The organism is Streptomyces sp. 5-10 (assembly GCF_014712245.1).
Classification (GTDB): domain Bacteria; phylum Actinomycetota; class Actinomycetes; order Streptomycetales; family Streptomycetaceae; genus Streptomyces; species Streptomyces violaceusniger.
On the sequence record NZ_JACVYG010000007.1, the window covers coordinates 53,496 to 100,342 of the forward strand.

The window sequence follows — 46,847 nt, forward strand, 5'->3', positions numbered from 1 at the left end:
GAAGGGCCGGGGCGGACGCTAGGGGACGGTCCACACGTCCGGAGTGACCGATCCTGCGACGGTTCGGAAGGGTGCGTGTTCATGTGACCCGCACCCTTCAGTGCTTTCACAGGAAAGGAGAAAGGCATGTCGGAAATGATTGTCGAGACGTCCCGGGACGGTCGGTACCGGGTCCGGCTGGAGGCTGACCAGGAGCCGGTCAATCCGCGCCGGGACTATGACCATCTGGCGCACGTCATCACGGTGCCGGGATCGCGGTACCTGGACGTGGATCCGGATGGCGGGCCACTTCAGGAGGGTTGGGACCGGATCAAGGACCGGTCGGACGCGCCCGAGGTGTTCGCCCGATGGGCGAAGATCTTCCACGGTGCCGTGATCGTGGAGCACACCCCGCACGAGGGCCCGAGGTCCCTGTGGTACCTGCTGCCGGAGGACATCCAGGAGATCGGGAACACTCCCGAGGAAGCCCTCAAGACGGAGATCGACGAGTACCAGAGCTGGGCAGAGGGCGACGTCTGGGGCTTCATTGTCGAGAAGTCCGTGGACTGGACGCGCACCGACGATGAGGACGAAACGCGCACCACCTGGGAAATGGTCGACTCCTGCTGGGGCTTCATCGGTTACCGATACGCCGAAGAGGCGGCCCGGGAGGGGTTCGCCGCTTACCTCAGCGCTTAATCGGCCGGATTGACTGACCTTGTGGCGGCTTGGGAGGGCATGGGGTTTCGAGCTCCACGCCTTTCGGTGATGCCGTGAGGGAAAGGGGAGAGACGCACATGACCGTGGAAAGCAGTCCGGAAACCTTGGTGAACGGGTGCGGCCACGTCGAGAAGATCGGGCGCGTGGTCGTCGTGGACATCGAAGGGCGGGTGACCACCGGAAAGAGGGGTGGCCTGCTCGCTGAGTCAGAGGGACGTGTGGTCATCGCGGGGATGCTGCACACCATCGAGGACGTATTCGGGAAGGCCGATGACCTTGAGCGCACCTACCTCACGGTCGGTGACACCTTCATCGCGCTGGACTGGGACGCTGATCCGGAGCTGATGCCCCGGATCAGCGTCGTGGAAACGGAGGGTCGATGATGGGTGGGCCGGAGGGGATTGCGCGAGACCCGAAGAAGTGGTGCTGCCTGCATGAAGACGCACGGGTTTTCGTCGGCCAGAGCACCGACAGGGGGCAAGTCATGGGCGTGTACGCGGACGAGTGGAACCCGAGCTGCATTCACCTGAGCCCTGCGGGGAGCGTTCGCGGACATAGCGACCAAGGGTGACCCTGTGGCGGTTCAGGAGGGCATGGGCCTGCGGGCTCGTGCCCTCCGGTGTTGCCATCAGGAAAGGAGACAAGGCAGTGAGTGATCACGACGATCTGACCCTTCGGACCGTGACGTTCAAGGGGAACGTGGATGACATGGGCGTGGTCGTCTACGACGGCGGAGATGAGCGCGTCAAGGTTGATTTCGGCGACGGAGGGGCAACGGGAGCCCGAGGCTGGAACCCCGGCACATGGGTGGACCGGTTCGATCTGACGGACGTCACCGATACCCATGACCTGGCCCGCGCGTGGGGCCTTGTCGAGGGCAAGGAGTGCGAGTGTGACGACGAGCGCTTCTGTGAGTGTGACGACGACTGCGAGTGCAACGAGGAGCACTGAGATGACGGTCGAGAACGCGGAGGAGAAGGGCCGCGCAATGGAGGTGGGCGCCTCCGATGGCTGGAGCGCCGCCGCCTATGCCGATGCGTACAGTCGTGCGGTGAGGGAGCCTGACGGCAGCCGGTTCGGGGAGTTCGCCGCCTACTACACGATCGGCTTCGAGAACGGCGTCGAGATGTACCAGGGCGGCCTGAACGTGGATGGGACGTCTCGCGACTGAGGCGGGACAGGAGAGGGAGAAGATGACGGAGATCACTGGCAGGGAGCCGAAGTGCTGGCACAACGAGAGCGGCAAGCACCGCATGAGTGATTCCGGTGTGATCACCATCCGCATCGAGGGGCACGGCGAATTCGAGGTGATCGCCGAGGGCCTGGATCTGATGATCGAGAAGTACCTTCCAGCGTCACCGGAGGGGCTTCGTGCGAAGATCCGGGAGCTGTATGGCGAAGGATGCGAGGGGCACGCCCCTGAGGACGCGGGAGATCCTTCCATGCTCGGTGAAGCTGTCTACTGTGACGGTCGTTGCCGCACCGAGTCCACCCCGAGGACCGTGATCGAGTGCCTGGTGATGCTCGCGGATCATCACGGTTACAGCGCCTGAACTGGTGGCGGTTGGGGAGTCTGTGGGCCGAGGGGTCCGCAGATTTCCTTGTCGTGATCAGCCTTTCACGATCGTCCTGATGGTCACATCGTCCACAAGCAATTGCTGATGGCAGCGAAACGAGGGGCCTGGAATGCCGCGTAAGACAGAGAAGACGTATGAGGTCGGCAAGGCGAATTACAAGCGCTTCTTCGCCGCCTGGATTGTCGGCTCTCCGTACATCGATATCTTCTCGCACCCCGAGGGCGGAATGAGCAAGGTTCTGCAATTCATGCAGCGGGGAAAGACACATCCTGGGCCCATTCACACCCTCGGCACGGACGGTGACTTGCTCGTTTCCGGCTCACCGAAAGGTGGAAAGACGCCGGATGAGTACGTTCGGGAACGCCTCATCGCATGGTTCGACGAGGATGGCGAGACGTACATGGAGGAGCTGGACGCGGGCCACCTGAGGTGACCCCGTTTCCGTGTTTCCGGGAACGGTGGAAACACGGAAACACGCAGGTCAGGACCTGCGGGAGAGGCCGGAGAGCGAGTTGCCACAGAAGTGTTTCCGTCCGTTTCGGTGAGTTACGGGAAACGCGCGGAAATGGAGAGGTGAGGGGAAATAGTGAGCCTTGAGATGGCGCGAGGGCAAGTGGAGCTGGGCGCCCGACTCCTGGATATCCTCCGGGAGGTTCCGAAGGACTGGTATCACCGAATCCCAGGGGATCGAGTGGAAAGCCCAGAGGATGTGATCACCTTTCTCGCGCCGCACCTATTCGGCGGGATGTATTCGGATGTATCACACATCCTGGATCTGCTCATGCTGACGGACATGGAGGACCGGGGGCAGCACGGATTCGCCAGAACCCTGGACGAGGATCCGGCGTACGCCGCCACGGACGAAGAGCTGGCTCATGCGTGGCGTGAGGAAATCGACCGGCTCCAGAAAAGCTCGCAGGAAAGGGGAGGGCGTTGAACGCAGCGCACAACGATGACACGTGGGGGACGATCCACGGGGAGCCCGATCACCGGCCGACATCTTTCACCGGCCCCGGGGCTCCGGAGGGTGATCCACTCGCCTGGCACTGGGACGGGAAGAAGTGGATCGAGAAGGAGTGGAGCGAAGACTTGGGCCGATGGGTCATTCCGGCTCAGTAAGGAGGTGGGCGCCACCGAGGGGGGCAAGTTCCATCCGCTCGACTGGTGAGGGAGTCACCCGAAGAAAGAAGGGGAGAAAGGCGAAATGACGGTCGCGGAAGCCATCAGGATGCTTACTGCTGTCCCTCCGGAGCTTCAGGACATGGAGCTGATCCTGTTCGGCCCGAGGGGCGAGAAGTCGCTCATCCGAACCGATATCTCTCAGCTCGATATCCAGGGAGGCAGGATTCAGGTGTATGTGGCTCCCCAGAGCAGCTGACCGCTGCAATACGCAGCAAAGAATGAACAAATAGCCGGTGGCAGCACAATGACCCGCATCCCACTCTCGGATGCGGGTCATTGTGCTGCCACCGGGCAGCGCGGAAAGGGAGAAGAGTCATGAAGAAGACGATCAAGCTGATGTTCGCCGGGGTCCTGGCGGGTCTCGCGGCGCTGTTCGCGCCGAACAGCGCGGGAGCCGCCGAGAAGGACGTGTGTCTGACGGCGGAAGGTCCGAACACCTACCGGCTGTGCGTGGCCCTGAAGGCCCAGCCCGCGTACGAGTGGACGAATCCGTCCGGCTCCAAGACGGGTGTGCCGAACGGCGTGACCCTGATCAAGGAGCTGCGCCGGGAGGGGCAGACGCCGAACCGGAACGCGGCAGGCTTCCGGGGGTCGGCGCAGGTGCTGACGGAGGAGTACTTCGACCACAAGGGCGGGGACCGCCCCCAGGACGACGGCGGATGCCTGAAGGCGGTCAACTCCGAGACGTACGTACTGTGCAGGGCGCTGTGGGAGCAGCCGTCGTACGACCGGGAGGACGGGCTGAGCAACCCGGAGGGCAGCGAGATCGTCGCAGAGCTGGCCGAGGAGGGGGTCACTCCGTCGCGCAACGCGGGTGAGTTCCGTCGTGAGTCTCGCACGGAAACCGGTGAGTTTTTCGTGCGGTTCCGGCGCTGAGAAACAAGTCGGGCGAGTAAGGTTACTTGCCTAGGCTAAGGGGAGGGAAATCTCATGGGGTACAACTATCCGAATCCGTGTCCACAGTGCGGTGCCCCGCAGGGGGGTGCCCACCGGGACGACTGTCCGAACGGGCAGTGATTCGGTTAACCCGGCAGTGTCTTGCCTAGGCTTGTCGGGTAGAGTGTGGCGCGTGCAGAGCTGCCCAGGGAACGAGGGGGTAGCGTTTCGGGTTCGACTCCTGCTGCGCGCACTTCCAGGAAAGGGGAAGGGCGATGTACAAGATCGAGTCGGATGATTTCGACTATCCGCACTGGGTGAACTCCCGGGAGGAAGTTCGCGGCCTGATCACCGGGGTCCTGATCGGCCGTGGGTACGGGCTGGAGACGTCAACCCGGTGGACCGAGGCGGCCATGACCGAACTCCGGGAAGGGGGGATCGCCACCGAGGCGGCTCCGGGGTCCATGCGGATCGAACAGGTGGAAGGAGAAGTCGCGTGAGTGACTTCAGTCAGATCGAGATCTACTCGGATGGCAGCACTCACACGCTGTATGAGTTCTGCGGATTCGACGACTGTCGACGGAAGATCCTGGAGGCGCTGGGTCTCACCGGAAAGCTGTTCAGCAGGGATGTGTTCTGGACGGCCACCCCGGACACCAATGTCCGCCTGACCGTGTCTTCACTGGACGACTCCGACAGGTGCGTCTGGTGCTACGGGTGCGGCGATTTCCTGCGGCACGCGAACGCATCCCCGGAGCCGGGAGGCGGCTTCTTCGGGTGCGAATGCGAGGATTCCGAAGAGGATCGGGAGCCGCTGGAGCCCATGGTCGAGGTGAACGGTCGACTGGAGTTGCGTCCTTTCCGGTGAAGCGCGGTGCGCTGAATCGCATGGGATCGATCGGATGGGAGGAAAGGTCATGGAAAAGCTGAATCCGGAGGCTCTGGCGGAAAGCGCGGCCGCCGAAGACAGCCCCCGGGACGGGGTTCAGGAGGTGGATGCCGCGATGATCCTGGCCTATGTGCTGGATCGGAACGAGCTTCCCCCGGAGTCCGCGCGGCCGTTCGCGGATTGGATCCACGAGGTTTGGACCGAATTCGTCAATCCGGAGGAAAGTGTGACGAACCGTGAGGTCATCGAGGGCGCGCTGGAGCATTGGTGCGGCGGCCGAGTCTTCCCCCCGTAAGGAGGAGAAAGTCATGCAGAAGACAGCTCATTGGGTTCTCGATGGTCCGATCATGGAGGACGCCGGAGATGTCGGCGGCGACATTCAGGTGGGACCCGCGTACTCGGCGCGATTCCGGAGCGATGACTGCCCGGAATCGCGGTTCGAAGTCACCGTGTACGCCACGGCGAAACCGTATATAGAACTGGGCGAGACGGATCCACAGTGTCCGCACGATCCGGTCATTCTGGAGCGATACGGCGACGGTGTCGCTCGGTACGCCCCCATGCCCGAGGAGCATCTGGCCTGTTCGTTCAAGCCGGGAACGGTGGACGTGCAAGAGCAGACGACCTACCGGATGAACGGTCATATGGTCGACGGCACCTACGAGTCCGACAACCATGATCCGATCTTCTATCAGTGGGTCGGGAGTGACGTCGGCTATCGGGCGGAGGGGCTGCCCGAAGAGATCCGGCTGGCTACTCAGGATGCCAAGCGCCACATCAAAGACTGGGTGGCCAACGTCAACACGTATCTGTACTGGGACGGCCGCTCGGAGCCGAAGGGCTGATGGTCGGTGGTCCGGCGAAGTTCGGTTGAGCCCCGCTCGGCGGGGCTTTTCCGTGCAGCACCGGAAGGAGAAGTGATGAGTGACCGGGTAATTTCGGAGAGCGGGTACGAACGGCGGGTGGACGGTCGACTGGTTTGCGTAACTCGGCTCATCTGGCGGAGTGGCGGACACAGTTATGACGTCTCGCTCCTTGATGGCACGCAGGAGGTTCTGCTGACGCCGGAAGGGTCGTTCGACAACGACCCCACCGATGACCAGATCCGGATTCTCCTGGAGTCAGAGAATCTACCGAAGGGGAGGGCGTGAAGTTCATAACGAAGACCGTTCGTGAGGTGGAGGCTCACGAGGTGGACTTTGCCGTCGCGGGGTATTTCGGCGTTCCGTACTCCGTGGTTGTGGCGCTCGGAGCCAGTAACAACACACAGCACGCGGTCACGGTGGAGGCCGAAGAACTGGACGACTGGGACCAGGGCAAGTTGGAGATGTGGCAGAACGGAGGGCGTGAGGGCCACAGCCCCCAGCCACGTGTCGTTCTGTCCGTCATGGCACGAGCCGGTGTTATTCCGGCTGGCGAGTACCTGATCGATATCTGCTGGTAGGAAAGGGGATGCAGGTGAACGAGGAAATCAAGTCGACGGCAGGGGAGAAGTCTCCGCCGGAGACGTTCTGCGGCAACCCTGTCGTCAAGTACACCCCGATCCCTCAGTCTCCAGGCGAAGCGCCCCACCTGGGAGTCATCATGAGCCGGACGGACGAGGGCCTGTACAACGTTCACAACATCAAGTCCGAAACACTCGATTCAGGGTGGCTCGGATTCTGGGGTCACTACGACCTGAGCCTGGAGACGGCCGAGAAGGTTTTCCAGGGCAAGCTCAGCTAGAAATTCCAACAGGAAGAGGAGATGGGCATGGACGTGGAGTACAAGTTGCCATCGGGAACGCTCCGGGTGATTGTCCCCGGCGGCGTGGTGGACATCAACACCTCGCTTCGCGACAGGGACGGGAATCCGGTGGTCCGGGTGGACGTGGTGCCGGATACTCCCCGGTTCGGGCCGGACAAGGAGGGGCGTTCATGGGAGCCGGTGAACGGGGAGGCCGGTGTGGTCCGTCTCGTGGGCAAGAAGCCGGACGGCGAGTGACCGGACCGGTCATCGGAAAACTGGACGCCTGCGGCAGGCGGCGGTCGATCACCAACCTGTACCGGGCGCGCGGCAGCGACGAACTGTACTTCTTCGATCCGAATGCGACGCCATGGGAGGTGCGGTGCGGTGACGCCCCGGTCCTTTCGCTGCCGCTGGATCGCGAAGAGGCAACCGCACTTCGGGATGCCCTGTCGGCGGAGCTGGATAACTGGAAGTAAAAGGAAAGGGGAAGCGCAACTATGCTCGGTTTCTGGTACGAGGACGGGACGAAGGTCACCGTCGATGTGCTGCGCCGGACGGAGTTCGTGACCGGCAAGGCCAAGATGCAGTACGCCTCCCGTGGCGTGGTCGAACTGGCCGACGGGACGGTGCGCATCTTTGGGGTCCGGCATAAGCCGGATAGGCACGGCCACTACCACACAGTGGGCGAAGCGGGTGAGTGGCAGGACTACGAGTCGACCGTGGCCGGACTCCGGAGGTTCGAGGAGCAGTGGATCACCGAGGAGCTTCCCGAGTACGTGCGGGACACAAGCGTCCTGCCCGTGCAGATCCGGGAAGAGCCGCGTAAGTCGGCGTGATGGCGCCCTAGGACAGCCGGACTTTCCGGCTGCCCGGGAGTGCTCTCAGGCTCTGAGGGACGGAAAAAGGGGAGACGGGATGAGGAAGTACATTCTGATCAAGCGGGATGGCCGTGACAACAGCACGATCGAAGCGGTCGGTGAAACGTACGCCAGCATTGTGGATGCGGCGGACGCGGCAGGGGATGACTTGATAGCGACTCACGGCCTTCCGTGGCAGCGGGCAAGCAAATACTCCACCGCCCTCCTCGCGGAAGGGGTCGGAGCCATTGCCTCCACCCCGGACAGCAGCCTGAACTACCGCATCCTGGAAGCGGATTTCACTTCCGACCGGAAGCCCATTCTCCCCGGACTCCGGGTTCTGAACAACGACTGGGATGAGGGAACGGTGGACCCGGCTCAATTCATGGACGGTGAGTCTGGTTACCCCGGCGGCGAGCACTTCGACAACTGGTACTACGTCCGACTGGACGGCGAAGACCGGCCGCGCAAGCGGTTCAACGGGGAACGCATGCGCTCGATTCGCTGACTGACGCGGTGAGGTTCGGGAGGGCATCCGGCTTCGGCTGGGTGCCCTCCGGTGTTGCACCGGGCAGGGAGGTGCAGCACCGGAAAGGAGAAGTCTGTGACGCAGCAGCAGCAACCCGAACCCGAGTATCCGGACGCGATCAGCGTGCCGGTTCCGGTGGACAACAAGCCGGAGGCCATCGGGGTCAAGCCGGATATCGCCCAGCAGTACGACGCCGACAAGAAGTAGGAGCGCTGAGGTTCAGATGGCAATGCGGGAGGGTGCGTCACACCCTCCCGCATTCTGTCGGATCACGGAGAGGCGAGAGAGGAAAGACTATGGACGATTACGCGGAAATGATCGCCCGCTGGGAGAAGCGTCTCCAGGGGATCGCCAACACGATGGACACACCGGAGTGGGATCAGGCGGTGTGGGACGCGGCCGTGGACGAGATGGGCGTGGAGAGTTCGAACCAGTTGTCTGTCTTGCGCACGGACAACTGGTTCGAGGAACCTCCAGTGAAGGTGACGGTCTTCCGGAACCACCACTGAATGAGGCAGGGAGGGGAAATGTCGAATCGTACGCGTACTGTCGAGCTGAACGAGGAGAAGATCGACCGGATCGCCGGGCAGGATTTCCTGTGGGATGCGCGCTCTTGCGACTTGGAGGGCGATGATTACGGGGTTCATACCTGGATGAAGATGGAGCTGCGCTACGAAGGGGAGCGCCTTGTCGCCGAGAGGGTTGTGGACTGCGACCGGAAGGGCGGGGCGTGAGCAATCCCATGGGCAGGAGCAATGGCGGGCGAGGGGCTGTCAGTCGGTGACGACGAAAGGTCCAGACTTACCCGCCCGCACTGCCGAGGAGTACCACACCTGGAAACCTTCGGCCCTCAAGGCGGCGCATGAACAGATCCGGGGATTCATCGACCACTGGGAGCCGGAAAATCCCCGGGTTTGCGAGAAAGCGTATGTCCACCTCTGGGAAATAGAGACCATCCTGAAAGGAAAGGAGGGGCGTGACAGAGGAAAGGGTGGACGCAGTACTGAGTCCCTACCCGCACTCTGACACCCTCTACAGAGAGAGGAGGTGGAAGTCAGAGAAGCGCCGCCTCGGCCGGTGACCCGGATGCACGCCGAGAAGGGGTGATGGCGCACGGGATGGTGTGGCTTGCGGGCCGCGCCTTTCCGTGCACTCTCAGCCAGAAAGTCACGGAAAGGGGAGAGAAAGGCATGGGAAGTTCGAAAACCGTCCGGGCGTGGGAGCTGAAGATGACGGAAGGATGGGACGGCTACGACGGGAACTGACAGCTTATTTCTGAACCCCTGAACCCCGAGTCGACATGAAAGCTGTTGATCACAATGGGAAATACTTCAAGGCCCGGCACCGTCCCCGTCCGTGAAATCGACCACGATGCATTCGTGGTGGACGGAGAACGGTACTGCATCCGGGAACTGCACTGGAGCGGCATCGACGGCCGCTCTTACGACCTGGTGCGCTGCAACGGCAATGAGGTGCTGACAGAAGACGAGTCGTTCGACAACAGGCCCACCGACGCACAGATCGCTGTGGTGCTCGAAGAGCACGGCATCGACGCCGAGTTGGAGACGTGCAAGATGTGCCGGAAGGAGATCCTTCTGGCCACCGCACACCGACACGACAACGGATGGGTGGGCACCTGCTGCTGGGATGAGCGGTTGCGCATGACCGCCTGAACGGCAGGTGGTCGGCACCCAGGGCAAAGTCACTACTGAGGGGCCCGCAGGCAAGGAAGATAGCAAGGAGGGGAAGTTGATGTTCGTTCTGTCAGCCATCAGCCCGCCGGAAGGTGAGGCGAAGTACGGCAAGGCCAGGGTGTGCAGCCCCCGGGAGCGTAAGCCGCATGTGATCAGCCAAGTATCCGAGATCCTGCGGAAGCGCGACCCGCGCATGTCGGTCAAGGAGGCCGATCTCTACGGGTTGCAGATTGCACGTGCGGAGTTGGGTTTCGTTTCGGTCGTCGCATCCATGGGGCTGCGATTCCGTGTTGACGACATCAACAACAAGCCGCACCCGTGTCCGTGCTGTGACCGTCTGGTTGTGGTGACGGATCACGCGTACGCCTACAACGAGGACGCGCTCTGCCTCGGCTGCTCCACATGGAACCGCAACATTCCGGCGTGCCTGCCGGAGAACTCGGCGCACGCCACGAAGGAGGAGCGCGAGTGATGTTCGTTCTGTCGGTCGTCAAGCCGCCGGAGGGCGAAGCAAAGTACGGCAAGGCCGAGGTCTGCGAACCGGTCGCCGAGCGGGGGAAGCTGTTCACGCAGGTGTACTGGGCGCTGCGGGAGCGCAATGGATGGATGCACCCGGAGGTGGCCAACAAGCACGCCGAGGGGGTCTACCTCATCGACACAGGGAGCACTGTCACCTGCGAGGGCCTGACCTTCCGTATCGACAAGGCCGAGAACGCACCGCACGCGTGCCCGTGCTGCGGCCGTCTGGTCCTGCCGGATGACCACTCGTTCGCCGCCCCCAGGGACGCGGACTGCCTCGGGTGCTTCACCTGGGAGGTCGATGCCCCGGCGCATCTGCCCCAGAACTCGGCACACGCCGTGAAGAAGGAGAGCAAGTGACAGCCGAGGATGCAGTCCACTGGGCAACGGTCACCTGGTACGGAACCCATGACCTCGCCAACGAGCTTTTCGTGGAGGTGCTGTCCGGCAAGTCGGAGACCGGACTGTACCGGCTGTGCCACGCCTGGGCATATCACTACCTCGCTGACGAGGCCGAATACGAGGCGAAGTATATGGGGCAGGGAGCGCCTGACCGGCGGGAGAACGACCCCCGTAGGCGCGTCCCGATCAACACCGAGCACGAGATGACAGCGCGCCAGCGGGCCTGCTTCGAGGAAGCCCAGCAAGCGTTGGCCGCCGTAGGGAAGATCGACCCCGCCACGTGCCCGGAATGGCGCACGGTGAAGCCGGGCGCCCGCAGCGAGGGCTGATTTCCGCAAACGAAAACGATGGAAAGAAGGGCGAAAACGGTATGGAAATGCTGAGCAGTTCGGATCTCGAACCCGAGATCACGTATCACATGATGTACCGACTGGAGGGTGTAAAACACTGGTTCTCGGGTGGTGACTTGGATGGTTATCCGACGATCGAAGAGGCCAGGGCTGCGGGGGAGGGCCTGCCTCCGGCCGTGCAGTACAAGGGGACTCGGACGGTCTCCGTGGTCGAGGTCGGCTTCTACAAGCGGACCATCACGGTCGAGCCTGTGGAGTAGTTCGGGCGTTCTGTCTGACTGATGGCGTCCGGGAGGGCGCGGCTTTCCGGGTCGCGTTTTTCCGTGTCCTCTCGGATCGGAAACTACAGAAAGGGAAAACGGTGGACGTGATCGAATCGCCGGAAACGGCGCACTGCATGGACGTGACCGCGCGAAACGGTATCCCGTTCCGGGTGATGGCCGACTTCACGGACAAGGGCCTGGTGGAGGTGTACGACCTTCGCCACAAAGGTGACAGTCGATTCTGTGGACCCTATGGCCAGTTCACCGGGGCTCGGGCGTACGTGACCACTGTGCTCGGCGAGGACGCACACTGCTCCGGATCGGGCGCATGGGTTCTGGACGCCGGGATTGGGGACTGGGTCATCGATGTGGTCAGCATGAACGTGATCCGAGCCTGGCTGCAACTGAACCGGAACCGTGTGAAGGGCGCGGAGTAGCGAGCGTGCACCGAGAGGCCGGGTCGCCCCAATGGCCTGGCCGGACTGATGATGCATCACGTGCCTGATGGCGCACGGTTGGGCGTGGCTTACGAGCGGCGTCTTTCCGCGCGCTCTCAGCAAGAGGGTTACGGGAAAGGAAAGCAATGAAGTACACACTGGTGAAGCATCCGTTCCACACGGCTCAGGATGGTCACCATTACGAGCAGTGCGTGGCGGTCAAGCCCGTGGGTCCGCTGGGTCAGATGAAGGTCCGACGGGCGGGCGGTCTTTTGTTTGACTCCAGCGAACGCGCCGAAGCGGTCGCAACGGCGGAGAACTATGGGGCGCAGGACGAACGCAACAAGAGGGATGGCCTCGAATTGATGGTCTCGCTCGGGATCAACATGTTCGACGCCAAGGCGCCCGGCTCGTTCTCTTCGGTGACGATTGACGGATTGCCGGTTTACATTCCGGCGACCTGAAAGTTTGAACAACGGGTATCTGTTCAGGTTGCCGTAGGTACGAGAATACGGAAAGAGGGAAGAAATTGATCATCAACGAGAACGTGGACACGGCCGAGCTGGCCATGGCTGCTGCGGCAGCAGGCCCTGAGCCGGAGGGCTCGAAGCTGACCCGCGAGGAGCGACTGCACCTGATCGTGAAGATCGCCGACCTGCGGGAAGCGCTCCAGAGTGGAGACCTCGACCAGGAGACCCGGGCTCGCGAGGCGATCTCGGCCGCGCTGACGGAGCGGGGCCTGCGGTCGCATCACATCGCTGACACCTTCCGGGACCACCTGACCAAGGGCTCCCCGGTCACGCTGGCCAACGCGTTCGCAGTCCACCCGCGCATGCGGGAGGCGGCGTGACCGGGGAGCCCGACCGGCGGCATATCGAAGGTGTGATCTTTCCTGCCGGACAGAGCCTCGGAGTTCCCCCCGAGCACGCCGGGAACGCTGACGCCCGGGACGCCGCCGCCGCACTGCAAGCGGCTGGCCATGAACCGGCGCTGCTGTCCGGCGAGTTTGACGACGACGACACCGACACCGCCCGGGGCACCGGCTTCCGTGTTATCCCCCGCGTGGGCGGACGGGTCCTCGTGTACCACCTGATCGACGGCAGGGACGGCGGCGCGGTCTCCGGCCATAAGGAGGTTCTGCGCGCGTACCGCAAGAGTCTGCGGGTGGCCGGATGGGATTGCGACAGCCGGATCTTCCGGTGCGTACATGCGTGGCGTGTGTCGCCTCTCCCAGAGGGCGTTACGGCCATCCAGAACCGTGGAGGGAACAGGGTGAGTCCATGAAGCGGCTGGACCGGATCCGGGAGATCTTGGAGGAGGATGTATGAAGACCGAGCCTGATCTGTTCACCGTGGCGGTCAAGCTGTATGCACCACACGGCAGCGGCGAGGGATACGTGGACTTCAGGGAGGGGCATTTCGACATCGACCTGTCCGAGGAGTTCACGCGAGAGTCGTGCGCCGACCTCCTCGGTCGGTTCATCCGGCTCATGGCTCCGCATTTCAAGCGGGATGGGGTCATGGGCTATGAGGTGATCGCGGGCGCCCGGTTCCCCCCTCTGGAGTCCGAGTGGGTGTATGCGGATTCCAGTGGGCGGGAGCTGATCCAGAGTTGATCGATTTCACCTGGAGAATACCGGTGTGAGTTAGATCCTATCGGGTTTCCTGGGTATGTTCTGTGGGTTTTGAGGGCGCCTGGTGGATAGACTGGGCGCCCCGGCGGTTCGTCGGATTCAAAGGAGAAGGGGGTGGGGTGATGGCTGAGCACGTATCTGCTTGGTATCTCGGCGGCATGCAGGTGGTTGGCGGCAGGAAGAAGGCCGTCGGCATTCCGATCACTACGGGGCTGGAGGAAGTGAAGTGGATGAAACTTCCTCCGGAAGAGGCCCTGAAGATGGCCCGGGAAATCCTGGACAAGGTCGAACAGGCCGTGGGGGCGAAGGTGAAGGACCGTGGATGACATCTGGATGGCCGACGGAAATCCGCTGAAGTTCCAGGATGGGGACCGGGTAAAGATCAACCGGTCTCCGGAGTATCCGGGTCGGATCGACGGATGGGTTCGCGGCTACGAGCTCCTGCAAGAGGACGGCACTTCCCTCGAACCGACGTACGATATCTACCTTTCAGGGGACCCGCTGCTATGCGGGGTGAGGGAATCAGTGCTGGAGCTACAGCCTCCGCACATGCAGCAGGATCACGAGCACTCCGTGAATCGCAGTTTCTGCGGAATCTGCGGATGGGCACCTGGCCGCCGGAAGTGAGGGGCTGGAATCACGGCCCTTCCAGAAGGGGATCCGGACTGACGGTGCACGGTTGGGCACGGGGGTGACTCCGTGCTCTTCCGCGTATCTTCAGGGTGGAGATACGGAAGACAGGGGAGAGCTTTCAATGGCCACTGCTGAGTTGAGCATCACGGTGCGGGGCGACAAGGCGTGGGGGGCGATGTCGCCGGAGCAGCTTCTCCGGGAGGAGAAGCGTCACGAGGAGTTCATCAAGGGTGGCGGCCTTCCGGATGACCACGAGTCGCTGGTCCGCGCGGATCACCAGCTCCGTCTGATCCGCAAGGCCCTGAACGGCAAGAAGGTGGCGGCGAAGACCGACAGGCCGGTCACCGACAGCTCCAACTGAGCTTCGGATAGACATAGAAGGAGGCAAGTGTGGCCAAGTATCCTGACGTCACAGTCCAGCTCTCCTCCGATGACGGGAACGTGTACGCCGTCATCGGAGCGGTAGAGCGGGCGCTGAAGCGCGCCGGATACCGGGAGGACGCGATCAAGTTCCGGGCTGCGGCATTCGAGGCGGAATCGTACGAGGACGTCATCAGCCTGGCGGAGGAGACCGTGCAGGTGACCTGACGGGCGTCCATCGCTTGACGGGTATGTGGCGGTAGGTCAGTTCTGGCCTAGGCAAGACGGGATTCGGAAGAGAAATGGCGCTCCGGAAGGGAAAGCCCGGCAGGCCCGAGCCGAAACGCGTTGAGGTGTGCGACACCTGCAAGGGCAACGGGAAGCTGAGCAGCATGCAGAAGGGGCGACCGCATCAGAAGATATGCGGCGACTGCAAGGGGAGTGGCTACAAGAAAGTGTATTGACAACAGAACAGGGCGGCTCCGGCCCGCCGGTAGGCGGGTGTGCGTCAGATTCAGACCTGACCGGAGCGCTGGGCTCATCCGGGAGCCCGTCACTAGGGAGACGAATCCCGGGAGTTTCCCAGGAAAGGGGAAGAAAATGATCACACTGAAGAGCCTCATCCAGCCGCTCGACGCGGACAGCACGCCCCCGCCGCCGCTGGCGAAGCGGGAGCCAGGCAAGGCCGCCGCTGGCGGCAAGCGTCCCGACATCGTGCTCCCCGACACCAAGGGGCGGCGTTCCTGACCCGAGCGAGGGTTCGGGCGTGCACCGGGGTTTCCCCTCGGTGCACGCCCGTGCTGCCCACTCGGGGCAGACAGAAGGAGGAGAAGACGTAAGTGATTCCGACATTCCAGATGGCGGCCGAAGAGTCCGAGCGCTTGAACTACGTGCTCTCCGCACTGACCCCCCCACAGCGCAGGGCTCTGATCCGGGCGCTGGACGCCGAGGGTGACGACAAGTTCGAGGGAGCCAACGAACACACAGTGAAGGCGCTCAAGGAACGTGGGCTGGCCGTCGATGCTGGCCGGAACCGGGTGCTCACGCCTGACGGCACGACAGTAGCCCGCCACTTGTCCGACCTGCGGGAGAAGATGCCGACACTGCGTGAGCTGGAAAGCCCGGCGTTCCTGGAGCCGGTCACCCCCGAAGGAGCAATGTGATGACACGTACCGAGGACGTCGACTGGCCTTTCGGGAACGACGCCGACCAGGATGACCCGCTGACCAAGCTGCGAATCGCTGTGACCGGCAGGCACCCGAGGTGGTGTTACCTTGTGGCCTTCGATCGCGGCAGCGAAGCCCGCCCCACCGATGCCGAGGCCGCGATGCTCGCCTCTTACCTCATCGAGTACAAGTATCACTGGTACAACGACAGTTACTTGCGGAAACTCCATCGGCGTCCCCTCGATGTAGATGGAGGAGCCAACGGCGTCATCTTCCGAAAGTACGGGGTGGACGACTGGGGGTACCGCCGCCAGTCCTGGACGCATGGACCCATGTACGTCCCGCAGTCACCCAAGGTCAGGGGAGTGGGTCTCGGTCGGGTGGGGCTTGGTCCGCTCACACTCGCCCAGGTCATGGATCACACACATCAGAACGTTGACGAGGTCAGCCCTCGCTGGCTGGAGTGGAAGGCCGCACACCCCGAGGTGTTCCCCCCGGAGGGCTAGCCACCGCCTCCGGTGCATCTGGGCTGCGAGAGTGCAGCCGGGAACGATCGAGCTTTCACTGACCCTGTTCCGACAATGGGCCGGACACAGCTGAGATTTCGACCAGCACGATCCGAGGAGGAAGCAATGGCGAAGATCGACTACAGCGTCATCGGCCTGGACGACAAGGGTCGGTACGTCACCGACCCGATATGCGCCGACCTGGACATCCGGGCTGACGGGTACCCCACCGTGGAGGCGGCCGTGAAGGAGGGGGCTCCCGGCTTGTTCGGCCAGTCACCCAAGGTGGTCCGGGTCCTGGTGCGCGAGAGCGTCCAGGAGCTCAGCGGCGGCTCATGGCGGGCTGGCCGCGTTGTCCAGTCCATCGACCGTACCGCGCCCGAGCAGGACTGAGGGGGAATCATGGGGGCGCTCGAAGATTTCCCTCTGCCGTCGACCGCACAGCATGACGAGCACGGGAATCACATACCGCCGTACATCATCGAGTGGCGTATGGCCGCCGATCCGACCTCGTACGCTTACGACCCGAATCGGGTGGCACGTGGGCGCGAGGTGGAGCGGAATGATCGGCAACAGCGCCGGTTCCGTGAGCACCTGGAGGAGCACGAGAGGCGAGGCGAACCGGCGGAAGTCGTAGAAGAATTTCCGGCTTCCAGTGAGGAATGATCTCGAAGGAGGGGACTGTGGGTGATTTCAGGTACGGCAGGAGCATTCGGTGTCGATATGACTGGTACTGCCAGACGCCTGGCATCCGGTGGGCGACTGACCCCATTCAGGGGTGGGAGCTGTACAAGACAGCCGAAGGGCATGGCCCGGCGACATGGTTCCTGATGGGCCATGGAGTCGAGGAGGATCTGGGCACGAATCGCCTCAAGGAGGCGATGAATCTTGCCCTCAAGGAGATCGACAATCACAAGTCGGGCAGTTCTTTCTGCGAGAACTGCAAGTAGGGAGAGTGATCATGTATTTCTACGCACAGTACTGGTCCGAGAGGACCGGTACGTGGTACGTCGAGGGCGATCAATACCGCTCGATCGATGAGGCGGCGAAGCAGCTCGGGAGGATGCGCGACGAGCGTCCGGGTGAGCCTGCGGATCACTTCCGGATCGCGGTGTATCTGACGCCGCTTACGTCGGACAACGCGGCGCTGCGCGTGGCGCGTTGATCAAAGAAATGAGGAAGTGGTGAGTGGTTTTCGCATCGATCACGCAAAAGGCGTCCTTCGGCTTCCGGCCCTGAAAGCCTCCCGTGAGGACGTCCCGGGCGAACCCATCTTTGTGTACGTGCACACGGATGGAGAAACCGTAGGAGTGGCGACCCTGGAGGTCATGATGAGGGTCGCCGATGACCTGCGCACGGGCGATCTCGATGGACCAGGGTACCGGGAGCTATATGCATTCCTCCCGGGTTACAACGGCCTGATTCGCTGCGAACTCAGCCTGGCTGGATCGGATAAGCATCCGAAAATGATCGTCGTGGCGGACGAGGTCCCCCAGGATTCCGGGTTCGTCCCTGGCATGCTCTGAACCGAAGATCTGTAGGAAAGGAAGAGGCTGATGGCATTTCCGGGATATGCGGTATGGACCCGCAACGAGTCGCCGGAGTGGCTGGAGAAGAACGCCGGGTGCACCGATATGCTGCTGGTGACCGACCTGGAGAAGCAGCAGGCCGAGAGTCTGGTGGAGCGGCTTCACGAGGTTTACGGGGACCTGAATGCAACGGTGTTCCCCGGCGCCGAGTCACCCGAACCGGGATCGGTGGGACTGGTGTTCCCCGACGGCATCAAGCGGTAACGGAGCAAGGGAAGGAGGGAAGACCAACAGTGAACGCCGAGCGCATTACGCGAGACGCGGACGCGGACATATTGTTTCTTCGTGTCACAAGCGATGCCGTCGAGGTCTGTGATCTGAGCTGGTTCCGTGATTACTGGTCGCGTGAGGCGAGCTACAGCCGGTGGCGTCAGCGGGAATCCGGAAGTCTCTACCTTCTGGAGAAGGGGTCGCAGTATCCGGCGTTGTTCACCGTCAACAACGGAAAGCGGCTCGGCTACTTCACGATCGTGGACGGTCGCAGGTTTGCGCGCTGCGCATCCGAAATCGTCGCTGCCGCAGACCCGGACGAGGTGCCGCTGAGGCATCCGTTCCAGTACTGGGAGCACGACCCGACCGAGGGTGAACCCCCTGTCGAGGACGTCGAAGCCTTGGCGTTTCCTGCGGACTGAAAAAGGAAAGCTGCGGGAGCGGGAAGAAGTCTGATGGCGAACGGTGGGGCGCGGAGCCGTATCCGCGCCCTTGCCGCCTGCTTTCAGGCGCAGGAAGAGGAAAGGGAAGACGATGGCATTTCACGACACGAAGATCGATCACTTCGTTGTGCACTACACGATCGTCAATCCGGGACATGACGACTTGTACGGAGCGGGCCAGTTGTACGTCAGCATCGAGTCGGCGCTCGCTCGGTGCCGCGAAAGGCTCAAGGAGGGGTGCAAGGCGTTCATCACGGCCCGCAATGAGGACGACGAGATCCTTGAGGTCATCGCCGTCGCCCCGTACCCGGTAGCCGGTTCGATATGCCCGTACAGCACCGGGGGCGGCACGCGCGACGACCGCACGGTTCCGGCGGTCGGCCGGTTCCTCGACGACATGGACTGGACAGTCTGAGGCGAACGGCTTTCCAGGCCGCAGCAAACCAGGAAAGAGGATTCGGGATGCATGAGGAACAGTTCAACGAGATCAAGATCCCCTTGAAGTCGGTTCCGAAGATCCGGGCGGACGACTTCATCGGAGCCGACCGCACACTGTTGTACGGATACACCTGCAACCGGAACACCTGGCACGTTTACCTCCAGGCCGGGGAAATCCATCTGCTGGTGTACGAAGATGTCAACAAGCGGATCATCTGGCATCAGCAGCATGAGATCTGGGACTCCCAGAGCCTGGTGCCGGATAAGCGGGTGTACCCGGAGAGCACGGATTTCCAGTTCGCCAGGATGTTGCAGCATCAGCATGTCGATGTCCAGTACCTGCCTTTCGACCAGGGGAGGCACGACAGGGTCCGTGGCTTGCTGTTTCACGGCTTGTGCGTCAACGGGGACGGAGGTCTGATCCGGGTCTAGTTCCGAGCGGATTGCTCGGATTCGACATCACCAGCATTACCAAAGAGGCGGCTTCGCCCGAGGCACCTCGGGCGTGAGCACCCCGGGAAGGGAAGACCGACCATGAGTGACCCGCACGCCGAATACAAGATCCAGAAGGGCCCACTGGCAGGCCAGTACCGGCAGACCATTGAGACCCTGTACCGGAACGTAGCCCTGGCCGCCCACGACAGCACACCGGGGGCGCCAGTCAACGACTACGAGAACGGCGACCCGCGCAAGCCCTTCACACGGCCCCTGACGGAGAGCGAGGCCGCCGATTCCCGCGAAGGATTCGGGAAGCTGTGCAAGCAGCTCGAAGCCCGGGAGCCGGAGGTTTACGCGGCCTGGCGAGAGCGCTACCTGGACTGGAAGTCCGGCGACCTGTCCGAGCGGCTGATCCGGCCGGACGAAGTGGCGAGCGGCTTGAAGGGTCAGACTGAGACCTGACCTGGGTCTGATCCTGCGCAGTTTCAGCGACCGAAGGAAACACGGAAAGGACATGATCCGCATGGAAATCACAGCCGAAATGAAGGAAGCGCTCTCGACTTTGCGCGTCGCGGCCCGGAGTCACAGTCAGGCGATGAGCGTGCGCGAGGCGATCGATACGCTCGACAACTCGGGAATCTTCGCGCCGATCGACGAGGAGACCGGCTACGACGTGGTCTCCCGCAAGTGGACGACGGGAAAGGAAGGGGTCGTCCACTATGTCGACCGGCCAGACGACTTCAACCATTTCGCCTGAGTGGCCGACGGAGGAGCTACGGGAAGGCGGCGCGGAGAACATTCGCGCTCACCTGGCATAGGGGGAGCGGTGACCGAGCATGTCTACGAGTGTCCGACTGAGCCGAACAAGGGTCTGATCGCCACGATCATCAGCGAGCCCAGCAGGTTCACCCAGCCGAACAACAGTATCTGGTGCTGGAGTTGCAGATCCTGGGAACCCGTTCCGGATGCCTGGTACGAGCGGGAGGAGATGCTTCGCACCGAGGTCAAGGAGGAGTGGGAGTACATCCGTCGCAACGACAAGTCGGTCTTCCAGTCTGCCCCGCTGACCGGACGGATCGCCGAGTACTGCTGGCATCGAGGATGGAAAGCTCCGGACCCAAAGGACCGGTACGACATGTTCCAGTTCATCCGGAACATGGAAGAGAGGAAGCCGGTTCGCTGAACCGAATCTGAGGTTTCACGTTGGGGTCCCGTCCGCGTGGGACGGGACCCTTTCGCGTGCCCTCAGAGGCACGAGGAAAGGAGAGCTATGTTCACCAGTGAGCAGATCCAGAAGGTAGCAGAGGCTGCCGGGGTTGCGGATGACGAGTACTTCATCCGCAACCGGCCGGGCGAGGTGGTGGCGCAGGCGGCAAGCCTGGGCGTCATCAACGAGGGCCTGAATCTGTGGGTCTCCGGCAAGGAGTTCCTGGTGACGCTGGACGTGAACGGCGTGCGTCTGGCGTCGGACGCCCTGGATATCCAGTTCCTCGACTGGGCTGGATTCATGGGCGTAAAGGCAGTGCGCGGCGTACTGACGGTGGTGGAACGGGAGGGTCGCGCCCTCCAGGACCGCCTGGACGCCCGATTCACCGCAACTCCGTTCTAAGGCGCTGAGAGCGCTCCGTCCGGCCGGGGTGGACTTCAACCTCCACCCCGGCCGGGGACGGGCCCCTACGCAGCGCGCAGGCCCCTCGGTACCTTCACTGCGGCGGCAGCCTCCACCTGGTCCACCGGACCCGACGAACTCACGTGGCTGCACAGCTTGCCGTCAATCCGGCCAGTCCCCCCGCAATCCGGGCAATTCACCAGACGGTCATGGAAGCACCGGCCCAGATCCCGGCCCTCCCCATCCTCAACCCGCAAAGCCGTATGCCGACACACCCGGCAGAACTGGGCGAACTTATCGTTCGGCCGCCCCAACCGGCGGGCCCGATCAGCCGGAAGCTCCACCGGCTCCCGCACTGGCGCCAACGAAAACGACTCCTCCAGCGCCTTCAGCAGCACCGCACGCCTCGACCGCACCCTCGGACCCAGACGGCTCTTCAAGTGCTCCTCCACCTCACCCCGCGACCACCCCAGGACAAGCGCCCGATCAATGGCTGCCGCCACGACCGGGGTGTCACCGGCCGCCAGCCCTAGCGCCGAAGCGACCATCCGGGCCTCCGCCGACGGCCCATCCGTCCGAACGGTCTCCCCGGCGACAGCCGGGCCCCGCAACCGGCGAACCGCAGACGGCGACGGCGAGGAGCCGTTCGGGCCGGAAGCGTCAGTCGGGATTCCGGACTCAGCCCCATCTGGGGTTGAGGCGTAAGCCGTCTCCTCCTCCAGCGCCGCAGGCGCGCTCTTCCACGGATCCACGGTCCGGCCCGCAGGCTCACGGCCCTCACGCGCACGCGCGGAGTCGGAGGAGGAGTGGGTAGACGCGTTGAAAGACGAGTAGAGGGAAGCGTCGTTGCAGGTCAGCGCAGGGTTTGCGGCAGAATTCTGGGCCTCACGCCCACTTTTCTGGGCCGGACGCCGAGAATTCTGGGCCTCACGCCCACTTTTCTGGGCGCCGCCAGGGGTGCGCCCACTTTTCTGGGCGTACCACCCTTCAGGTGCATCCTCCCCGTTGCAGAGCGGGTAGTTGGGTTCTTCGTTGCGCAGTCGATAGAGGGCGTCGTACGTCGTACGGCTTGCCTCGCAGCTGTGCTGCGGACGGGTGTACGGAGATATCCGCAGGGCCGACTTCAGTCGATGACTGGCGACGACCGGCTCACCCTCGGGCGTAGTGATCTGCCCGAGGTCAGACAGGTTCGTCAAGAGGCGAGCGACCCCTGAGACGGACATCCACTTTGGCTCCTCACCCGGGGTGACAGGTCCCTTGGGGATGAGCTGACTCAGTTCCTCCAGGGTGATCTTCCGGACCGGCCTCTCGTCGGAGACAAGGTTGGTGAGCATGGTCAGCAGGATCTTCTCGCTCGACCCGAGATGAGGGCACAGGGCCAGCCACTGAAGGCTGCGGGCATATCGGTCGAAACCGTCACTCTCGCGCGGAACGTGCAGTTCGGCGGTGGTGCTTGGGCCGGTGCGCTTGGTGCGCCCGGATGGTCGAGTGTTCACGATGCTTCCCTCCAGTGATCTTAGGGTGACGCACCGTGTCTGACATTGACTGCCACAGGACCGCAGCAGTACTCTCGCCTTCGCTAACTGGCTGCCGGACACGGCGGTTCGTTCGAAAGACCCGGGCTCTGATCCCCGGGTCTTTCGGTTTTTCTGGGGGCTAGTTGCCCCCGTCCCGCTCCTCGCTGGTCTCGACGGTCTTCAGGTCCCGGGTGATGCGTACCGGGTAGAAGGTGACTGAACCATCGGGGTTCGCCACCGCCTCGTAGGTGCGACCCGGCTCAAGCCCTGCGGTCTTTGCGGTGGATAGACGCCCGCGAACGTCCACGGTTACAAGGGTCATGTCTCCTCCTTCTCCAGGTTCGGTGCTCACTTTACCTCACGGGCCTGATTTCCAACTCGGGTCATTGTCCAACTCGTGATAGCCTAGGCATCGGTGAAAGGGGAAGTATGAACCGCATCAAGAACGCCTGGGCCATCCTTACCGGCCGCAAGCAGGCCACCGTCCTCAGCCAGGAACTCCTGAGTCGAGTCGACCAGCTCGCCGAGACGTGGGACAACACCAGCGAGGAGCTGGTGAACGGCCTCCTCGATGAGGCGGAGGAGGTCCAGAAGCACATCGAACTGGTCCACTCCCAGATCCAGGAGGAAGACGCGATCTTCAGTCAGGAACTCCTGACCGAGATCAAGCAGCTCGCCGAAAAGTACAACCAGACCCCGCAGGCCATCGCCGAGGCGGCCGTCGAGGACATCTCCGCCCTGTACGAGATGAACGCTGCGATGGAAGCGGAGAAGCGGGCCGTTCTCGATGCCGCGAAGCAGGTGATCGACAATGCCTGACACCTTCGAGGGCGTCGTCACCTACCTCAAGGTCAGCACCACCGGTAAGGCGCGTGCGAACTTCGCCCTGACGGATGGAGACGTGCGGTTTTTCATCGCCTTCCGGGATGCAACCGGCTTCGACCTCATCAAGCGCGGCGCACGCCTAAAGGTGTGGATCCGACCGAACAGCGGCCAGACTCTTGGCGGCGTTCACCGCGAGATCATCAGCCGCGCCGTCCTCGCCGACACCGGCCAGGAGGTGCCCGTGGACACCACGGTCACACCGGACTGGGAACAGGCCGACCTGTTCTGATCCACCCTCATTGACTGGGGCCCGCATCACGTGCGATGCGGGCCCCAGTTTCCCCGGAAAGGCTGACCGCATTGATAACGGGAAGTTTTCCAAGCGGTCCACGGGAAGTGAGTGCATGACCGACCTGAACGAGGAAGAGTACGATCCTGGCGCGATCCTCGCGGACCCAAATGCGCACCCGATCCATAAGTTGTACGCAGAAATCAACATCGGCATCCGGGATCGGGGCGAGGCGTGGTCCAAGTGCGCGAACTGCGGCCAGCCGTACCAGCTCACCGAGAAGTGGAGTGCGGACACGGTTTGCAGTGAGCAGTGTTCTGCCGAGTACCTGGCTTATGTGAATAACCCACTCTAAGGGAGCACCATCTCCCAAGGAGCAGGCCAGTCTGCTCTGACATGCAAGGTCCGCGCTTGACGCCATTCGCATCTGGACAGAAACGACTCAGCATGACACGGCTGCCGCCGAGGTCATCAAGATCCTGAAGAGAGAGTAAATGGGCACCAACTACTACGTCGGCCTGGGGCCCTGCCCAAACGCCTGCGAACACTGCTCCAAGTCCACCCGGTTCCACCTGGGGAAGTCTTCCGTCGGCTGGAAGTTCCTGCACCACGCAGATGCGAGATGGGGGCCAGTCGATGCGCGCACGCAGTGGATGACACTGGCCAAGTCTGGTCCGATCAAGGATGAATATGGGCAGGAGGTGACGCTTGATGAGCTTCTGGAGTGGATCCGGGGCAAGGAGGGCGGCCAGTCGCACCTGACGAAGAAGTTCCCGAATACGTTCGCCTCCGATGGCTTCGAGTTTTCGAACGCGGACTTCTTCTAGTGTCGCCTGATCTCAGCCACTGTGCCCCAGGTCTCGCTGCTTCGGCGAGAAGAAGGAGAACTGACCATGGAAGGCGCGCTGTATCGCGCACTCGTCAATGAGGCCATCGATGAATGGAAGATCGATCTGAAACGAGAGCCGGACGATGGCTTCCTCGATCCCATCCCGACCGGCGCCCCCGATCTGCACCGTCAGGTGCCGCTGCTCATCCAAGCCGTGGTCAAGTCCAAGCTCGCCGACCGCGACGCACGCTACAAGCGCCTCATTGACAGGCTGCCGCCAGTCACCGGTCCGGCCTCTGCCGTCCAGGTATCGACCCGATTCCTGGAAGTCTCAGAACGCGCCGGGCGAGAGCAGGGCGGTCAGTTCGCCAGCGCCTGGATGAACGCGGCGATGCTCCCCGACGTCCTGACCCAGGATTACAACGGCTGGAATCATCGGGCTGTTTACGGCGACATCGCGGGCTGGTACTTCGCGGCGCTGAATCTGGAGGGATGGGACGAGCGGGTCTTCCGTGACCTGCTGGACACCCTGAAGGGCAAGGAGGGTTGACGTCTGACCCATGGTTCCCGATCGAGGCCCGCATCACTTGATGCGGGTTTCTTTCTTGCCTCCGTTGTCAGTCGTTTCAGGTACAGTCGCACCAGAAAACAAACAGGAGGAATCGCATGCATTGGAGCGAGATTCCCGACGGGGTGATCCCGACGGTCGAGCAGCGGGGCGACATCCAGACGCCGGGGGTGAAGAAGACCGGTGAGGGCCGCACGGTCGTACTGATGGGGGTGGCCCCACTGGATGGCTCGGATCTTCTGGTTCTGGTCCCAGAAGATGACCTCAACGGCGACCGCCTCGTCCTGAATGAGGATCAGGCAAAGGCCGTGTTCCGGCGGCTGATGGTTGTGCTGCGGAGCTGGGGGTGCGCGGAGTATCTGACGAGTTTCGACGAGGGCTACGAGCAGGCACTCATGGACGCCGCGAACGCGATCGAGGATCCGGATGAGCGGAACAAAGTGGGCGGGGACCCGGGATGGGAGACGGTCATGAAGGTGGTTGACGGGATGCTCCAGGACTTCAGGAAGAAGGGAAACCGATGACCATTCGATGGGAAGACGGGCGATACAGTTCCACCTATGGTTACGTGGGCAAAATCCGACTGTTCACGGTGAGCTATGCGAGCATCCGGCATGAAGACGGGAAGATGTATGAAGTCTCGACGGATCTTCCGCAGTGGAGCGCGTGGGAGCGCTTCACGACCCAGGAGGAGGCCCAGAAGTACTGCGAAGTGCGACTGAAGAAGTTCCTGGCGTACGTCAACGCTCACATGAAGAACAGCGAGGGGGACTGATGTACAACCGGGAACGACTGGACGACGTCCGGCACTGGGCCCGGGAGCGGGCCGGAAAGCCAGGCGAGGCCCGCCTGGACATGTCTCGCTGGTTCGACTCGGACCCCGAGTGCGGAACCCGGATGTGCCTGGGCGGGTATGTGGTGCACCGGGCAGGTGGCACGTTCGTGTGGGGCGAGAGCCCCGTGACCAAGAAGCCTCGGGTGTACTACTGCACCCTTCCGGGGCGCCACAGCCTGACGTCTGATGTGTCGGATGCGGCGCAGGGGCTCCTCGGTCTCACCGAGCACGAGGCGTTCGTGCTGTTCGATCTGAACGAGGAGTACGAGCTGGACCTGGTTCTGGACTTCCTGGATGAGCTGTGCGATCGGGCGGCGCGGGGGCTTCCGAACATGACCCCGAGCGAGGTGACTACGTTCACCGATTTGTGGCACGAGTCGCTGCGCCCGGCGCACCACTACATGTAGATTTGCCTAGGCAAGAAGAGGGGGAGGGTGTCATGGCGGGCAGCTACTGCAAGTTCTGCCACACCCGGTGCTTCGTGTACCGGGTCATCCCGGACGGCCCGCAGAAGGGCTGGGCCGGTCATCTGGCCACATGCGGCAAGGGGATGGAGCACGATCGCCGGGCGACTGGCCACGATCACAGGACGGCCATCAACCCGATGGCCAAGGAGGGTTGATGCGATATGAGTGCTGATGGCTCGGCCGAGAAGAAAATCGCCAGCGTGCTGACGCATGTCACCAATGCAGCCGCGACGGCTGAGCTGATCGACAGCTTCAAGGATCAGCACGGCGTTGACGTGCTGGCGGAAGCGGCCCGCCAAATCAGCGCGATGGCAGGGATCAGCCAGAGTGACCCCGTGGTCGGAGTCATCCTGGACGAGCTGGGGGTGATGGCCCGGGGCTGGCGTCGCTGCAACTGCGGCCACCGCAAAATCGATCATCAGAACGAGGGGGGCTTGGGCGGGGCCCAGTGCAAGGTGTGTCCTGGCGACTCGGAGCGCTCCTGGCGGCACGAATTCACTCCGGCTCATCCGCAGGAGGCAACATGAAGCGGACGCAGCGCGATCATCTCAACGACTTGGCCCTTCAGGCGGAACGCCTGGCTGCTGCCCGTCGCCCGAACCCGAAGGAGGGGTCCGCGAAGCTGGCGGCGAGCGCACGTGCGGCTCACGCGATCTGGGCGCAGGTGATCGCCGACTACGACCGGCGGGCGCCGTGGCTGGAGGACCGGGATCAGCTTGCCGAGGTGCTTCGCCTGGCTCATCACGCGGCATGGGACGCCGGATTCCACACCACGGCTCCGACTGAGCTGGCGGACTGGATGATCAAGGAACTCCGCGACGCCGCAGGTGACCGGTGCCCCAACGGGCAACTGGCGCCGGAGTGCACGGAGATCGACCTGTGCGAGTCCTGCTGGCAGGACCAGCAGGACGAGGGGGACGCGATCGAGCGAAGCATGGAACTGAGGTGACGTATGGCAAGTGATCGAAAAGAGGGAGGGGTAGGCAGCATGAAGGAACTGCCCGAGGATCAGCTGGCGGGCCTCCTCGGCCCTGTCGGCATACGTGAGTATCAGCAGGCCCCGGACTACGACAAGCCGAAGATCCGTGAATGGCTGGCCGGGCTGTCAGAGATGCCCGATAGCGATCTCATCGTCGAAACCGCGAGTCACATCCTCGACGATGCGATCATGCGGAGCTTCCCCAGACAGAATTCTTATGGAATTGGTTGCCGCGTGACCGCCTGTTACGAGGAAGCCAAGCGGCGCCATGTGGCCGCCGGGCACGACAAGGAATGCCGAGGCGAAACGCTCTACAGCAAGGGGCATGCCCACGCCATGCGAAACCAGGGACATAACCCCGGTGAGCGTGCGGTATGCACCTGCGGCCGGGAGGGTCAATGAGCTGCACCTAGCCAAGACTGCTGGGCGTCGCACAGCCGACGGGTTCCCCGCCCCGCACCCTCCTTGGGTGCGGGGCAGAGTGTCCGTCGGGTGTCCGGCAGGGGAGGGGGTGAGATCGATGACTTACTGCTATCGCTGCAAGTCGTACTACTGCACGGGCAGTTGTGTTCAGTAGTGGACCAACAGGGATCAGAGAAGTACTAACGCTGAGGAGTGGATATGCAGGGACTGGATCGTTACATCACCGGAAACTGGGGTGAGGACTCCGTGGCGCCGGAGTTCGTGAGGGCCGAGGAGCTGGGAGACCTGGAGGGTGAGGTGCGCATCGACGTGGCACCGCAGACCTCCGACCGGCAGATTCCGGTGACGATCGAATCGGTCGCCATCACCTCGGGCTTCGTGTACCTGACGACGAAGGAGTTGGAGTACGTTCTCCAGATTCCACAGGACGCCCTGGTGTACTTCGCGGATGATGACGAGGTCTGAAAAGAAGACGCAAGCTGGTGTTGTCGCACGGACGGGCTGCGTTTCGATGATGCGCGGGCTTCCGGCTCGCGCATCGCCGTGATGTCGCCGGAAATATACACGGAAAGGAAGAAGGCTGTGACAAATCTTTATGACGCGATGACCGTAACCGTCCCCGAGGGGGAGTTGGGCGGTGTTCGGATCGAACGGTTCACGGTCGAGGAGGACTCCCCCGGCCGTGCCTACTTAGCGCTGCGGGGGCGGGGTATCCCGCCGGGAACCTACACGCGGCTTTTCGGGGACGGCACTCTGTGGATGTCCGATACACCTTCCGAGAAGCGTGACCACCTGGAGCCGCTGCACCGCATCAGCAGTTCGAAGGCAGAGCGGATCCTGCTCAACGGCCTCGGGCTCGGCATGGTTCTCCAGGCCGCACTGACCTTCGACCACGTCAAGCGCATCGACGTTGTCGAGAAGGATGAGCGGATCGTCAAGCTGATCGGCCCGCACTACATGAAGGATCCCCGTGTGGTGATCCATCACGCGGACGCCTACGAGCAGACGAAGAAGTGGCCCGCCGGAACCCGCTGGGACGCAGGCTGGTCGGATATCTGGGCGGACGTGTCGACGGACGATCTGACGGACATGGCTCGCCTGAATCGTTCCTACGGGCGCCGCTGTTCGTGGCACGGCTGCTGGGGTCAGGACATACTCAAGTACAGCCGGTACCGGTAATCGCCGGTGCTCCGGATTCTGGGGCTAGGGGAAGACGTGGAGCTGAATAGGGAACATCAGGCCAGCAAGGTGGAATTCACCTTCGCCGCCAGAAATTCAAGCCATCTGGTGGTCAACGGGGATTCTGCGGTGTGGCCGAAGCGAATCACCCTCAAGTACGAGTGGTGGGGCGGGGTCGATCGGCAAGGCGAGGGGTACGCCCAGAAGCGCTGGACGGTCGGAGTGCAAGGGAGCTGTCCACCGGGATCAGCAAAGAGGAGCGGCACCGTCAAGTTCTGCTCCAATGACCTCTCCAGGAATCCGGCCCCTCGATGGGTGTTGGATCTGGTGGAAGGAAACGCGCCCGCCGGGTGGGAATCCTTCGAGGAAATTCCCTGCCCTGACATACCGTGAAGGAGGACCGCTGTGCATGAGTGGCGTTGCGCGATGTGCCCGAAAGTCGTGACGGACGAGACGGTGACCGTAATGGAGATCGCCGCCCAGTCTCACTGGAAGTCGCATGGTGAATCTTCACATCCGCCCGGCCTCCCGGTGCGCCCGGCGAATCCGGTAGGGGTGAGAGCCCGTCGAAGCGGGGGAGGCAGGGGAGACTTCTTCGCCGACCTGCTCGGGAGCGCGATCGACGGTTTCCGTGAATTGCTCGACTGAACGGAAAGAAGAAACGGTGAAGCTCTTCTGGAAGAACCGCAAGGACTACCCTCATGGATCCGCGTGGAAGGTCGGTCTGTTCCAGTTGTCGGGGGATGTCGTCCTGACGGTGGTGTACGACGAGGGACTGGACCGATGGTGGATTCATCCGCCCCGGAACGCGTACGGCGAAACGAACGGCCCCTGGTCCAACAGGGGGCCAATCCTGGAAACCTCCAGTCGAAGCCAGGTCGATTCCGCTCTTGAGGCGGAGATTGCCCGGTGGCTGAACTCCATCGACCAGGAGGAGCGGCAAACTCTGGTCAACGCCTGGGAGGACTGGTATCGAAATTCCGGACAGGAAGCCCCGTGGCTGAGCCAGGAGACGGGGGCGCCGACATGCTGAGCGAAAAGGATGGCTGGCTTTCCGTGCAAGTACAGGCACCCCTCGGTCCCCGGTGGCAGCCGGTCTTCACTCTGGACGGCGATCAGGTCGAACTGAACGTGACGTTCGTGAGTAAGTCCCAGTGTGACTGGTTTATCGAGAACGCCCTTGTGCCAGCCAAGAAGGTGAGCGGGGACTGACCCGCAATCCATCGGGGCCGGTACGGGAGCAATTTCTGTTTCTGGAAGGAGAGTCGATGACGGAAGAGGAAATGGGAAGGCTGGCACGGCTTTTGGTCGAAGAGGCCGAGAAGTCGGTCGGTGAGCGACTGCCGCTGCTGGAGAAGCGCATTGCGGCGGCCCTGGACTACATGAAGCAGGTTGACCAGCCCAATCGTCTCACACTGGAGCACATTGCCCGTTACTTGACAGGGGGTAACGACAGCCTTCTCGTCTGACGGAACACGCATTGCAGCCGTGTCATGCCAATCATCGGGAGAAACAGATGCACAAGAAGGATGCGGTGATCTTCGATGTGGACGGGACGCTGTGTGATGTGTCCTCGATTCGCCACCTGGTCACCGGGGGGAATCGCGACTTTCATGCGTTTCATATGGCATCGATCGACTGCCCGCCGCACGATTTCGTGGTGGAGGCTGCACGGGAGACACTGCGAAAGGGGCAGCAAGTTCTGGTGGTGACGGCCCGGATGCAGCAGTACCGCAATGTCACCGCGATGTGGCTCGCCATGCATGGCGTTCCGTCCGATGCGCTTTTCATGCGCGCGAACGGGGATTTCCGTAAGGATTTCTTTGTGAAGAAGGACATCCTTGACAGGATCCGAACCCGATGGAACCCGGTGCACGCCTTCGACGACAATCCGGCTGTGCTGGAACTGTGGGAACAGGAGGGCGTTTCATACACGATCGTTCCCGGATGGTCCTAGCCGATGGCCAGGAAGAAGGCGTCGTGACGGATCGATCTCTGGACGAGATGCGGGCCGAGTGTGACCGGCTCAATGCCCAGTCGGCCAAGGTCGCGCTTCAGTGGTGCACAGGATACGTCCTGTGCACCACTGTGGCTCTGCCTGCAAAAACCCATGAAGAAGGTGATCGGTATGAGTCTCTTCGCATCAGATGGCGAAGCTGAGGTTTACCACTGGGCAAGACGCTACGGCGTGCCGGATCCGGCCGGTTTTTCCATCAACCATGCAGAGCATGCCGGAAATGAGAGTGAACTTCGTCGCCTGGCCACGAATGCCGAGCGCAATCATCTGCTGCTCCGTCTCGCCGTGCTGGAGCAGGAGAAGAAGGATCTGGATGACAGCATTCGGCACGTGAAGGACCGACTGGCTGTACTCAATGAGGAGAGGGAGAATGACGCAACCTGAGAACATCCACCCCCTGCTGCCCGGAGTGGACACTTCCAGCTACTGGCCTCTCAAGGGCACGCCTGGGCGGGAGCTGACCACCGGCCCATGGAAGCTGGGCATCGGGGCGGACGGCGCGGTGGTCCTGTGGCCGATGGACCGGCGCTTCCCTGGCGACCTGGGTCTGATCGAGTTCGCAGGCGGATCAAAGAAAGAACTGGAGGAATTCCAGACAGTCTTCTGCCGTCTCGCCTACGGTGGCGGAAATGACCGCTACATCTACCAGCGTGGCCTGGTCCTCCTCTTCAACTGGCGCTCTTTCACTTTCGCCCAGGTGGTTGTGGCCAGCCAGGTAGCCAAGGCATTCCTGGGCGGCGACCGGGGTAAGGCGCTGCGTATCGGCACCGCCTTCCAGGAGAAGATCGACAGGGCCCTCCAGGAGAGGGTGACCTGAGACCGGCCGAAACCAGCGGAAGGGGGTTCCATGACGTATCCCAACTGCATACCGCCCACGGGCGGAGACGGTCACCACTTCGAGGCGCTGCCGGACGAGTGCGCCGACGGGGTCATCGCGGAAACCGTCTATGCGTGGTGCTTCAGTCATGGCTGGATGCACATCGGTAAACCTTGGTGCACTGCCACGTGGGTGATCCTGTCGGGCGCTACCGAGGAAGAGGCGCTGGCCTCCCGGCTGGAGCAGTACGGCGAGGCCCGTTTTCTCCATCACCTGCCGGGTGAGCAGCAGATCGTCGTCATCGAAGCCAGCAGGGCTGCGCGGAGAATGTACGGCCTTGAGGGCTGAATGAAAACGAAGCCCCGGCAGGTGAGCCGAGGCGCCTCGACTCTGAAGGGGGCGGCGTCTTCCGGGATGCCGTCCCCTTTGTGTGCCCAGAACAGGAGTTTCGTGGACAAGCCATACGTTCTGACTGTCCGAGTGGGGCGTTCAGCCCCTGTGGTGATGGGCTTCGATCTGAAGATCCATGCGGAGGCCCAATGGCAGAAGGAGCTTGCTCGTCAACTGGGACCAGGTGAAACGGCACGGCTGCGCATGGATTCCCCATGGGGAATCCGGAAGAAGACCCTCCGGGCCATGCCGGACGCCCCTTCGAACCTCCGGTCTCCGTGGCAACTTCCACCGCGAAGCGGCCTGACAGGATTGCTCTTCTTCACCACGGCTGTCGTTGGTGTCCTGTGGCTGCTCACGGGCCTGGGGCAGACTTCCTGACCCACTTCTATCGAGGTTGAATCAGGGGCCGCGTTGACCTCGTTCTTGACACCCTGAATCCAGATGGTGTTCCATGAGCACATGTCCTTCGGAAAGGAAAATGATGACCGTAATCGGACCGAGTAGCATCGAAAATCTGCTGGGGATCAAGTTCGAATCAGACCCCCGGCAGTCACGCTTCCCACTTCCCAGGCCCCCGAAGGGGCATCCGAAGGATAAGCCCTACACCAAGAACAGCTTCGTCCTCACGCGGGACGTCGCCAGGGACTGGCTGACGTACCGCGTGATCCGACGGGAGCTCACCCCTCCGGATCTCGTGCACAGCGACTTCCGGGACAACCGGCGGTTCCTCGTGGACTACGCCAAGGACTGGGCCAAGATTTTCTCCGGGCAGTCCGCCGAGAAGTACAACCCGAACACCCATGAAGGAGCCGCTTTCTCCCGGGAGATCGTCGGAAACGACGAGTTCCTTCTCGATGCTCAGCACCGTTTCGCCGGTTTCTTGCTGTCCGGCATCAAGTCGATCGAGATCCCTGTCACGACAGGCGTCGACTGGGCGGCCTTCGCCATCATGAACAAGGGCCGCCGCCGCAACGTCGGCCAGATGCTCGGCGACCTCCCGTACGCACACCTGGCGGCTGGCGTGGCACGCCACCTGCTCCCAGTGGTAGACGGCTCCGAGCGGGAGAAGTTCACGATCCCCGGACGCGACGAGGACGTAATCGACATCGCCCGGGGCTGGCCGCACTTCCGTGGGCCGTGGCTGAAGGAGGTCATGGGGACGCTGAAGTCGCGGATCCCGATGTCCCCGCTGGGAGCCACGGTGATCGGCACCCTGGCGGCCGGGGGAGATCCGTTCGAGGTGCAGCAGTTCATCGACGGCCTGAAGCCCGGATACCGGGAGGGCTACCCGTCGATCGGTACGGACGGCGAAGACCCCCGGCGCCTGCTGAAGCTGGCATTCACGGGCCGCGACCCCAAGCAGCGCTACTCGGAGGCAGAGCAGCGGGTGAATGCCGGGATGATCCGGCAGGCGATGAACGTGTGGATGCGCCGCCACGACGACAAGCCCATCAAGTACAAGACGTTGCCGCGCACTCCGGCTCACCGCCAACTGCCTCCGTTCTGGCAGGCGGACAAGATCCGGGCGTTCCATGACGAGCACGTGAGCTAAGGGGCCGCAAAAATGGCAACAGATGAATGGCTGCGGCCGGAACACAAGGGTGCAGAGCTAGAGTCCATCAAGGACTTCGTGAAGCGGAGGGAGGAGGTCAGTGAACAGTCCATGCGAAGCCATATTTCCCGGTACCACGACTGGTTCCCCGGTGTGGTCCGGCTGAAGAACGGCAGGACGAAGTACTTCCTTCCGTCTGAGCTGGATGACTTCCTTGACCGAATCCTCAAGAATGACCGACCGCGTTCCCGGGCAGAGAAGGCCGCTGCGGATGTTTCCCGGCTAAGGGAGTGGGTTCAGGAGAAGGAGCGCGCCGAAATCAAGCGCCGGGAGGAGTACGAGACGGCGCAGCGAGACCTGAAGGCGGCCCGCCTGGGCCTCCGTGAGGCCGAGGCGAAGCTGGATCTGCTCACACAGTAGTTCCGTCTGACACGTTCATATGACCGAGGGCGCCTGGAGGATCACCTTCCGGCGCCCTCGGTCTGCGGAGAGACCGGAAAGGGGAAAACGGTGAAGTTCGATCAGTTCGTGGAGCAGTTCCACGAGGTGGCTGCGGACTCGGATTACTCGCGCCACAAGGCGCTGCGCGGCCGGACCCGGGGAGATCTGGCGGCAGCGGCGGCGGTGCTGTGGGACCTGGGTGTACGAGAGATCGACGACAGGCTGGTGGAGAAGATCCTGCTGGCTCAGGTCGGTTACTACCGGGATGAGAGCCATCTGGCTTCCGAGCGCCGGAAGGAGTTCATGGATCTTGCCGATACTCAGGGCCTGAAGTCTGGGACGCTGAACCAGATCGCCCACGAGGTGGCCTGGAACGAGATCCTGAAGCTCACGGAATCCGGTCACCGGTACATCGAGGACCAGTCCGGCTTCTACATCTTCAAGATCTCCAAGGAGGACATGACGTGAGCAGCATCAAGTTGGACAACTACCGGGCCAGCCAACTCCTGATGGTCGGCGTCATGCAGGCCACGCTGATGCGCGACTTCAGCTTCGTCAACAGCCTGCTGGACGAGATGGATACCGATGCGCTGCGTCAGTTCCAGCGGCTCATCGGAAACCTGAATGAGGCAATCGAGTCCCATTCTCGGGAACGGGACTGACCGCAACTGAAAACCAAGACCGAAGCTACCTTCTGGGGACTTTGCCCTGGTTGCACCATCATCCCAAACGGAAAGGGGAGGATAAGTGACGTCCAAACTGGATCAAGCCTGGAAGGTAACCGCACGGGAGCTGGAATCTATGACTCCTCCCCAGATCGACGAGCTGTTCGCTGCGGTCAGCGGTGAACGTGCACGAATCGATCGCGATCTGAATGCGGCATGGGAGCAGCTTTACGGAGCGCTCTGCCTGGACAAGGTCACCGAGCGGCGAGGCCGGGGGAGCCGTCGCGTATGGCCCATGAGCCGGAATGATGCCGCCAGCCTCGCTGAGGAGCACCTGGCGAACGGCACCACGCCGGACCGGCGTACACAACTCATGCACGGGGTGCAGGGCGACCGGTACGCCAGGGGACTGCGCGAGGCGCTGGACCGCATCAACTCCTTGCTGGACGAAGCCCTGGCTCTCGCCGAAGGCCCCCACCGGACCCTGCTGGGTGAGTGGAACCGACGGGGACGCTGGAGCCGCATGTTCCTGTGCCTGTCAGAGGGCGGGCACCTGCACTCATCGGAGCGGGGCTGCCCCTCCCTGCGGTATGACACCCCGATGGGGTGGCTGCCGGAGTTGTCTGGCATGAAGTGGCGCGAGGCATACCGGGTGTTCGCCCAGGGCCGCGAGGGCGGCGAGGCGATCATGTGCTCCCACTGCTACAGGGACGCACCGGTCGAGTGGACTCGGCCCCAACAGGAGGGGGAGGGCAAGGAATGCCCAGCCACCGGCAGGGACGGCTGGAAGTACCTCGACCCAGGTAAGCGGCGTCTCGTCTCGAAGTTCATCGACTGTCCGGAGTGCAACAAGAAGCGCGTGGCCCTGACTCCGAACGGAAACATCCGCAAGCATGACCGGGAAGACTGAGGTGACGCAGTCTGAAAACAGGAAACGGAGAAGAGATGTTGTACATCGAATTCGGACAGGAATCGTACCGTATTTTCCCAGCGGACCGGGTGTTCGCCCGTGAAATCGACAACGCGCTGCACATGCGCGGCTGGTCGAACATCTCCAGTGGCGGCGACGCCCCGGACGGATGGCTGTCCGATGGTACAGGTATCGCGGTGTATGCGAGGTCTGAGGGTGACGGCAAGGTGCTGTACTTCACCGCCGCATCCGACCTCGCGGCCCGGAAAGTGATCGACGCCATGCAGATGGCGAGGCCGAGGGTCGTCCTGCTTCCGGAGGGGATCCGGGCTCCGGAGTAAGAAGTGTTCCGGGAGGGCTGCTCCAGGCCCTCCCGGATGCGTTGAGGTTTCCCCACGGAAAGGAGAAGGACTTCATGTCGAGCACGGTTGAGCTGTCCGCCGAAAAGGCAGCCGAGATCAATAAGTCCGTCGATGTGATCGGACGCCTGAAGGAGATCGAGCCGGTTGCCCGCGAGGTGATCCGAGACTTCCGGTCGAGCGTGGTCAGGGGGCAGTCGAAGGGGGCTACCCATCTGTGGGCGAGCCGGATCTACGACACGCTGAAGAAGGCTGACATCCATGCGGCGATGTATCCGTCGATCCCATCGATCCGCCTGGAGATGACGTCCCCGACGGCGGTCCTGGTGCAACTGGAGAGGGATCTTTCCGAAGTCCTGAAGGCGGCACGGACAGCGGCCCGGATCGACCAGTTCGGGACCGGAATCCATGTGGCGACAGACCAGGTCGAGCGGGATCTCGACCACCTGGAGGCACATCTTCGGGAGATCCGGTGAGTGATCTGTTCGTGGCCCAGATCGATGGCCACACGTTCTTATCCCCTGCCGAAGTGAGTGCGTATTACACATGGCTGGTCCAGCAGGGCAGTCAGGGCGGCACCAACGCGGCTCGGCCGGATTCGGAGGAAGCGCAGTGAATGCAGTCATGCTCGACGCTGCCCACAAGGCGGTCTGGCGCCTGCACCAGGCAATGGATGCGGCCTACGGGGCGGCGGTTGCCGCTGGCCGGAATCCAGGTGACACCGATCCCGTGAGGCTGGCGGTTGCCGAGTACCGGGGTGGCCTCGACGTTCTGGCTGGGGTTCTGGATGAATCCGGGGAGGGCGGATTGCTTCCCCCTCCTTCGGAGAGGGGCCTGCGGAGGAGGGCAGTGGAAGTGCGGTTCAGGGAATGGGTCAAGAAGGAGGGGAAGGTGTAGCGGGCAGCCTTTCTACCGGAAAGACGCATGGGGCTCCGTGCGCGTGGCTTCTGGAGATCCCGGAGGGGGTTCTTCGAGGCCGCGTAGGGAGTATGCGGTTTCCCGGTGGTCAGAAGCGGGGCACATAGTCCAGTTGATGTACGCGAGCGGGGGAAGGTGGATGAATTCTGGTAGCAAGTGGCCACCGGACACCACCCGGAGTCAGCCCTGACTGTGACCTGTTGGTCCTGACGGATCCATCTTCACAGATCTCGTCCAGGCCCTCAGGTTTCCGGCGACCGGTTCGACGCAACTCGCATGGACGCATTGGTCCAGGCCACTCCGTTTCAGGCAGGTTACGCCCGTCGTGATCGACCACGTCGGTCGCGTGTGCCCGTAATCGTGATGCGTATGCCACAAGCCTCCGGTCCCGGCCGGAGGTCTCGCCCTGTAGCTCAATGGCCAGAGCGTTTCCTCTTCGTCGCTACCGAGGGGGAGGGGATCCCGGTTCGATTCCGGGCAGGGTACTATGGGATTTCTCAGTCCCGGTATGACTAACGACGGCCATGCGTACGAACTTTGCCTTTGCTGGTGTATTCATGGCTGTCGCATGGGTGTTGGGGGCTACGATGGACTTGGGTCCGGGTGTCCCGCCTGGTACAGCTATGGCCATAGCGTCGGTTTCTGCCCTGGGTGTGGGTATGTTCTCGCTCGGTGTCCACCGTGCAGAACAGAGAGTGACTGAAGACTGATGGAGCGTTACACCCTGTAAGATTCCTGCGCTACGCTGTAGTAAGTTGTACAGCCCCCACACGGAACAGGAGGGACTACATCCCATGGCTCGCGTCACGGAAGTCAAGCTCGTCGAGGTGCCGCCCGCCCCCAAGAGGGCCATCCGCAAGAAGACCAAGAAGCCATCCCTGCTTGAGGAAATGAAGGCTGCTCTCGAAGTCAGCCCCTCCAGTGTCGTAGTCGACGGCGAGTACGAAGGCAAGGGCGACCCGGAGAAGGCGGAGTCCTCCGCATCCTCCGCCGCCTACCAGGTGAACCTAGGTGAAGCACATCGCTGGAAGGACACCGATCCCGATCTGGTCACCGAAGAGAACCCCAAGGGTCTGAAGTATTACGCCGCCTACCGTGAATCCAGCACCAAGCCGGGCGTCTTCGAGCGCGTCGTCGGCCTCCGGTCGCATCTGCCAGAGGATTGGGCAGACTTTGTGAACGCCGCCGGGAGCCGCAAGCGGAAGAAGATGCAGGAGGAGACGGAGTCGGCCTCGGCCGACAACCCTGGCGAGGAGACCGCTGTCGAAGCCGCCGACGAGGCGTCTTACGCTGTAGACGAGGCGGCCGACACCTTGGATGACGCGGTGGACACCGCACACTGACACAACCGCACACCGCAAAGAATCAGCCCGCTTGCCGTTCCGACGGCGGCGGGCTGGTCGTTTCTCAGGTAAAAGGGGAGGCTCAATGGAGAACGGCAAGTACCGCGTTTCAGTCCGCTGCAACCTGTGCGGAAACGGCGAGGACATCGTGATGGAGCTGACCCGGGAGGGGATGGAAGCCATCAACCTCCTCGGTCGTACCGTCGCCCGGGATTCGGACTGGAACATGACGATTCTCGTATGCGACGTGAGCGGAGAAACCCCGGTACTATCAGGCATTCCGTTTGCGGGTTCCAGCGGCCTGACACCACTCGCCGAAGGTTGTTGCTGATGCCAGAAGACCGTCACCCCCGAGGGGCGGCGCTGATCCGGAAATACACGGTCGAGTTCCTTCCGGCCGCCAACCCGAGGATCCGCCGGGGCTCGGGCCCTTGGCGGGAGGCGATACCCAGGACTGACGAAGAGACAGCACGCCGGAGTGCTGCCGCCCTGCGGGGCATGAATCTGCGTTTCCGTATCCGGATCGCCTTCACGGAGGCCGACGCGGGACAGAAGGAAGCGGTGGAGGAATGCACGGCTGCGGTATGGGATCGGATCGGCCGGGTGGAGTACCGGCACGAGGGTGAGATGGCGGACCTCATTCCGGGCTGGGTGACTGGAGCCGACCCGCTGGAGATCCCGAAAGACGAGGAGGGGAAAGACTGTGAACTTGCCATACCCGGATGACCTGAGGGAAGTGGACGGGGTCGACGGTACGGACGACCCGTACGACGGAGACCTGTGGTGGGACGGGTCCGACGACGACTACGAATGGACCCCAGATCATTGACCCTGGTTGTCCAGTTACTTCTCTTGGGCTTCCTGGTTTTCGTAGCCTGGCTGGCCCTGACGATCGCCCTGGCGAGCATCCTGCGCATCATCGGGATGCTCGCCAAATGTTTGTCGCAGAAAGCAGAACACCCTCGGAAAGGGGAAGACATTGAACACAGCATGGAGCCCGGACCTGATTCCAGAGGATCCGGCCCTGATGCGCATCGGGATGGACGCCGCCACGAATGACGCCGTAACGATCCCGATCAACAGCCGCATCCTCATCGCGGGCGCGTCGAGCTACGGGAAGAGCTGGACACTGCGCCCCCTCCTGGCAACCGCCCTTCTGCGCGGCCACTGCCTGATGCTCCTCGACGGAAAGGGCGAAGAGGCCCACGCCTGGTCCTCGGTGTGCCGGACGGCGGTCACCGAGGACCAGGTCGCCAGCGCCATCGACGACCTGTGGTCGGAGATGAAGGAGCGCAGGCAGTTCATGAGTCGGCACGGCATGCTCCGCTGGAACGGCCCGCTGGCCGTGACGGCGGTGGACGAAGGAGCGGAAATCCTGTCCGTCGTGCAGGCGGACAAGGGGTACCTGGACCGGCTCGTCACCCTGGTCGCGTTCGGCCGCTCGCGCGGCATGCCCTGGTGGTGGGCTACGTCCAATCCACGCGTCGGCGGATCTCGCCCCGGCCTGAATCCTGCGATGGTCCCGAGTATGGATCACCGGTTCGCCCTGCACCTGAGGAGTTCGTGTCACTCGCTCATGCTGGACACCGACTCCGAGGTGTCTCCGTTGGACATGGCGCAGACCGCACGGGGTCATGGGTATCTCGCGGACTACGCCCCGAACCCGGTCGCAGTGGACTCCGTTGACGACATGACGGTGTACGGCCTGAAGAAGTTCGTCTGACCGGCGGGGCCCGCATCCCTCGTGAGGAGATACGGGCCCCGCCCCAAGGGGAGGGAGGCAGGGTGACGCTGCTGGAACTGGGGCTGTGGGTCGGGCTGTTCGCGGCCATGGTGGTGCTTTTCAGCCTCCTGGCTGTCTGCATCATGAAGGTTTTCATCCATATTTACGACGCAATCGTCTGGGTGGCTTGCCGTGCCCCCTGGAAGCGGGACTGAAATGCGTCGACCATCCCGGCAGGAGGACAGTCATGAGTGAAGGAAAGCCCCGCACCACCCAGGCCGCGACTGAGGCGCGCAAGGCAGTTCTTGACGCCCTTCAGTCCGGCCGGGCGCTCACCGAACAGGAGGCACGGAGTCTCGCCGACCGGCTCATGTACGAGACCCGGCGGGCGGGTTGGAGCGCTGGGTATGACGCCGGATTCGCCGACGGCCAGTATCAGGATTGCAGGTAAGGGAAAAGGTTATGAATGACCCCACTACAGAAAAGCCTGACCGGAGTCCGGCTTTCGAGGACGCTTTGCAGAACGCCAGACACGCTCTGCTTACTGCGGATCCGGTCGCAAATCTGACGAAGGTGATCACGAGGTTCCGCGACGAGTATCGCGCGGAGATCTTCCGGGAGGCGGCCGACGAGTGCGATAAGGCCGGGGGTCTGTACACGGGGCGCGCCCTCAACGACCATGCCGCAGGAGCCTTCTCTCTCATGGAGACTTTCCGGCGGAAAGCCAACGAGGTCGAGTACTTGGCCGCACCGTGCGATCCGTGGGTTCCTTGCGAGAACGGCGGGGAACCCTGCTCCACGCATGAGCGGCTGATGGCTCACGCTGAGGGCGACCATGAGCTGTGCGGGTCGAGTTGTACCCCGCCACGGCCAACCCACGTCGGCGACCAGGCGAACGCCGAGGACTGTCCTGGCTGTGATGCAGAGAAGGCCAACCTGTCGTATCCGTTTCTCTGCCCTGCTGCGCCTGGTGCGCCCGCCAGGGTCTTGTGAAGTGAAAGTAGTCCACCGTTCCCGGAAAGGGGAAAGACCATGAAGGATCTGTTCCGTCGCGGCCTCCCGGCTGTCACTCACACTGGTCCCGGTTACGATCTGACCCCACTGCCCCAGCGCGGTGATGTGGTCGAGCAGTGGCTGAAGACGCAGCGCGACGCGGCTGCGGACTACCCCGAGGCGTACCAGGTGGCCGACGGATTGCTGGATCTGTACCGGCTGCATGCCGACACCGGAACCCCGCTCACCGAACATGTCTGCGAAGGCCGGGCCATCGGAGACTGCGAGTGCTTCGAGGCGCCTGAGAAGAAGGTGTGAGCCGTGGCTCATCAGCTCCCCGGCCCTCCTGTAGTCACCAGCACCATCATCGGTGAGAAAGTCACCCACGCCGTCGAACTCGCGGTCACCGATTCCCCGGCACTCAAGGTGGACCACCTCCACTACGACGTGACCGGCCTGCGCGTCACCTACGAGGACGACCAGGTCACCAGGCTCACCGTCCTCGGCGTCGACCGGGGTACGGGCAAAGCCGAGGAGATCGGCACTCGGCTCGACCAGTACGAGTTGGTGCAGCCCAGGATCCGCTACGAAGTCGAGAAGCATCGTCCGTCCCGGCGTCTGAGCGCCTACCGGGCCACGGTGCTGCACGAAGCCGCCGACATCCTCGACAAGTCGATCCCGGAGGGAGCGTCCAGTGAGGACTGGGAAGAACTCATTGGGTGGATCGAGGAGATCCGCGAGGCTGCACAGGAAGCGGAGCGAGCTGCCGATCCGGGCTGGGACCCCAAGGGCTTCCTGAAGAGCTTCATCGACATCGAACCATAGGGGCGTCGGATCAGAAGGGGGGTCCGGGTGAAAGATCAGCAGACTGCGATCATCGAGCGGCCCATCAGTGGTCAGATCGCGGTGTTCACTCCGTTCGTCGAAGGCGGCAGCCGGAAGTTCCTGAAGGAGCTGATCGGCAGCCGGTCCCGGCTGGACTGGGACAAGGAACGCAAGCGCTGGCTCATGTCGCGGCAGCACATGGCAAAGGTCATCGACGGTTGCCTGAGACGATGGAGCCGGGTTGAGCTGCGTCGCCAGTATCTGGAGACACAGCGATGCGATGTGCGCTGTCAGCAGGCCAAGGGGGACGACTGCGAATGCTCGTGCATGGGCCTGATGCACGGCTCCCGGGCCGTGGGGGGCGGCTGGCTCAGCGGTTTCCGCCGGGTCGGCGAAACGACCCTGGTGACCCGGGGCGCGGAGCGGTGGGTTGTCCTTCTCCTCGAACTGGCCAACGACAACACCGCAACGCAGCAACGGCCAGCCCATTACCCGCCCCGTCACTCGGGGCGCCGACCCCGGCCATGAGGCCACCACCAAGCTGGACACACCACTCCCGGGAAAGGAGAAGATCGGTATGGGGAGCAGGACCATGACGAGCTATGGCACCTGGTGCAGTCGTGTCGACGAGTTCGGCACCTCACCTGACGGAGATGTCGCCGCCTATGTCGGCAGTGCGGATCCCGAATGGCGCGATCGGATTCAGGCAAACGGCATGTATGCGCAGATGTGTGCCGCCTACCGTGACGCCATCGAAGCCCGCCTGCCCGCCAGCGTGTCCCTGCGCGGCAACGAATTCATCGGGCCCGCCCACCCCGAGCCGGGGGAGTTCGACGGTTACCCCCTGAATGAGTTCGGATCTCTGGACATCGGGGCCTGCATCAAGGGTGAACGCGACGAGGAAAAGATCGATGTGGCCGCCATTGTCGATCACTTCGACCCTGACGACAATTGACGGTACCTGGAAGAAGAACTGAGGAAAGGGGAAGATTTTGATCAAGAATTCCGCCGGGTGGGGCAAGGTCAGCCGGGCTGAGGCCGACGAGATGGTGGCCGATGTCATCCGGGAGGCGATAGAGCACGTCACGACCGTGGTCACGGTGCAGACGCGCAGCGAGGAGTACGGCAAGACCCGGTCTGTCGAGGCCCTGGCCGAGATGATCCCGGAGCGCCAGCGCACCGCCACCGAGCTTCGGGGCTGAGCCCGGGGCGTCTGCCGCGTCGGCCCGCCGCACACTCTGCGGCGGGCCGACGCATGTCAACAAGGAATGGACGAGATCCCAAAGCTGAGAATTCTCACTCAATGCGCTATGCTGTCTTGCCTAGGCTAGACCGAGCGTAGTCAGAAGATCACGGAAGGGGAGAGACGTGAACACCCTCGAAGAGCAGTCCCAGCCCATCAGCCAGAGCGGCCTGCCCACCCGGCACCCCGGAGAGACGGGGTACCCGACCGGGGGCGACCGCGCACCCGTTCCCGAGCCCAAGCCGGAGCGTGTCTGACGGCGGGACTCGAAGCCGCTACACAACAATCACCCCCGATCCGCAGAGACGACACATCCTGCTGGTCGGGGGTGACGTGCATAAACGGCCCGGACAACACCCCCCAGGAGATCCATAAACGGAAGGAAGGAATGGAGAAAGTGCATTACGACAGGGCGAATCGCATAGTTGCCTACCGCGATCCCGACAGGCGGGGCGCACTCTTGTGTCGCAACCACGGGTACGGATGGGTGGGGCTGATCCCGCTCACGTCCGACGACCTGCCCGACGGCGGCATCTGCACATACGGGCGCTTCAGCAAGGCGGAATGCGGCCGGGACGTCCTGACAGTCGAAGTTGGTGATCGGCGGTGAGTGGCCCGGTCAGTGCCAGCGCCGAGTTCCGTGAGCTGGCGGGCGTGATCGACCCCCGTATCCCATCGGACCGTGCGGCCGAACTGATGGTTGCCTTCCGGGATGTGGTTCGCTCCGAGCTGCTGCACGAGATCGCCGATTACTACGAGCGGAAGGGGTGTGTCGTCCTCGCTGCCTCGCAAGTAGCCGCCGAGCCGCGAAGCGGCGAGATCCACGCTGGCAAAAGTGAGGCCCCGGTTTCCGCGTAACTCCGATCGGAAAGGACAGGCGTTGAAGAGGACCGTTCACGACAACCACCGCATCGAGGTACACCTCAATCTGCGGCATCCCCGAGGGCTGCGCCCCGGTGACGAGGGGTACAACGAGCATGCCCAGCGGGTGTGCGGCGAGGTCGAGCGGGCCATCCGCAGGCATGTCGACAATCTCGCGCCAGCAAGCCTGGGGGACTCCCGTCCCGCACCGGGTGCTGTGCGGATCATCTTCGACACGCGGGAAGAGTGCTCGCACTGCGGGCTCCTCTGGGAGACTGTGACCGAAGCTGACCTGGATGAGCACTCAGTCCTGGGTGAGCCCCTGTGCTGCCGCAAGGCTGTCGTCGAATTCCGTAACGAGAAGGGCATCCCCCTGGGGGAGTTCGGGGAGGGCTGAGGCGTGCACAGGTCTGGAGACCAGGTGAGGGTTCTGGTCGGAACGCTGGAAGGCTCCGTCTGCGCGGTGACGTCTGTCCGGGTGTACGCCACAGACCAGGGGTACTACGTACAAGGCGGCGAAGGTCTCTACCGCCCGGATCAGGTGGAACTGGTGGCGGAGCGTACCGAGGGAAACCCTTGCGGGTCCCCGTGCGACGAGACTGCCCACGCACTGGATTCATTCCATGTGTGCGAACACTGCGTGGGCCAGTGCTACTGCTGGACGGGCAGCTGACTACCGGGGCGGCGAAGGTGGACGAGATGCTTCGTACACTGGAATCCCCTCGGACCTGAAGCGTGGGGGACAGGCCCGCCCTTTGCGAAGGCGCGGGCCTTCGTCATCACCGGAACCAAGGAAAAAATGAGGGGGCACAGGAATGCCGACCAAAACTGAGTATCCGATGCGGGTCCGCCTGCACGGGGGCCGCAACACTCACGGAGCACGCGAGACCATCAACACTGGCGCCGAAACGGCCTGTGACACTTTCGTCGACATCTTGGCGGAGAACCACTGGCTCGACGATGACGCCAAGGTCACCTGCAAGCGATGCGTACAGGTGATGGGCGGGTAGGAGTGAAAGGAGTTCCAGCGTGACCAGCAAGGAAACCGACTACACGCCAGGGGATGAGCCTGTTCCCGTCGGAACGGTGGTCGACTACGCCAACCGGGAGGGTCCGCAGTGGATCGCCGGTCATGATGACCCGGAGAACCGCTTGAAGAAGTGGCCTCCGCCGCCACCCGGCTTCAACCTGGAAGAGGCGTACCCGGACGGAGTGGCCTACCGCCTGCTGCCGGTGGGGATGCCGGACAAGATGGGCAACCGGCATTACGCAACCGCCTGGGTGCGCCGGACGTCGTTCCGGATTGTTGAGAAAAGGGGAAATTCATGACACAGAACGAGGACAAGGGTGCCGGGGTAGTTCCGTCTCCCGTAGGCCAGCACCACATCGCGATCGAGGAGGCGGCCCAGGAGCTGACGCAGGCGAAGCGGCGTCTCCAGCGAGCTGCATGGGCGGCGAAGATCGAAAACAGGGACAGTCCGCTGGCCCGGGACCTGGAGAAAATCTACTTCGCCGTTGAGAATCTTCAGGTTACCTATGACCTGAAGGACCAGGAGATCAGCGACTGACGGGCGCCGGGCACGGACATCTCGGTGCCCGCGTCTACGGGGAGCAGGAAGGGGAGGGGAATGTACGACACGAAGCTGCCCAAGTGGCCACGCCTGATGGTGCGGGGCCGGAACATCAGGCCCGAACAGGCCGATCAGGTCATCCTCCGCACGACCTGGTTCGGGGGTCTGACTTGCAACGACGAGAAGTGGAACAAGACCGTGCGCCGGATCTTCGGCATCACTGCACAGGAGCACGGTGCCGGATGGTTTGATCAGTGGAGCCAGGTGGCTGTCGATTTGGACGCACTCGATCTCCAGTACGTTTACAACGACCAGATCTCCTCGTCCAGCGCTGACGGTCCGAAGGGGTGGGTGAGCTGGGGCGGTCAGGTATTCGGTGACGGTGTAACGCTGCTGGGTAAGTGGCCGACGGTTGCGGAGGTTACCGACGACTGGCGCAAGATCGCACACGCCTTCCCGTACCTGGAGTTGACGGCTCAGCTCGTCGCAGAGGAGTGGGACGAAGGCTTCGAACACCTGGAATCCTACCGACCGCTGGTCTCATGGACTGTCGGCCGTGGCGGGGTCGAGCTGAACAGCACCCCGGGTGACCCCATGTTCGAGCCGCCAGGGGGAACGCGCGAGGAGCAGCTGGACCGGAAGTATGCGAAGGGACTGCCTTCGGAGCGGGGCGTTTCGGAGAAGCGCCTGCGGGCGGCTGTCGAGCGGTGCCGCCGCCGGGCGAAGCAGGGGCGGTGAAGCGCAAGCCCGTACCCTCCAGGGGTGCGGGCTTGCCAGCGCCCACCCATGGGGGCCTGACTGGCGCGTGCGGCGATCACGGTAACTGAAGATCAAAGTTGACTCTTCAAGGAAAGGGGAGGGCTGATGGAATTCAAACTGACAAAGCCTTACGAGCGGGGCGCGGGCCTCGATACGGGCAGGGACATCTGGCAGTTGATGTCCATGCTGAACGCCTGGAATGTGGGGCCGCTGGTGAATTACCAGTCCAGGACGCACGGAGAGGACGGCGAGCGGTGCGTCCAGCCGGATTCGGTATACGGCCATCTGGAGGAGGCCCTGAAGGCGGTCATGCGGCAGCTCGGAGCCGACCCGGAGAAGGCTTACGTGGCCCTCCAGGAGGGGTGCTCTTTCCGCGAGGCAGTCGAGGCCCACAAGAGCGAGACGCTGTGATCTTGCCCGACATCCGCCGGATTTACTTCAAGGGTAGCCCCCCGGGGTTGCCTGACGACTACGACTTGGATGATGACTACGCCGATGAAATTATGGAGGTGCTTGCGG

Annotated in this window: 105 protein-coding genes and 1 tRNA gene (2 of these 106 cut by a window edge); 105 read left to right on the forward strand and 1 reads right to left on the reverse strand. The window is 62.9% G+C overall.

Annotation, left to right across the window (positions count from 1 at the left end; translation table 11 throughout):
- The 52 genes from IEJ02_RS10805 to IEJ02_RS11055 all read left to right on the forward strand — a co-directional run.
- A protein-coding gene (locus tag IEJ02_RS10805) for a hypothetical protein (RefSeq protein WP_191064564.1) crosses the window boundary here: on the forward strand, positions 1–2 show a 2-nt sliver of it. 373 nt of this gene lie to the left of the window's left edge; just 2 of its 375 coding nucleotides fall inside the window; its start codon lies beyond the left edge, outside the window; only part of the stop codon is in view: it crosses the left edge, with 2 bases visible at positions 1–2.
- A gap of 124 nt (positions 3–126) precedes the next feature.
- Complete coding sequence (locus IEJ02_RS10810; protein ID WP_191064565.1) at positions 127–678, forward strand: hypothetical protein; 552 nt, start codon at positions 127–129, stop codon at positions 676–678.
- 98 nt (positions 679–776) lie between these two features.
- A complete protein-coding gene (locus IEJ02_RS10815; protein WP_191064566.1) occupies positions 777–1,082 on the forward strand; it encodes a hypothetical protein in 306 nt (101 codons plus the stop codon).
- A gap of 265 nt (positions 1,083–1,347) precedes the next feature.
- Complete coding sequence (locus tag IEJ02_RS10820; protein WP_191064567.1) at positions 1,348–1,650, forward strand: hypothetical protein; 303 nt, start codon at positions 1,348–1,350, stop codon at positions 1,648–1,650.
- A 1-nt stretch (position 1,651) separates the two neighbouring features.
- Positions 1,652–1,870, forward strand: a complete 219-nt coding sequence (locus IEJ02_RS10825) for a hypothetical protein (RefSeq protein WP_191064568.1) — start codon at positions 1,652–1,654, stop codon at positions 1,868–1,870.
- Between the two features lie 22 nt (positions 1,871–1,892).
- Positions 1,893–2,252, forward strand: coding sequence for a hypothetical protein (locus IEJ02_RS10830; protein ID WP_191064569.1), 360 nt, complete (start codon positions 1,893–1,895; stop codon positions 2,250–2,252).
- Between the two features lie 133 nt (positions 2,253–2,385).
- Positions 2,386–2,709 (forward strand): hypothetical protein, encoded by a 324-nt coding sequence (locus IEJ02_RS10835; protein ID WP_191064570.1) that lies wholly within the window; start codon positions 2,386–2,388, stop codon positions 2,707–2,709.
- A gap of 153 nt (positions 2,710–2,862) precedes the next feature.
- Positions 2,863–3,213, forward strand: coding sequence for a hypothetical protein (locus IEJ02_RS10840; protein ID WP_191064571.1), 351 nt, complete (start codon positions 2,863–2,865; stop codon positions 3,211–3,213).
- A 267-nt stretch (positions 3,214–3,480) separates the two neighbouring features.
- The gene (locus IEJ02_RS10845) at positions 3,481–3,654 is read left to right on the forward strand and encodes a hypothetical protein (protein ID WP_191064572.1); all 174 of its coding nucleotides are present in this window, start codon (positions 3,481–3,483) and stop codon (positions 3,652–3,654) included.
- Between the two features lie 119 nt (positions 3,655–3,773).
- Entirely contained in the window at positions 3,774–4,334 is a 561-nt protein-coding gene (locus IEJ02_RS10850; protein ID WP_191064573.1) for a hypothetical protein, read from the forward strand.
- A 275-nt stretch (positions 4,335–4,609) separates the two neighbouring features.
- The gene (locus IEJ02_RS10855; protein ID WP_191064574.1) at positions 4,610–4,834 is read left to right on the forward strand and encodes a hypothetical protein; all 225 of its coding nucleotides are present in this window, start codon (positions 4,610–4,612) and stop codon (positions 4,832–4,834) included.
- Positions 4,831–5,202, forward strand: a complete 372-nt coding sequence (locus IEJ02_RS10860) for a hypothetical protein (protein WP_191064575.1) — start codon at positions 4,831–4,833, stop codon at positions 5,200–5,202. Before IEJ02_RS10855 ends, IEJ02_RS10860 begins: the two co-directional genes overlap by 4 nt.
- A 49-nt stretch (positions 5,203–5,251) precedes the next feature.
- Positions 5,252–5,518: a hypothetical protein gene (locus IEJ02_RS10865; protein ID WP_191064576.1), complete on the forward strand. Its 267-nt coding sequence runs from the start codon at positions 5,252–5,254 to the stop codon at positions 5,516–5,518.
- Positions 5,519–5,531: 13 nt separating this feature from the next.
- Positions 5,532–6,068, forward strand: coding sequence for a hypothetical protein (locus IEJ02_RS10870; protein WP_191064577.1), 537 nt, complete (start codon positions 5,532–5,534; stop codon positions 6,066–6,068).
- A 302-nt stretch (positions 6,069–6,370) separates the two neighbouring features.
- Positions 6,371–6,667, forward strand: coding sequence for a hypothetical protein (locus tag IEJ02_RS10875; protein ID WP_191064578.1), 297 nt, complete (start codon positions 6,371–6,373; stop codon positions 6,665–6,667).
- An 8-nt stretch (positions 6,668–6,675) separates the two neighbouring features.
- On the forward strand, positions 6,676–6,948 hold the full coding sequence (locus tag IEJ02_RS10880) for a hypothetical protein (RefSeq protein ID WP_223863689.1): 273 nt from the start codon (positions 6,676–6,678) through the stop codon (positions 6,946–6,948).
- A gap of 27 nt (positions 6,949–6,975) precedes the next feature.
- Entirely contained in the window at positions 6,976–7,206 is a 231-nt protein-coding gene (locus IEJ02_RS10885; RefSeq protein ID WP_191064580.1) for a hypothetical protein, read from the forward strand.
- The gene (locus IEJ02_RS10890) at positions 7,203–7,427 is read left to right on the forward strand and encodes a hypothetical protein (protein ID WP_191064581.1); all 225 of its coding nucleotides are present in this window, start codon (positions 7,203–7,205) and stop codon (positions 7,425–7,427) included. The genes IEJ02_RS10885 and IEJ02_RS10890 overlap by 4 nt, the downstream gene beginning before the upstream one ends.
- Positions 7,428–7,448: 21 nt before the next feature.
- Complete coding sequence (locus tag IEJ02_RS10895; protein WP_191064582.1) at positions 7,449–7,787, forward strand: hypothetical protein; 339 nt, start codon at positions 7,449–7,451, stop codon at positions 7,785–7,787.
- 79 nt (positions 7,788–7,866) lie between these two features.
- Positions 7,867–8,316 carry a hypothetical protein gene (locus IEJ02_RS10900; RefSeq protein ID WP_191064583.1) on the forward strand — a complete coding sequence of 150 codons (450 nt, stop codon included), beginning with the start codon at positions 7,867–7,869 and terminating at the stop codon, positions 8,314–8,316.
- A gap of 96 nt (positions 8,317–8,412) precedes the next feature.
- The gene (locus IEJ02_RS49830) at positions 8,413–8,544 is read left to right on the forward strand and encodes a hypothetical protein (RefSeq protein ID WP_263407933.1); all 132 of its coding nucleotides are present in this window, start codon (positions 8,413–8,415) and stop codon (positions 8,542–8,544) included.
- A gap of 89 nt (positions 8,545–8,633) precedes the next feature.
- Positions 8,634–8,846: a hypothetical protein gene (locus tag IEJ02_RS10905; RefSeq protein WP_191064584.1), complete on the forward strand. Its 213-nt coding sequence runs from the start codon at positions 8,634–8,636 to the stop codon at positions 8,844–8,846.
- Between the two features lie 18 nt (positions 8,847–8,864).
- Positions 8,865–9,071: a hypothetical protein gene (locus tag IEJ02_RS10910; RefSeq protein WP_191064585.1), complete on the forward strand. Its 207-nt coding sequence runs from the start codon at positions 8,865–8,867 to the stop codon at positions 9,069–9,071.
- Positions 9,072–9,716: 645 nt separating this feature from the next.
- Positions 9,717–10,010, forward strand: coding sequence for a hypothetical protein (locus IEJ02_RS10915; RefSeq protein ID WP_191064586.1), 294 nt, complete (start codon positions 9,717–9,719; stop codon positions 10,008–10,010).
- 79 nt (positions 10,011–10,089) lie between these two features.
- Entirely contained in the window at positions 10,090–10,503 is a 414-nt protein-coding gene (locus IEJ02_RS10920; RefSeq protein WP_191064587.1) for a hypothetical protein, read from the forward strand.
- Complete coding sequence (locus IEJ02_RS10925; RefSeq protein WP_191064588.1) at positions 10,503–10,910, forward strand: hypothetical protein; 408 nt, start codon at positions 10,503–10,505, stop codon at positions 10,908–10,910. Before IEJ02_RS10920 ends, IEJ02_RS10925 begins: the two co-directional genes overlap by 1 nt.
- On the forward strand, positions 10,907–11,281 hold the full coding sequence (locus IEJ02_RS10930; RefSeq protein WP_191064589.1) for a hypothetical protein: 375 nt from the start codon (positions 10,907–10,909) through the stop codon (positions 11,279–11,281). The genes IEJ02_RS10925 and IEJ02_RS10930 overlap by 4 nt, the downstream gene beginning before the upstream one ends.
- The gene (locus tag IEJ02_RS10935) at positions 11,242–11,562 is read left to right on the forward strand and encodes a hypothetical protein (protein ID WP_223863690.1); all 321 of its coding nucleotides are present in this window, start codon (positions 11,242–11,244) and stop codon (positions 11,560–11,562) included. Before IEJ02_RS10930 ends, IEJ02_RS10935 begins: the two co-directional genes overlap by 40 nt.
- 101 nt (positions 11,563–11,663) lie before the next feature.
- On the forward strand, positions 11,664–12,002 hold the full coding sequence (locus tag IEJ02_RS10940) for a hypothetical protein (protein ID WP_191064591.1): 339 nt from the start codon (positions 11,664–11,666) through the stop codon (positions 12,000–12,002).
- Between the two features lie 146 nt (positions 12,003–12,148).
- A complete protein-coding gene (locus tag IEJ02_RS10945; protein ID WP_191064592.1) occupies positions 12,149–12,466 on the forward strand; it encodes a hypothetical protein in 318 nt (105 codons plus the stop codon).
- Between the two features lie 65 nt (positions 12,467–12,531).
- Complete coding sequence (locus IEJ02_RS10950; RefSeq protein WP_191064593.1) at positions 12,532–12,852, forward strand: hypothetical protein; 321 nt, start codon at positions 12,532–12,534, stop codon at positions 12,850–12,852.
- Complete coding sequence (locus tag IEJ02_RS10955; RefSeq protein ID WP_191064594.1) at positions 12,849–13,286, forward strand: hypothetical protein; 438 nt, start codon at positions 12,849–12,851, stop codon at positions 13,284–13,286. The genes IEJ02_RS10950 and IEJ02_RS10955 overlap by 4 nt, the downstream gene beginning before the upstream one ends.
- 40 nt (positions 13,287–13,326) lie before the next feature.
- A complete protein-coding gene (locus tag IEJ02_RS10960) occupies positions 13,327–13,617 on the forward strand; it encodes a hypothetical protein (protein ID WP_191064595.1) in 291 nt (96 codons plus the stop codon).
- Positions 13,618–13,757: 140 nt separating this feature from the next.
- A complete protein-coding gene (locus IEJ02_RS10965; protein ID WP_191064596.1) occupies positions 13,758–13,961 on the forward strand; it encodes a hypothetical protein in 204 nt (67 codons plus the stop codon).
- Complete coding sequence (locus IEJ02_RS10970) at positions 13,954–14,262, forward strand: hypothetical protein (RefSeq protein ID WP_191064597.1); 309 nt, start codon at positions 13,954–13,956, stop codon at positions 14,260–14,262. The genes IEJ02_RS10965 and IEJ02_RS10970 overlap by 8 nt, the downstream gene beginning before the upstream one ends.
- A 127-nt stretch (positions 14,263–14,389) precedes the next feature.
- Entirely contained in the window at positions 14,390–14,629 is a 240-nt protein-coding gene (locus tag IEJ02_RS10975) for a hypothetical protein (RefSeq protein ID WP_191064598.1), read from the forward strand.
- Between the two features lie 29 nt (positions 14,630–14,658).
- Positions 14,659–14,856: a hypothetical protein gene (locus tag IEJ02_RS10980; RefSeq protein ID WP_191064599.1), complete on the forward strand. Its 198-nt coding sequence runs from the start codon at positions 14,659–14,661 to the stop codon at positions 14,854–14,856.
- 372 nt (positions 14,857–15,228) lie between these two features.
- Entirely contained in the window at positions 15,229–15,375 is a 147-nt protein-coding gene (locus IEJ02_RS10985; RefSeq protein ID WP_191064600.1) for a hypothetical protein, read from the forward strand.
- Positions 15,376–15,467: 92 nt separating this feature from the next.
- On the forward strand, positions 15,468–15,791 hold the full coding sequence (locus tag IEJ02_RS10990) for a hypothetical protein (protein WP_191064601.1): 324 nt from the start codon (positions 15,468–15,470) through the stop codon (positions 15,789–15,791).
- Positions 15,791–16,300, forward strand: coding sequence for a hypothetical protein (locus IEJ02_RS10995; protein WP_191064602.1), 510 nt, complete (start codon positions 15,791–15,793; stop codon positions 16,298–16,300). Before IEJ02_RS10990 ends, IEJ02_RS10995 begins: the two co-directional genes overlap by 1 nt.
- A gap of 126 nt (positions 16,301–16,426) precedes the next feature.
- Complete coding sequence (locus IEJ02_RS11000; protein WP_191064603.1) at positions 16,427–16,693, forward strand: hypothetical protein; 267 nt, start codon at positions 16,427–16,429, stop codon at positions 16,691–16,693.
- A 9-nt stretch (positions 16,694–16,702) separates the two neighbouring features.
- Positions 16,703–16,966, forward strand: coding sequence for a hypothetical protein (locus tag IEJ02_RS11005; RefSeq protein ID WP_191064604.1), 264 nt, complete (start codon positions 16,703–16,705; stop codon positions 16,964–16,966).
- Positions 16,967–17,261: 295 nt separating this feature from the next.
- Positions 17,262–17,465, forward strand: coding sequence for a hypothetical protein (locus IEJ02_RS11010; RefSeq protein WP_191064605.1), 204 nt, complete (start codon positions 17,262–17,264; stop codon positions 17,463–17,465).
- 19 nt (positions 17,466–17,484) lie between these two features.
- Complete coding sequence (locus tag IEJ02_RS11015; protein WP_191064606.1) at positions 17,485–17,826, forward strand: hypothetical protein; 342 nt, start codon at positions 17,485–17,487, stop codon at positions 17,824–17,826.
- 30 nt (positions 17,827–17,856) lie between these two features.
- On the forward strand, positions 17,857–18,093 hold the full coding sequence (locus IEJ02_RS11020; RefSeq protein ID WP_191064607.1) for a hypothetical protein: 237 nt from the start codon (positions 17,857–17,859) through the stop codon (positions 18,091–18,093).
- Between the two features lie 29 nt (positions 18,094–18,122).
- On the forward strand, positions 18,123–18,521 hold the full coding sequence (locus tag IEJ02_RS11025; protein ID WP_191064608.1) for a hypothetical protein: 399 nt from the start codon (positions 18,123–18,125) through the stop codon (positions 18,519–18,521).
- Between the two features lie 112 nt (positions 18,522–18,633).
- A complete protein-coding gene (locus IEJ02_RS11030) occupies positions 18,634–18,957 on the forward strand; it encodes a hypothetical protein (protein WP_191064609.1) in 324 nt (107 codons plus the stop codon).
- A gap of 47 nt (positions 18,958–19,004) precedes the next feature.
- Positions 19,005–19,412 (forward strand): hypothetical protein, encoded by a 408-nt coding sequence (locus IEJ02_RS11035; RefSeq protein ID WP_191064610.1) that lies wholly within the window; start codon positions 19,005–19,007, stop codon positions 19,410–19,412.
- A gap of 102 nt (positions 19,413–19,514) precedes the next feature.
- Positions 19,515–19,880, forward strand: coding sequence for a hypothetical protein (locus IEJ02_RS11040; protein ID WP_191064611.1), 366 nt, complete (start codon positions 19,515–19,517; stop codon positions 19,878–19,880).
- 52 nt (positions 19,881–19,932) lie between these two features.
- On the forward strand, positions 19,933–20,175 hold the full coding sequence (locus tag IEJ02_RS11045; RefSeq protein WP_191064612.1) for a hypothetical protein: 243 nt from the start codon (positions 19,933–19,935) through the stop codon (positions 20,173–20,175).
- A 69-nt stretch (positions 20,176–20,244) separates the two neighbouring features.
- Entirely contained in the window at positions 20,245–20,601 is a 357-nt protein-coding gene (locus tag IEJ02_RS11050; protein ID WP_191064613.1) for a hypothetical protein, read from the forward strand.
- Between the two features lie 87 nt (positions 20,602–20,688).
- A complete protein-coding gene (locus IEJ02_RS11055; protein ID WP_191064614.1) occupies positions 20,689–21,027 on the forward strand; it encodes a hypothetical protein in 339 nt (112 codons plus the stop codon).
- Positions 21,028–22,683: 1,656 nt separating this feature from the next.
- Here IEJ02_RS11055 and IEJ02_RS11060 read toward each other — a convergent pair.
- The gene (locus IEJ02_RS11060) at positions 22,684–22,866 is read right to left on the reverse strand and encodes a hypothetical protein (RefSeq protein ID WP_191064615.1); all 183 of its coding nucleotides are present in this window, start codon (positions 22,864–22,866) and stop codon (positions 22,684–22,686) included.
- A 107-nt stretch (positions 22,867–22,973) separates the two neighbouring features.
- Between IEJ02_RS11060 and IEJ02_RS11065 the strand changes: the two genes are divergently transcribed.
- The 53 genes from IEJ02_RS11065 to IEJ02_RS11315 all read left to right on the forward strand — a co-directional run.
- Entirely contained in the window at positions 22,974–23,363 is a 390-nt protein-coding gene (locus IEJ02_RS11065; RefSeq protein WP_191064616.1) for a hypothetical protein, read from the forward strand.
- On the forward strand, positions 23,356–23,658 hold the full coding sequence (locus IEJ02_RS11070) for a hypothetical protein (RefSeq protein ID WP_191064617.1): 303 nt from the start codon (positions 23,356–23,358) through the stop codon (positions 23,656–23,658). The genes IEJ02_RS11065 and IEJ02_RS11070 overlap by 8 nt, the downstream gene beginning before the upstream one ends.
- Positions 23,659–23,773: 115 nt before the next feature.
- Positions 23,774–24,013: a hypothetical protein gene (locus IEJ02_RS11075; RefSeq protein ID WP_191064618.1), complete on the forward strand. Its 240-nt coding sequence runs from the start codon at positions 23,774–23,776 to the stop codon at positions 24,011–24,013.
- A 139-nt stretch (positions 24,014–24,152) separates the two neighbouring features.
- Entirely contained in the window at positions 24,153–24,485 is a 333-nt protein-coding gene (locus IEJ02_RS11080; protein WP_191064619.1) for a hypothetical protein, read from the forward strand.
- A gap of 66 nt (positions 24,486–24,551) precedes the next feature.
- A complete protein-coding gene (locus IEJ02_RS11085; protein ID WP_191064620.1) occupies positions 24,552–25,037 on the forward strand; it encodes a hypothetical protein in 486 nt (161 codons plus the stop codon).
- A 116-nt stretch (positions 25,038–25,153) separates the two neighbouring features.
- On the forward strand, positions 25,154–25,579 hold the full coding sequence (locus IEJ02_RS11090; protein ID WP_191064621.1) for a hypothetical protein: 426 nt from the start codon (positions 25,154–25,156) through the stop codon (positions 25,577–25,579).
- A gap of 44 nt (positions 25,580–25,623) precedes the next feature.
- Positions 25,624–25,830, forward strand: a complete 207-nt coding sequence (locus IEJ02_RS11095) for a hypothetical protein (protein WP_191064622.1) — start codon at positions 25,624–25,626, stop codon at positions 25,828–25,830.
- Positions 25,830–26,297: a hypothetical protein gene (locus tag IEJ02_RS11100; RefSeq protein WP_191064623.1), complete on the forward strand. Its 468-nt coding sequence runs from the start codon at positions 25,830–25,832 to the stop codon at positions 26,295–26,297. The genes IEJ02_RS11095 and IEJ02_RS11100 overlap by 1 nt, the downstream gene beginning before the upstream one ends.
- Positions 26,298–26,329: 32 nt before the next feature.
- Positions 26,330–26,512, forward strand: a complete 183-nt coding sequence (locus tag IEJ02_RS11105; RefSeq protein WP_191064624.1) for a hypothetical protein — start codon at positions 26,330–26,332, stop codon at positions 26,510–26,512.
- 6 nt (positions 26,513–26,518) lie between these two features.
- Entirely contained in the window at positions 26,519–26,884 is a 366-nt protein-coding gene (locus tag IEJ02_RS11110; RefSeq protein ID WP_191064625.1) for a hypothetical protein, read from the forward strand.
- The gene (locus IEJ02_RS11115; RefSeq protein ID WP_191064626.1) at positions 26,881–27,306 is read left to right on the forward strand and encodes a hypothetical protein; all 426 of its coding nucleotides are present in this window, start codon (positions 26,881–26,883) and stop codon (positions 27,304–27,306) included. Before IEJ02_RS11110 ends, IEJ02_RS11115 begins: the two co-directional genes overlap by 4 nt.
- A 39-nt stretch (positions 27,307–27,345) precedes the next feature.
- Positions 27,346–27,738 (forward strand): hypothetical protein, encoded by a 393-nt coding sequence (locus IEJ02_RS11120; RefSeq protein WP_191064627.1) that lies wholly within the window; start codon positions 27,346–27,348, stop codon positions 27,736–27,738.
- Between the two features lie 219 nt (positions 27,739–27,957).
- Positions 27,958–28,224, forward strand: coding sequence for a hypothetical protein (locus IEJ02_RS11125; RefSeq protein ID WP_191064628.1), 267 nt, complete (start codon positions 27,958–27,960; stop codon positions 28,222–28,224).
- A 138-nt stretch (positions 28,225–28,362) separates the two neighbouring features.
- Positions 28,363–28,938 carry a spermidine synthase family protein gene (locus IEJ02_RS11130; protein ID WP_191064629.1) on the forward strand — a complete coding sequence of 192 codons (576 nt, stop codon included), beginning with the start codon at positions 28,363–28,365 and terminating at the stop codon, positions 28,936–28,938.
- 664 nt (positions 28,939–29,602) lie between these two features.
- On the forward strand, positions 29,603–29,971 hold the full coding sequence (locus tag IEJ02_RS11135) for a hypothetical protein (RefSeq protein WP_191064630.1): 369 nt from the start codon (positions 29,603–29,605) through the stop codon (positions 29,969–29,971).
- A complete protein-coding gene (locus IEJ02_RS11140; protein WP_191064631.1) occupies positions 29,965–30,150 on the forward strand; it encodes a hypothetical protein in 186 nt (61 codons plus the stop codon). The genes IEJ02_RS11135 and IEJ02_RS11140 overlap by 7 nt, the downstream gene beginning before the upstream one ends.
- A 56-nt stretch (positions 30,151–30,206) precedes the next feature.
- Entirely contained in the window at positions 30,207–30,407 is a 201-nt protein-coding gene (locus IEJ02_RS11145; RefSeq protein WP_191064632.1) for a hypothetical protein, read from the forward strand.
- An 11-nt stretch (positions 30,408–30,418) separates the two neighbouring features.
- Positions 30,419–30,895, forward strand: coding sequence for a phosphatase domain-containing protein (locus IEJ02_RS11150; protein WP_369075645.1), 477 nt, complete (start codon positions 30,419–30,421; stop codon positions 30,893–30,895).
- Positions 30,896–31,048: 153 nt separating this feature from the next.
- Complete coding sequence (locus tag IEJ02_RS11155) at positions 31,049–31,339, forward strand: hypothetical protein (RefSeq protein ID WP_191064634.1); 291 nt, start codon at positions 31,049–31,051, stop codon at positions 31,337–31,339.
- The gene (locus IEJ02_RS11160; RefSeq protein WP_191064635.1) at positions 31,326–31,772 is read left to right on the forward strand and encodes a hypothetical protein; all 447 of its coding nucleotides are present in this window, start codon (positions 31,326–31,328) and stop codon (positions 31,770–31,772) included. Before IEJ02_RS11155 ends, IEJ02_RS11160 begins: the two co-directional genes overlap by 14 nt.
- A 30-nt stretch (positions 31,773–31,802) precedes the next feature.
- Positions 31,803–32,120: a hypothetical protein gene (locus IEJ02_RS11165; protein ID WP_191064636.1), complete on the forward strand. Its 318-nt coding sequence runs from the start codon at positions 31,803–31,805 to the stop codon at positions 32,118–32,120.
- A 526-nt stretch (positions 32,121–32,646) separates the two neighbouring features.
- Positions 32,647–33,717, forward strand: coding sequence for a hypothetical protein (locus IEJ02_RS11170; RefSeq protein WP_191064637.1), 1,071 nt, complete (start codon positions 32,647–32,649; stop codon positions 33,715–33,717).
- A 12-nt stretch (positions 33,718–33,729) separates the two neighbouring features.
- A complete protein-coding gene (locus tag IEJ02_RS11175) occupies positions 33,730–34,137 on the forward strand; it encodes a hypothetical protein (protein WP_191064638.1) in 408 nt (135 codons plus the stop codon).
- Positions 34,138–34,227: 90 nt separating this feature from the next.
- Complete coding sequence (locus IEJ02_RS11180) at positions 34,228–34,626, forward strand: hypothetical protein (RefSeq protein WP_191064639.1); 399 nt, start codon at positions 34,228–34,230, stop codon at positions 34,624–34,626.
- Entirely contained in the window at positions 34,623–34,820 is a 198-nt protein-coding gene (locus IEJ02_RS11185; RefSeq protein WP_191064640.1) for a hypothetical protein, read from the forward strand. Before IEJ02_RS11180 ends, IEJ02_RS11185 begins: the two co-directional genes overlap by 4 nt.
- Positions 34,821–34,905: 85 nt before the next feature.
- On the forward strand, positions 34,906–35,733 hold the full coding sequence (locus tag IEJ02_RS11190; RefSeq protein ID WP_191064641.1) for a hypothetical protein: 828 nt from the start codon (positions 34,906–34,908) through the stop codon (positions 35,731–35,733).
- Between the two features lie 35 nt (positions 35,734–35,768).
- Positions 35,769–36,074 (forward strand): hypothetical protein, encoded by a 306-nt coding sequence (locus tag IEJ02_RS11195; RefSeq protein WP_191064642.1) that lies wholly within the window; start codon positions 35,769–35,771, stop codon positions 36,072–36,074.
- A 74-nt stretch (positions 36,075–36,148) separates the two neighbouring features.
- Positions 36,149–36,568 (forward strand): hypothetical protein, encoded by a 420-nt coding sequence (locus IEJ02_RS11200; RefSeq protein ID WP_191064643.1) that lies wholly within the window; start codon positions 36,149–36,151, stop codon positions 36,566–36,568.
- Positions 36,565–36,708, forward strand: a complete 144-nt coding sequence (locus IEJ02_RS11205; protein ID WP_191064644.1) for a hypothetical protein — start codon at positions 36,565–36,567, stop codon at positions 36,706–36,708. The genes IEJ02_RS11200 and IEJ02_RS11205 overlap by 4 nt, the downstream gene beginning before the upstream one ends.
- Positions 36,705–36,989, forward strand: coding sequence for a hypothetical protein (locus tag IEJ02_RS11210; RefSeq protein ID WP_191064645.1), 285 nt, complete (start codon positions 36,705–36,707; stop codon positions 36,987–36,989). The genes IEJ02_RS11205 and IEJ02_RS11210 overlap by 4 nt, the downstream gene beginning before the upstream one ends.
- 423 nt (positions 36,990–37,412) lie before the next feature.
- Positions 37,413–37,496: transfer RNA gene (locus IEJ02_RS11215), tRNA-OTHER, on the forward strand.
- 308 nt (positions 37,497–37,804) lie between these two features.
- On the forward strand, positions 37,805–38,353 hold the full coding sequence (locus tag IEJ02_RS11220; RefSeq protein ID WP_191064646.1) for a hypothetical protein: 549 nt from the start codon (positions 37,805–37,807) through the stop codon (positions 38,351–38,353).
- A gap of 85 nt (positions 38,354–38,438) precedes the next feature.
- Positions 38,439–38,684, forward strand: coding sequence for a hypothetical protein (locus tag IEJ02_RS11225; protein WP_191064647.1), 246 nt, complete (start codon positions 38,439–38,441; stop codon positions 38,682–38,684).
- A gap of 167 nt (positions 38,685–38,851) precedes the next feature.
- The gene (locus IEJ02_RS11230; RefSeq protein WP_191064648.1) at positions 38,852–39,079 is read left to right on the forward strand and encodes a hypothetical protein; all 228 of its coding nucleotides are present in this window, start codon (positions 38,852–38,854) and stop codon (positions 39,077–39,079) included.
- Positions 39,057–39,182, forward strand: a complete 126-nt coding sequence (locus IEJ02_RS49835) for a hypothetical protein (RefSeq protein ID WP_263407934.1) — start codon at positions 39,057–39,059, stop codon at positions 39,180–39,182. Before IEJ02_RS11230 ends, IEJ02_RS49835 begins: the two co-directional genes overlap by 23 nt.
- Before the next feature lie 198 nt (positions 39,183–39,380).
- Positions 39,381–40,076 (forward strand): FtsK/SpoIIIE domain-containing protein, encoded by a 696-nt coding sequence (locus IEJ02_RS11235; RefSeq protein ID WP_223863691.1) that lies wholly within the window; start codon positions 39,381–39,383, stop codon positions 40,074–40,076.
- A gap of 62 nt (positions 40,077–40,138) precedes the next feature.
- The gene (locus tag IEJ02_RS11240) at positions 40,139–40,291 is read left to right on the forward strand and encodes a hypothetical protein (RefSeq protein ID WP_191064650.1); all 153 of its coding nucleotides are present in this window, start codon (positions 40,139–40,141) and stop codon (positions 40,289–40,291) included.
- Positions 40,292–40,323: 32 nt separating this feature from the next.
- Positions 40,324–40,527, forward strand: a complete 204-nt coding sequence (locus IEJ02_RS11245; RefSeq protein WP_191064651.1) for a hypothetical protein — start codon at positions 40,324–40,326, stop codon at positions 40,525–40,527.
- 11 nt (positions 40,528–40,538) lie between these two features.
- Positions 40,539–41,069 carry a hypothetical protein gene (locus tag IEJ02_RS11250; RefSeq protein ID WP_191064652.1) on the forward strand — a complete coding sequence of 177 codons (531 nt, stop codon included), beginning with the start codon at positions 40,539–40,541 and terminating at the stop codon, positions 41,067–41,069.
- A gap of 39 nt (positions 41,070–41,108) precedes the next feature.
- Positions 41,109–41,387 (forward strand): hypothetical protein, encoded by a 279-nt coding sequence (locus tag IEJ02_RS11255; RefSeq protein WP_191064653.1) that lies wholly within the window; start codon positions 41,109–41,111, stop codon positions 41,385–41,387.
- 3 nt (positions 41,388–41,390) lie between these two features.
- On the forward strand, positions 41,391–41,894 hold the full coding sequence (locus IEJ02_RS11260; protein ID WP_191064654.1) for a hypothetical protein: 504 nt from the start codon (positions 41,391–41,393) through the stop codon (positions 41,892–41,894).
- Between the two features lie 27 nt (positions 41,895–41,921).
- On the forward strand, positions 41,922–42,422 hold the full coding sequence (locus IEJ02_RS11265; protein ID WP_191064655.1) for a hypothetical protein: 501 nt from the start codon (positions 41,922–41,924) through the stop codon (positions 42,420–42,422).
- A gap of 64 nt (positions 42,423–42,486) precedes the next feature.
- Positions 42,487–42,849: a hypothetical protein gene (locus IEJ02_RS11270; RefSeq protein WP_191064656.1), complete on the forward strand. Its 363-nt coding sequence runs from the start codon at positions 42,487–42,489 to the stop codon at positions 42,847–42,849.
- Between the two features lie 37 nt (positions 42,850–42,886).
- Positions 42,887–43,096 (forward strand): hypothetical protein, encoded by a 210-nt coding sequence (locus IEJ02_RS11275; protein WP_191064657.1) that lies wholly within the window; start codon positions 42,887–42,889, stop codon positions 43,094–43,096.
- Between the two features lie 166 nt (positions 43,097–43,262).
- A complete protein-coding gene (locus tag IEJ02_RS49840) occupies positions 43,263–43,394 on the forward strand; it encodes a hypothetical protein (RefSeq protein WP_263407935.1) in 132 nt (43 codons plus the stop codon).
- A 349-nt stretch (positions 43,395–43,743) separates the two neighbouring features.
- Positions 43,744–43,995 carry a hypothetical protein gene (locus IEJ02_RS11280; RefSeq protein ID WP_191064658.1) on the forward strand — a complete coding sequence of 84 codons (252 nt, stop codon included), beginning with the start codon at positions 43,744–43,746 and terminating at the stop codon, positions 43,993–43,995.
- A 22-nt stretch (positions 43,996–44,017) separates the two neighbouring features.
- Positions 44,018–44,395, forward strand: coding sequence for a hypothetical protein (locus IEJ02_RS11285; RefSeq protein WP_191064659.1), 378 nt, complete (start codon positions 44,018–44,020; stop codon positions 44,393–44,395).
- A 418-nt stretch (positions 44,396–44,813) separates the two neighbouring features.
- Positions 44,814–45,008 (forward strand): hypothetical protein, encoded by a 195-nt coding sequence (locus IEJ02_RS11290; RefSeq protein WP_191064660.1) that lies wholly within the window; start codon positions 44,814–44,816, stop codon positions 45,006–45,008.
- 19 nt (positions 45,009–45,027) lie between these two features.
- Positions 45,028–45,327 carry a hypothetical protein gene (locus IEJ02_RS11295; RefSeq protein WP_191064661.1) on the forward strand — a complete coding sequence of 100 codons (300 nt, stop codon included), beginning with the start codon at positions 45,028–45,030 and terminating at the stop codon, positions 45,325–45,327.
- Positions 45,324–45,566: a hypothetical protein gene (locus IEJ02_RS11300; RefSeq protein WP_191064662.1), complete on the forward strand. Its 243-nt coding sequence runs from the start codon at positions 45,324–45,326 to the stop codon at positions 45,564–45,566. Before IEJ02_RS11295 ends, IEJ02_RS11300 begins: the two co-directional genes overlap by 4 nt.
- 60 nt (positions 45,567–45,626) lie before the next feature.
- Complete coding sequence (locus tag IEJ02_RS11305) at positions 45,627–46,307, forward strand: hypothetical protein (protein WP_191064663.1); 681 nt, start codon at positions 45,627–45,629, stop codon at positions 46,305–46,307.
- 126 nt (positions 46,308–46,433) lie between these two features.
- Positions 46,434–46,739 carry a hypothetical protein gene (locus tag IEJ02_RS11310; RefSeq protein ID WP_191064664.1) on the forward strand — a complete coding sequence of 102 codons (306 nt, stop codon included), beginning with the start codon at positions 46,434–46,436 and terminating at the stop codon, positions 46,737–46,739.
- A gap of 2 nt (positions 46,740–46,741) precedes the next feature.
- A protein-coding gene (locus IEJ02_RS11315) for a hypothetical protein (RefSeq protein ID WP_191064665.1) crosses the window boundary here: on the forward strand, positions 46,742–46,847 show its 5' portion. It continues 230 nt past the right edge of the window; only the first 106 of its 336 coding nucleotides appear in the window; its start codon is at positions 46,742–46,744; its stop codon lies off the right edge, out of view.

Coding starts and splice junctions, on each gene's coding strand:
- IEJ02_RS10855 (WP_191064574.1), top strand. CDS start 4,610: ATGTACAAGATCGAGTCGGATGATTTCGACTATCCGCACTGGGTGAAC.
- IEJ02_RS10850 (WP_191064573.1), top strand. CDS start 3,774: ATGAAGAAGACGATCAAGCTGATGTTCGCCGGGGTCCTGGCGGGTCTC.
- IEJ02_RS11245 (WP_191064651.1), top strand. CDS start 40,324: ATGAGTGAAGGAAAGCCCCGCACCACCCAGGCCGCGACTGAGGCGCGC.
- IEJ02_RS11020 (WP_191064607.1), top strand. CDS start 17,857: ATGGCATTTCCGGGATATGCGGTATGGACCCGCAACGAGTCGCCGGAG.
- IEJ02_RS11200 (WP_191064643.1), top strand. CDS start 36,149: ATGTCGAGCACGGTTGAGCTGTCCGCCGAAAAGGCAGCCGAGATCAAT.
- IEJ02_RS11270 (WP_191064656.1), top strand. CDS start 42,487: ATGACGAGCTATGGCACCTGGTGCAGTCGTGTCGACGAGTTCGGCACC.
- IEJ02_RS11005 (WP_191064604.1), top strand. CDS start 16,703: ATGGGGGCGCTCGAAGATTTCCCTCTGCCGTCGACCGCACAGCATGAC.
- IEJ02_RS11155 (WP_191064634.1), top strand. CDS start 31,049: ATGAAGAAGGTGATCGGTATGAGTCTCTTCGCATCAGATGGCGAAGCT.
- IEJ02_RS10865 (WP_191064576.1), top strand. CDS start 5,252: ATGGAAAAGCTGAATCCGGAGGCTCTGGCGGAAAGCGCGGCCGCCGAA.
- IEJ02_RS10900 (WP_191064583.1), top strand. CDS start 7,867: ATGAGGAAGTACATTCTGATCAAGCGGGATGGCCGTGACAACAGCACG.
- IEJ02_RS11065 (WP_191064616.1), top strand. CDS start 22,974: ATGAACCGCATCAAGAACGCCTGGGCCATCCTTACCGGCCGCAAGCAG.
- IEJ02_RS11250 (WP_191064652.1), top strand. CDS start 40,539: ATGAATGACCCCACTACAGAAAAGCCTGACCGGAGTCCGGCTTTCGAG.
- IEJ02_RS10895 (WP_191064582.1), top strand. CDS start 7,449: ATGCTCGGTTTCTGGTACGAGGACGGGACGAAGGTCACCGTCGATGTG.
- IEJ02_RS11045 (WP_191064612.1), top strand. CDS start 19,933: ATGATCCGCATGGAAATCACAGCCGAAATGAAGGAAGCGCTCTCGACT.
- IEJ02_RS10960 (WP_191064595.1), top strand. CDS start 13,327: ATGAAGACCGAGCCTGATCTGTTCACCGTGGCGGTCAAGCTGTATGCA.
- IEJ02_RS11170 (WP_191064637.1), top strand. CDS start 32,647: ATGACCGTAATCGGACCGAGTAGCATCGAAAATCTGCTGGGGATCAAG.
- IEJ02_RS11130 (WP_191064629.1), top strand. CDS start 28,363: ATGACCGTAACCGTCCCCGAGGGGGAGTTGGGCGGTGTTCGGATCGAA.
- IEJ02_RS10985 (WP_191064600.1), top strand. CDS start 15,229: ATGATCACACTGAAGAGCCTCATCCAGCCGCTCGACGCGGACAGCACG.
- IEJ02_RS10920 (WP_191064587.1), top strand. CDS start 10,090: ATGTTCGTTCTGTCAGCCATCAGCCCGCCGGAAGGTGAGGCGAAGTAC.
- IEJ02_RS11060 (WP_191064615.1), bottom strand. CDS start 22,866: ATGACCCTTGTAACCGTGGACGTTCGCGGGCGTCTATCCACCGCAAAG.
- IEJ02_RS11010 (WP_191064605.1), top strand. CDS start 17,262: ATGTATTTCTACGCACAGTACTGGTCCGAGAGGACCGGTACGTGGTAC.
- IEJ02_RS10885 (WP_191064580.1), top strand. CDS start 6,976: ATGGACGTGGAGTACAAGTTGCCATCGGGAACGCTCCGGGTGATTGTC.
- IEJ02_RS11110 (WP_191064625.1), top strand. CDS start 26,519: ATGAGTGCTGATGGCTCGGCCGAGAAGAAAATCGCCAGCGTGCTGACG.
- IEJ02_RS11220 (WP_191064646.1), top strand. CDS start 37,805: ATGGCTCGCGTCACGGAAGTCAAGCTCGTCGAGGTGCCGCCCGCCCCC.
- IEJ02_RS11290 (WP_191064660.1), top strand. CDS start 44,814: ATGCCGACCAAAACTGAGTATCCGATGCGGGTCCGCCTGCACGGGGGC.
- IEJ02_RS10945 (WP_191064592.1), top strand. CDS start 12,149: ATGAAGTACACACTGGTGAAGCATCCGTTCCACACGGCTCAGGATGGT.
- IEJ02_RS10870 (WP_191064577.1), top strand. CDS start 5,532: ATGCAGAAGACAGCTCATTGGGTTCTCGATGGTCCGATCATGGAGGAC.
- IEJ02_RS11145 (WP_191064632.1), top strand. CDS start 30,207: ATGACGGAAGAGGAAATGGGAAGGCTGGCACGGCTTTTGGTCGAAGAG.
- IEJ02_RS11075 (WP_191064618.1), top strand. CDS start 23,774: ATGACCGACCTGAACGAGGAAGAGTACGATCCTGGCGCGATCCTCGCG.
- IEJ02_RS11125 (WP_191064628.1), top strand. CDS start 27,958: ATGCAGGGACTGGATCGTTACATCACCGGAAACTGGGGTGAGGACTCC.
- IEJ02_RS11090 (WP_191064621.1), top strand. CDS start 25,154: ATGCATTGGAGCGAGATTCCCGACGGGGTGATCCCGACGGTCGAGCAG.
- IEJ02_RS11195 (WP_191064642.1), top strand. CDS start 35,769: ATGTTGTACATCGAATTCGGACAGGAATCGTACCGTATTTTCCCAGCG.
- IEJ02_RS11165 (WP_191064636.1), top strand. CDS start 31,803: ATGACGTATCCCAACTGCATACCGCCCACGGGCGGAGACGGTCACCAC.
- IEJ02_RS11225 (WP_191064647.1), top strand. CDS start 38,439: ATGGAGAACGGCAAGTACCGCGTTTCAGTCCGCTGCAACCTGTGCGGA.
- IEJ02_RS10995 (WP_191064602.1), top strand. CDS start 15,791: ATGACACGTACCGAGGACGTCGACTGGCCTTTCGGGAACGACGCCGAC.
- IEJ02_RS10835 (WP_191064570.1), top strand. CDS start 2,386: ATGCCGCGTAAGACAGAGAAGACGTATGAGGTCGGCAAGGCGAATTAC.
- IEJ02_RS11115 (WP_191064626.1), top strand. CDS start 26,881: ATGAAGCGGACGCAGCGCGATCATCTCAACGACTTGGCCCTTCAGGCG.
- IEJ02_RS10910 (WP_191064585.1), top strand. CDS start 8,865: ATGTCGAATCGTACGCGTACTGTCGAGCTGAACGAGGAGAAGATCGAC.
- IEJ02_RS11175 (WP_191064638.1), top strand. CDS start 33,730: ATGGCAACAGATGAATGGCTGCGGCCGGAACACAAGGGTGCAGAGCTA.
- IEJ02_RS11140 (WP_191064631.1), top strand. CDS start 29,965: ATGCTGAGCGAAAAGGATGGCTGGCTTTCCGTGCAAGTACAGGCACCC.
- IEJ02_RS11055 (WP_191064614.1), top strand. CDS start 20,689: ATGTTCACCAGTGAGCAGATCCAGAAGGTAGCAGAGGCTGCCGGGGTT.
- IEJ02_RS11105 (WP_191064624.1), top strand. CDS start 26,330: ATGGCGGGCAGCTACTGCAAGTTCTGCCACACCCGGTGCTTCGTGTAC.
- IEJ02_RS10925 (WP_191064588.1), top strand. CDS start 10,503: ATGTTCGTTCTGTCGGTCGTCAAGCCGCCGGAGGGCGAAGCAAAGTAC.
- IEJ02_RS11160 (WP_191064635.1), top strand. CDS start 31,326: ATGACGCAACCTGAGAACATCCACCCCCTGCTGCCCGGAGTGGACACT.
- IEJ02_RS11085 (WP_191064620.1), top strand. CDS start 24,552: ATGGAAGGCGCGCTGTATCGCGCACTCGTCAATGAGGCCATCGATGAA.
- IEJ02_RS11255 (WP_191064653.1), top strand. CDS start 41,109: ATGAAGGATCTGTTCCGTCGCGGCCTCCCGGCTGTCACTCACACTGGT.
- IEJ02_RS11100 (WP_191064623.1), top strand. CDS start 25,830: ATGTACAACCGGGAACGACTGGACGACGTCCGGCACTGGGCCCGGGAG.
- IEJ02_RS11300 (WP_191064662.1), top strand. CDS start 45,324: ATGACACAGAACGAGGACAAGGGTGCCGGGGTAGTTCCGTCTCCCGTA.
- IEJ02_RS10975 (WP_191064598.1), top strand. CDS start 14,390: ATGGCCACTGCTGAGTTGAGCATCACGGTGCGGGGCGACAAGGCGTGG.
- IEJ02_RS11120 (WP_191064627.1), top strand. CDS start 27,346: ATGAAGGAACTGCCCGAGGATCAGCTGGCGGGCCTCCTCGGCCCTGTC.
- IEJ02_RS11235 (WP_223863691.1), top strand. CDS start 39,381: ATGCGCATCGGGATGGACGCCGCCACGAATGACGCCGTAACGATCCCG.
- IEJ02_RS11030 (WP_191064609.1), top strand. CDS start 18,634: ATGGCATTTCACGACACGAAGATCGATCACTTCGTTGTGCACTACACG.
- IEJ02_RS11305 (WP_191064663.1), top strand. CDS start 45,627: ATGTACGACACGAAGCTGCCCAAGTGGCCACGCCTGATGGTGCGGGGC.
- IEJ02_RS10935 (WP_223863690.1), top strand. CDS start 11,242: ATGGCGCACGGTGAAGCCGGGCGCCCGCAGCGAGGGCTGATTTCCGCA.
- IEJ02_RS10810 (WP_191064565.1), top strand. CDS start 127: ATGTCGGAAATGATTGTCGAGACGTCCCGGGACGGTCGGTACCGGGTC.
- IEJ02_RS11310 (WP_191064664.1), top strand. CDS start 46,434: ATGGAATTCAAACTGACAAAGCCTTACGAGCGGGGCGCGGGCCTCGAT.
- IEJ02_RS11070 (WP_191064617.1), top strand. CDS start 23,356: ATGCCTGACACCTTCGAGGGCGTCGTCACCTACCTCAAGGTCAGCACC.
- IEJ02_RS10845 (WP_191064572.1), top strand. CDS start 3,481: ATGACGGTCGCGGAAGCCATCAGGATGCTTACTGCTGTCCCTCCGGAG.
- IEJ02_RS10905 (WP_191064584.1), top strand. CDS start 8,634: ATGGACGATTACGCGGAAATGATCGCCCGCTGGGAGAAGCGTCTCCAG.
- IEJ02_RS11040 (WP_191064611.1), top strand. CDS start 19,515: ATGAGTGACCCGCACGCCGAATACAAGATCCAGAAGGGCCCACTGGCA.
- IEJ02_RS10880 (WP_223863689.1), top strand. CDS start 6,676: ATGCAGGTGAACGAGGAAATCAAGTCGACGGCAGGGGAGAAGTCTCCG.
- IEJ02_RS11000 (WP_191064603.1), top strand. CDS start 16,427: ATGGCGAAGATCGACTACAGCGTCATCGGCCTGGACGACAAGGGTCGG.
- IEJ02_RS10825 (WP_191064568.1), top strand. CDS start 1,652: ATGACGGTCGAGAACGCGGAGGAGAAGGGCCGCGCAATGGAGGTGGGC.
- IEJ02_RS10815 (WP_191064566.1), top strand. CDS start 777: ATGACCGTGGAAAGCAGTCCGGAAACCTTGGTGAACGGGTGCGGCCAC.
- IEJ02_RS11230 (WP_191064648.1), top strand. CDS start 38,852: ATGAATCTGCGTTTCCGTATCCGGATCGCCTTCACGGAGGCCGACGCG.
- IEJ02_RS10965 (WP_191064596.1), top strand. CDS start 13,758: ATGGCTGAGCACGTATCTGCTTGGTATCTCGGCGGCATGCAGGTGGTT.
- IEJ02_RS11080 (WP_191064619.1), top strand. CDS start 24,153: ATGGGCACCAACTACTACGTCGGCCTGGGGCCCTGCCCAAACGCCTGC.
- IEJ02_RS11035 (WP_191064610.1), top strand. CDS start 19,005: ATGCATGAGGAACAGTTCAACGAGATCAAGATCCCCTTGAAGTCGGTT.
- IEJ02_RS10830 (WP_191064569.1), top strand. CDS start 1,893: ATGACGGAGATCACTGGCAGGGAGCCGAAGTGCTGGCACAACGAGAGC.